This is a genomic window from Nodularia chucula CCY0103 (assembly GCF_963923915.1).
Taxonomy (GTDB): domain Bacteria; phylum Cyanobacteriota; class Cyanobacteriia; order Cyanobacteriales; family Nostocaceae; genus Nodularia; species Nodularia chucula.
The window spans coordinates 1-46,190 of sequence record NZ_CAWUOL010000031.1; the positions used below are offsets into that span (position 1 = coordinate 1).

A 46,190-nucleotide genomic window follows, 5' to 3' on the forward strand; every position below is an offset into this window, starting at 1 on the left:
TCTTTACAAAACTTTACAACGTGTCCCATTTTGCACGTATCTCGGCGGACACCCATCTAGAATCACCGCCCCACAAATAGTATTCTCTATTTCAGCGTTTGCTTATGCAGGAATCAACACTGTATCAATTACGTGAATAACACCGTTATCAGCAGCAACATCTGGTTTTGCAACAGTGGCATCATTTATCTTTTGCGTTGCATCAACAGCAGATACTATCAAATTTCCTGGCGGGGCAAGTGAGAATTTCAGTGTCTACTTCAAGTTGGAAGTTTTTACCAAAATTCATCCAGAAATCTTACTGCTAATCCCTAGTACCATTAGCAACAATTGCTACCGTTCCATAAAATTTACAACGTGTCCTATTTTGCGCGTACCCCGGCTGAACCCCTAGTAGTCATATTTTTTACTTTACACCCAACCAATTTTGCTGTTCTAATCGCTGCCAAGCTTTACGTATATGCGCTGACTTAAAAATAGTTCTTTTGCGATCTGTCCAGGAGTGGACTAATTCTATAGCCTGTTCACTGTCTGGGGCTGGGTTGGTTTCTTGAGTCCCTACCCAGTGAACTGTGGCTAATAATTCCATGCCATAGGGGGTTTCAAAGCCAGTGATTAAATTGCTAACTCGCTCTAAGCGTTCCTGGGCTGATGGGTCATGGGCTAAAAATGTCTGTGCAGCTTCTCTTCCGGCTGGTAAGACGTAAATCTCCGCGCTTTCTGCCTTGGCTGTGCCATCCCCATAGCCGCGTATGTAATGCCCTTCTATGTGTCTTAAAACATGATTCAGGTTATGGGCATAGGGTCCATATTTATGTTTGACATACTCAAGGCGCAGGGGTTCACCGCCTACTTGCAAAAAGTAGGCGAGTTTTTGGATTTCTAGTTTGGTTAATTCGTAACCTGGAATTCCGTATAATTCCAGAAGGCGAATGAACAAAGCACGGGCGCGAGTCATATTTGGCTGTTTGCTGGCCACGGGCATTTGTGTGGCTGCGGGTGCGCCACTTGGTTCAAAGATAATCACGTGGATATCTGCCAGGGGGGCAAAGGCTGATTCTATCAAGGGTTTTACTACAGCCCAGTCCAAGCCGCCGTTACCGCATCCTAGTGGGGGAATGGCAATGGAGGTGATGTTTAGTTGCTGTACTTGGGCGACTAATGCCACCAGTCCGGTTTTGATATCATCTAATTTGGATTTACCTTTCCAGTGGCCTTTGGTGGGGAAGTTAATAATATATTGAGGGTTAAATAAGTTACCTGTGGCGACGGTAAACATTTGCCCCGGTTGCACAAGTCCTGCACGACAGGCTTTTTCGTATTGGCGGAAGTTTTCTGGATAAGCTTGTTTAAATTGCAAGGCGATACCTTTACCCATGACACCGACACAATTCACTGTGTTTACTAGGGCTTGGGCTGGTTCTGTTAATAGGTTGCCTTGCTTAATTTCAATCATTGTTTTTAAGGGATTAAATAATTTTAATCGCTGTTTATCTGGCTGTATTTTGTGGGGTAGTTGCTGATTGGTAATAATTGATTGCCGATTACTGATTATCTATGACTGGATGAACTAGAAACTGTTTTTACATCAATATTATTTTACTACTTAATGGAGTTATTGATTAAAACTAATAATAATTTGAAATAATATTTTACTACTTGATGGATAATTTTAATAATACCAACTGGGATAAATATTTACTGGTGTTTGTAGATTAAAGTTAGTGAGGATTTGTTGTACTTGTTGAGCAATGGTATGATTGATTACGCCTATTTGTTGAATCAAGTTCCAAGGGCAATTTTCATGGACTAAAAATTCTGCTTGTCTTCTGCATTTGCGGTTGGGGTCATCTTCTGTATCAAACCAATATTTTGATTTCATTAATTGCCAATCAATGACAGATTCTAAATCAGATAAGTTATCATAAAATTCGCTATACGCCATGATAGCGTGTCCATCTGTAAAAGCAAAGTTTAGACGAGAGTTTTTAATGGTGTATGCTTCTGAAACTAGATGAATAATTGGCTGTTGTCTACCGCTATAAGTAGCTACGTTTTGTTTATGAATGGCATAAAGCATGGGGGAACGTGGGGCAAAATAAAAGGGAACGTAATCATGTAAATATCCCCCGGCACTACAGGGGACTTTTGTGGTGGCACGTCTATCTTGGATTTGTCCGTGGGCGATGTCAAGATAGTTGGTTTGTTGTGTCTTGAGTCTACTATTTGCTATCAATCCCCCACTGGTTAATATGGAGGTTAAGTTATTAATATGGGTGATGTGATAAATCAGTGTAGACATCTGAACAATTGCAGATACAATAATTAATATAAATTTACGCCGCCCAACGGGTATTACTGTAATCAACAGCTTCTTTAGTTGAAAGTTTGACGCTTGAGTTATTACTACGAAGATAAAATACTTCTTCTTCTTTACCGCTTTTATCTTTAACTTTGACGTACACAGGTTTGGGGGAAGGTTTAACAATTACTCGACACACATCCTGTCCACTGACTTGATGAAAGGTAATTTGGAAGAGTGTACCACTATCTTTACCTATTTCTCTTAACAGTAAATCATTATTCAAGAACAGCATATAGCCGTCATTGTTTTGTTTTCTCAATGTTTGATAATCATTTTTCAAGCCCAAGGGTTCGCCGTCGTCATCTATTCCAATTAACAATGTTCCCCCATCTGCATTTAAAAAAGCAGCAACGGTTTTGACAATTTCATGTTCCATTGCTTTATCTTGTTTGTTATCACGCAGATTCCAACGGGCTGTTGATTTAAATTCGATGTTTGAACCTTCTTCTTGTTGAATTAATTCGATAATTTCTGCATCTCCAGACATTGGGGTAAAGGTGCGATAAGCTTCTAGTGCTGATTGTTTGATAAATTCTGGAACAATGGGGAATGTGGTGAGAATGTAACTAAATTCTTCTTCTGTAAAACCGTAAAGATGGGCTATAATTCCATCTAGTTCTGCACGCAGTTGAGCGCGTTCTGTTACGTCAGTTACGCCGTTTTTATGAGATTCTAGTCCTACTTCTTGGGCGAGTTCTTCAAATTCTGGTGTATTACAAATAAGTTTAACAGCACGTTCTACTATTTCATTAAAGTATTTATCGCCTTCTGTTAAGCGTGGAACTGGTAGTTGGTAGATATAAAACATATTAATGTTTGCAGACACCATTTGACGCAGTGCGAAATCAACACAAAAACTATTAAGTATACCACAAATAAATATTGTATGTTCATTACGATCTGGTACTGCAATATTCAAAGAATTACCACAAAAAACTTTTTGAGGTAAAACTGTTCCAATAAGAGTTCTAGAATCAGTGCTTCTAGCAATAGACCTATATGCGAAACGGTAATTTTGATAATCTAATTTTTGACCAATATCGCTTTCGTTTCTTTTTAATAAAACTTGTCTTCCTTCTTTTTCATCTACCCAATATCTAGGTTCAGCATATTGGTGAGTAAACTGACGAATCATTTTACCTTCATAAAGTGGTAATCTACCTTTTATTTGTTGCTTGAATAAATTTTTATCATCAGTCATATTAAATTCACGATGTAATTCCAGATTCCACTTACCGTTTATCTTTTCACCCAGTAAAGGAAACTTGAGCATTTTTTCAGCAATAGAAAATTCTATAGAACTTTTGAACTCTATCACTGAAAGAGAATCCGGGGAGAGACGACGTACAAACTCCAAACTGATATTTATACTTTCATCATTTGGAAACTTTTGCAAATCCTGGACATCGTAACGCATAAATGCAGCAGGGAATTCTTGGGTTATTCCACCTTTTTCAAAGGTAAGTACAACAAACTTAAAACTACGATGAACTCCTTCAAAAATCTCTTTGCGATTCTCAAAGCAGAATAGTCCAGTAACTTGAGTATGATTAAACAACATTTCTCGTAGTTTTTTAGCCCCTAAGTCAGTATAAATACCGCTAGGAATAACAAGTCCACATTCACCACCTGAACGTAAAAGGTTAAAGCATTGTTCCACAAATAGTTTATAAAGATTGATGTCTTTACCGTGGCGTTTACCGCTAATTATAGGAACTTGATTTTCATATTGGTCTGCAAATCTAAAATACTTTCTTTGATGATTATAATCACTTTGATACTTAAGCCATTTTTGTTGAAATTTTGTATCTGACAATAAACGATTTAATTCTGCCTCAAATTCTTTAACATCCATTTTGTTTTTTGAGACTATATCACTATATTCAGAACAGAATTCTTTTGCATTAGGTTGAAAAGTTTCCCAAGGTGGGTTTGTAATAATTGCATCAAAACCACCTCTTTCTAAGACTTTATCAAAATGATATCCCCAGTGAAAAGGCTTTAATTCTTCAATATATTGATTATTCAAAGCCCGCTTCTTAGACTTTCCAGTTAATTGGACTTCCTCATATTCAATACTCAACCTACTAAACTCATTCAACAATAAATTATTTAACTTTGCCTGGGATTGCTGATTGAGTTTATCAATATCCTGACGCAACATTAATAATCTATCATCTTGATCTGTTCCATGTTCTTCACCAGGAAGAAAAGCGTGTTTTTTATACAACTCAATGGATTCATTCTTTTCTGCTAAAATCTTTTGATAATTATCTGCTGCTAAAGCCTGAAGTAAATTCCCTTGTTTCGATTCTCCGACAGCATCAAAAGCAGTTTCATCAACACGAATTAAACCAATCAGAGAATTACCTGCCATAATATTAAAATCAATATTAGGCAATGGTTCTAATTCATCAACAGTATGAGCAGAAGCAACCAATTCTAAAAATAACCGCAGTTTGGCAATTTCTATTGCTTCCGGCATTATATCAACACCGTAAAGGTTATTAGTAATAATTTGTTTTTTAATATAATATTGTAGAGAAGCATGGGCGGCTCGTTCTTTATCTAAACGCTGTTTGAGGCTCGGATCTTTAATTCTGATTTCAATCGTGGCAATGACACTAGAATAAATATAAATCAGAGTTTGCATTGCGGCAATTAAAAATGCTCCAGAACCACAAGCTGGATCTAGTAAAGAAAGATTTGGTAAAATATCATAAAGTAGACGTTGACATAAATTACCATCTAGTTTGGTGATTAAATCATTAATACTGTCAAACTTGCGGGGTGCTACTAAATGGTTTACTTGATCTAAAATGAGTTTGTTAATTGTGCGATCGCATAAATAAGCTGTAATCTCTGGACGAGTATAATAAGCCCCGAAAGCCTTTTGGTTAATATACTTTTCAAAGATATATCCCAACACATAAGGATTAATTTCATTATCCTTACCTCCTGGTGTGTCGTCCAAATTCCAGGAGAAATCAGCAAATAAATTTAAGACGTTTTCAAAAGCAGAATCAGGAATAAAAATATTATTGTATTCTTGCTCAATTTTATGTTTTAAAAATAACCCACCATTCAAGTATTTTACTTCACCAATTAATGCTTTTGTCGGTTCGGGACGCTGATTATCTTGTTTAGCAAAACCTTCAAAAAATAAAGTATTTAAAAATTCTTTATAGAATAAATTTTTACCTCTTTCTTTACTTTTTGTAAGTTGATTTTGCAAATAAAGAGTATTATCATTATCATTTATAAAGCCTTTTATAAATCCCTTTCGTTGCAGAAAATAGACAAACATCAAGCGGTTAAGTAAAACGGAGGTATACCAGCGTTTATCTGCTTCATTTTCAATACCCTTAATTAAGCCTAAAAAAGAAGTATGCTGTTCTTGAAATTTATTGAAAAAGTCCTTAGTTACCCGTTCAACATTAAAACCTCTTTGCAACCGATCCGCAATATCAATAACTGTAATTTCTTCAATTTCTTCAATTGGAACTCGCAAAGCACTAATTTTACCTAACAGTAAATCTCCTGCTTGAGTTTTTACATAAACATGATCACGAGGATAAATCTTACTTCCTTCTCGTTTCACCCAATACCATAAAGATTGAGTAAGATTACCATCAATACCATCAATAAAAATTAATAAATTTTCTAAATGTAACTGGGCAATTTCTCTATAAATTGCTTCAAGAATATTGGCATGGGGAATTTGTCCAGATTCAGATGTGATTTCAAACACAACTGCCCCGCACTTTTCCGCTATTTTAGAACGGGTGTAATTTTGTCCATCAACTTCCATCACCACAGGTTTCTCTCGTCTTGGAGAATCCCACCCTAGCTGATAGATGAACAAGTCCTGAAAGTTAAAATTTTGTAACAGTTCGCGGCATTGCGTGAAATCAATACTCATATATTTTTACACTAAGAAACTTCGTTACCCAGCTATAGCCCCAAAAAACTCTTCAGTAGAGTACACCCATTAGTTTTAGATTATACGCAATACCTGTTATAAATGTCATGCTGAAGAGATTTAAGAGTAATTTACGCTTGAAATAATCCCAATGAACAAATAATCTGGGGTTCTCGCTTCTCTACTTCCTCACTGACAATGCACAAGCGGTCATCCATTCGCAGTGCTACCACCAATTCCGACAACTGCTGATTACTGATACCGCTTCTGAGTTGACGGTTGAGAGTATCAATTGCTGACTGTCGCAAGGGATAACGATAAATTTCGTCAACTGCTTTCAGGAGTTCCTCTGTAACAAAAAGTGTACCTTTCATCTCCTTAGCGTAACTTTTAAGTCGTTCATAGGTACGAAACCTTGCACCAGAAGGTCTTCCTAACTGACCTCCGGCATTTGTTTCTTCCTCAGCAATTAATTCAACACCCTTTTTCACTAACTCATGGTGCTGTTGATTTTTAGGTATAGCTGGTGTAGATTCAAGACAGGCAGCCGCCCGGAGAACTCCCAATTGGGATTGAGTAACACTGTTAGCTTCCCTGTCAACATAAATTAACGAATCATTACCATCAGTGGTTTTCATATAAAGTAATACGCCCTCTGGTTGCACAGGTTGGGGGGTATGGGCGCGGGTAGAATAAACCACATTGGACATTTCTTCAATTGTCTTTTTCAAAGCTGGGTTATTGTCAGTGGCTTTTTTCCAAATCTGAAATGCTTCCGAAGTTAAATCTACTTCGGCATCTTCTTCACCATCCAAAATTCCCGATTTCTCATTATATAAATCAAGAATTACTTGAGTAGAATCATCCTCAAAAAATGCTTCATCTGTTCCTACTACTTCGGCATTTTCTTGGAGTCTTTGGCGGAGTCTGCCCCGTAAATTAATAATGCGTTCTACCCCTTCGGCTGGGAGAAAAGAATAACAGAGAATTTTTTCTGCATTTTGTCCAATTCTATCTACCCGTCCCGCCCTTTGAATTAAGCGAATAATTGCCCAAGGTAAATCCCAATTAACAATAATTGCACAATCTTGTAAGTTATGGCCTTCGCTGAGAATATCGGTGGCAATTAAAATACGCACTTCTTGTTTTGATGTCACCTGTTCTCGTTTACCATTACTCACAGGGCTAAATCTGCCAGTGATTTCTGTGGGATTTTTAGATTGTCCTGTAACTTTAGCTAAATTAGTAATATTTCTAGTTTGCAAATTTTCAGTTAGATAGTGAACTGTATCTGCAAATTGCGTGAAAATTAGGACTTTCTCATTAAGGTGAGTTTTGGTTAAAAGGTTAACTAGGGCAGCAAGTTTTGTATCTGTCTGAGGTTTCCATTCTCCAAATTCTTGTAAGATATTGATTAAAGCTTTGGCATCTGCTAATAAATCACGTTTTAGTCTTTTTACATCAAATAGTGTAGAACGCAGCCACTTAAATCGCCGTTGATATCTGGTTGTATATTCTTGGTAAATTGTTTCTGCTTTTTGACGAAAACTCTTTTCTGTTACACTCATATTTCCCGCTTCCTCTTGCAGAGGTTCGGTGCTGGAATCATCTTCCTCTGTTTCTGTATCAAATAAAGTTGCTGCAACAGAATCAGCATCTTCATCATTATTCCTAGTATCTAATAACTCCGCATCCTGAGTACCAATAGGAATATCTAAACCCTGTTCTATCGCATACAAATAAATGAAATTACGTAAAATGTGGCGTTCAATTGATTGAATAAAAGCAATACCGCTACTTTCTAGACGTTTAAATAAGTTGGTACGGGAAAAACCCATTAACCTTCTACCACCGCGAAATAAACTATTTAGTAGGCGTTGCTCGGCTTCTGTAGGCGGTTGTTTATGTTTGGCAATAATGTAATTACCAAGCCCATAGCGAGGTAAATTAAGTTGATTAATGGCTTCTACTATTGATTCAGAATAAAGTCGAGAGTATGGATCTGAATTTGAATTTTCTAAGGTAAACTTAATGGTACGAGGTATGCGGTCTGGGAAAAAAGAACGACTGCCATCTGCAAATTTTAAATATTTCCGCCCAGTTTCATCAACATTGGCATAATTATCTTTAATAAATGAACGAGTCCGCCGTACCATGTAGCGTTTCATCAATTCTCGCCAGTCATCAGGATGTTCGCTTTTTTCAAAAGCTGCTAAAGACCGTACAGAACATTGGTGCTTTTTAATAAACTCTAATTCTCCTAATGTTCCGCCACCCAGTTGATTAATTAAAGCTTCTGGTCTAAATCCCAAATTTTCGTCTTCTGGCACAAATAGCCGCAATTGAGAAGAAAGGTCTAGATAAGTTTTATTATAAGGAGTTGCAGATAAGAGAATACATTTACTTTCATTAGCGGCGATATATTCGGCAATTGCCCGATAACGTTTTCCTTCTCGGTTACGTAAATTGTGACTTTCATCAATTAATACAACCCGGTATCGGCGTAAGTCTGGTAATTGATTCTGGACTTTGCTAATTGGCATTACCTTAGCGTATAGCCGATATTTATCTACATACTCCTGCCACATCTGCACTAAGTTTTTTGGGCAAATAATCAGTGTTTCTAAATAACAATCTTCCTGTAAGATTTTTGCTAGGGCAGTTCCCACTAAAGTTTTCCCTAAACCCACCACATCACCAATTATTACGCCCCCGCGCCTGGTAACATGACGCGCTGCTAACTGAACTGCTGCTTTTTGGAACTCAAACAAGTTGTTAAATTCACGGGGAATGCGAAATTCAGAAAGTCCAGCGATGGCTTCATGGGATAAATGGTAAGCAATCTTGAGGTAGATATGGTAGGGAGGTATTGATTCTGGTCTTGCCCAACTCTCATCAATAATTTGGGCTAGTTCTTGAGAAATATCTATACAACCATAATCCTTCCAACGGTCATCAAACCATTTTTGTAATTTATTACAAGCATCATGATCTAAAACGTCAAGGTTTAATTCTCCTTGCTTTGCCAAACCAGGAAGTGTGAGGTTACTGCTTCCTAAAAATCCTACTGTGGGTATGTTCGTGTCCTGGCGATGGACAAGATATAATTTGGCATGGAGAGAATGACGCAGAAACAGTTTAATAACTAATTTTTGGGTTTTTAGTTGGTGACTTAACCGCCTTAACCCAGCTTCATCTTGATTAGTAGGCGCACCGATAGTCAACTGCTGGCGAAATTCAGAGGCCATGCGTTTTTTGAAGCGTACAATGGCACTGTTATCAATTCTTCCTTCACCAGTACCCAGAGAAAATGCGGCATGAACTTCATCACTGGGTAAATTTTGCATCCCAATTAGTAATCGACAACAAGCGAGATGCCCACCAATATATTGTTCAATTAAATCATCTATTTTTCGCCAACCTCTAAGATTGAAATAGCCGACACAAAAATCTGCTCGATAGGAGACTTGAAGCGTATCTCTTAATATGGGCAATAATTGTAATTCTATGTTATCAAATATACGGGGCATAATTTTCTTGCTACTGTGAGATCCGTATTGGAGGTTTTTTTAGACTTTTTAATCAAGTCTTACTACTCTCCATCCTGACTGATTCCCTACCCTTCCAGATTTGACAAAGCCAAAAGAACCACGGACAAACTGCTGTTCCCCTTCCTTGAGTTTTGGTTTACAACCAATCAAGTCTTCTACTTCAGTAGATGAAAGAATCCAGCCCGCTTTTGCTGCTTCCTCAAGTGCTTTGAGATGTTGTAAGGGGTCAGACGGTTTGAGGTGACGGGCGATGCCTTCGGCGAGCGGAGCTATCGCTTCCACCAAAGCTATCAACTCACTGGCTGCTGTCTCTGACTGCCCAGTGGTCAGACTGGACGTGTCTACTCTGTCCAGTGGACTAAAACTAATGTCTACTTGTCCAGTGGGGGTGTCCATCGTGTCCACTGATCTAGGGGATTTAAAATCATCCATCTTCCCCCCATCTTTAATATGTTGGTGCAGCTGATCTAGTAGTTCTACATCAGTTGCATGAACGTAAGATTTATTACCTTGTTTGAAGGGTTTAATATCCAGTGCTTCCAGTCGGTTATAAACTGCCTGCTTACCAATAGCGTATCTATCCTGTAGTGCAGTTACAGGAAACGGATCTATTTCTACTACCATAACTGTCCAGTGGACTAACTAGACCTGTACAGTGGACAGTCTAGCATAGGACTCTATAAGTATAAATCACCAGCAAAAGCTACATACTAACGCAAGGCGAAAGTCAAAAGGTTTGTATTTAGCAGAAACACAATGTAAACGGCTCAAAGGTATATATTTCGTTAACGATGACACCCGATTAACCCAGACTTATGAATCAGTCCGACAACACTCACGCTACAACCCGCATTCTGTCGTTGGTTGATAAGACTTGCTTATGCTTGCACCAAGATGACCAAGTACAGGTATGGTCTCCGCTCTGGCTTGGCACTAAATAATTAGGGACTTCCAAAAGTGGATGCACCCCTCGCTTGTTTTAGTGAAGTAGAAGATAAAGTTCATTTTGTCTATTATTTACGTGAAGCTAAAATGTTTTGTAAGTTTTCGGAAGCAGCTTTCTCTATTGTACGTGAAGGGTTTCGTATTAACTTAGTGCCATTTCTCTATATGATATAGAAACAATACTCTAACCAAAATAGTAAATAATACACGTCACCAAAGTATATCCGTGGTTGACAGTGAAGTACAGTTATTCTTTCAATAACACTTTTTGTGACCTGATTACTATCGTTATATATATTCCAAATTCCAAGAATCATTATACATAGCATTCCAAGAGAAAAATAACGCAGAGCAGCTCGATACAGATCAAGCATAAAATCTGTTACACGCTCATTGTAATCTTGGGATTTGAGCATATCATTACATAATTCTTTTTTTGCATATTTTGGTTCTAAAAATATATAACTATAGTCAACTGTTTGGCTTCTCTCAACTCCAAAATATACAGTCAGTAAATATATGGTAAAAAATAGCAAAATAATAGGAAAAATAGCTAATTTTCCTATAGATTTTGCAGAAGCAATGCTGGTGGTACTTGAGACTAAACCAAGTAAAATAGAAGTTAAGGTTAATAATGTACGTGCCTTGGTATCTACCGCAACTCGACGTTCTTTAGTTTCATCATTTTTATATTTTAAAAAATCAATTTTGTCCTCGGTTATTTCTATCTCTGCTGAAATCAGATCAACCTCTTTAGTAGACTCATATTGTCTATTTTTGACTTCTGATAAAGTGCATTCAATGATTACAAGGCGCATTAGTACCCATTTGATATAAGCTGGGAAGTCCATATCTAATTTATGAAGGTTTTTTTTGCATGGATTTCAACAATGGGCTTGCAATATCGGTTACACCCTCTAAGTCTAGCCAAGCCCACTGACCATTAGGATTAATTTCAAAGAAAAACCACTCAGCATCTATACTAATTGCCATATCAATAGCTGCAAATCGCAGTCCATAGGAACGACAAAAATTTAAAATCTTATTCTTGAGTGGAGATGGCAAATCGATAGATTCATATAGAACACCGCTCATGTTACTTCTGCGTATATCAATTGCCTGTAATTTATCTTGCTCAGAAGGAAGAATTGCAATAGCGATAGCTTCTTCATCTATAACATTCACTCTAACATCACATAACTTCTCTACTTTTTCTTGAAAGAGATTTGGACACAACGATAAAAATTCTCGATTTTCATAAAGTTTATCTATTGTGACCTCATTTGTGAAAATTATTGTATCTTCTTGAGGATCATCTCTTTCAATGTATCCATGCGAAAGTGGTTTGATGACTAACCTCTCTTCACATTCTTTCCAAAACTGGATAACTTGCTCCCAGGATTGAGTAACTAAGGTCTTGGGAATTGTAAGCCCTAATTTCTTAGCACGACTCAGTTGTTCTAATTTGGATGAAGCTAAAGCATTGTTTCTTGGATGGTTAATCCATAATTCAGCAGGAATATGCGAAAGAAATCCTTCAATGGCTGCACTCCATTCACTACGAGTATGTGCTTGCTCACCCTTCTCAAAATATTTGCTTGTTGGAAACTTAAGTGGCTGTGGTCTTCTGTACCATACAGAAGTTATTTCCTCTGGCACTAACTTTCGATGATCTAAAGAAAGTGATAGTTTGTTAGGTCGAAATAGCAACTCTGCCTTTTCGATTAGCTCATCAGTATTTAGTCTGAGGTAACTACATCTATTTTGCTCTAGTTTGGAGCAAATATAATCTACTGTCACGTCTAATGAATTTGAAAGAACTACTATCATTCAACTCTGCTATCTTGGAATCACAGTGAACTTTGTATACGAGTAATCAATATCTGGATTTTCTCTTGTTCTTGTAGAAGTCTGAGTTCCACGATTATCTGGATCTTGATCGGGTTCCTCACGAGAATCTGTCCTAGTTTGAGTGCCAAGTAAAATATTAGTTGAGTGAGTATCTCCCTTTTTCTGAAACACTTTTTCTTGATATAAAGATATGAAACTATATTTCATAGTTTTACTCAGTTAAGATATGTTTTTCAAAGACGAAATTGTTTGTAAGAATATTATAGCTAGTCAAAGAGCATTATAGCTAGTGTAAGCAGTGTGAGCGCACATTTCATTTCATTGATTTTGAATGGTCTGTTTATTTACGCCGATTTGTACTAGTAGGGGCTATTAGGGGTTCAGCCGGGATAGCTGTAAAATGGGACATACTGTAAACTTTTGTAACATATATCAATCAAAACCCTTGATATACGGTTGCTTCAATACCAAACTTTACTGGACTCCTCCAGTTGAAACATTTCCAAAAATGATTGTTTATGGGCAAGCTTGAGGCACTGAAAAGGGTAAAAAGTTGATTTTACCGTGCAAAACTTTCATTGCCCCAATATCATTTATGGGCAAGTTGGTAAATCAATAAAATACGCTTTGCAACAAAAATTTACAACGTGTCCTATTTTGCGCGTACCCCGGCTGTACCCCTATTATGTTCCCGGACGATAGCGAAGCGCTGCTGCAAGCAGTTCGCCTAATATTTCTAACTTTGGGCGATGCCTCATGGCTTTTGTAGAAGGATTAGAAATCTGTGTTACCCTTGAACTCACTCTACATCCGAAAATGCAAGTGCTGCTCGCTGAGGAAGAGTGAAATAATTTCTTTTCGCATCACTTAAGTTTTCTTTGAGGTATGTCTTCCTTCACTCCACCGCGTGACAGAGATGCATGGAACACCATTAGAGGTTATGTCTACCAAGTTGACCTAACGATTGAGCGTTGGTTAAAGTTGCAAACCGGACAGACCCTTGAGCTTGAGTGTGGGGAAGACATAGATATTGTCTCTCGTTCCCTGACAGCCACTCCAGAAGAACAACATCGGCTGTTAGAACAGGTCAAACATCGCGAGAGTTCCATTACCCTTAAAACTCCTGAAGTAGTAACCGCCATTGCCTGTTTTATTGAGCATTACCAGACAAACCCTAGTGCCAACCTGTTATTTAGGTTCACAACCAACACCCAGGTTGGCAAAGAGAAACTTTCGCAAATACCAAAAAAGATTCCAGGCTGTGATACCTGGAAGCAAATTCCAGGTATCACAGCCTGGAAGCAAATACACCAAGGGCATTTACAACAGACGGCACTTCTCGAAGTTCTAAAAGGTATTCGTATAATCCTAAACAAGGTTCAGAAACCTGACAAACTTCATAACGATACTTGGCAAATTTTTCGTGAATTTATTGCAACTGCCAGCGACGAGCAACTCCTTGACCTAATTCGCAATTTTGAGTGGAGTACAAATGCGCCTCAAGCTCAGTCATTAAGCCCGATCCTGCAAAAACTGCTTTTAGAACGACAATATGCAACAGACAATCTCCAGGCACAAGAGCAATACCAACGGCTTTTTCTATACGTATTCAAACTGCTTTCGCAGCGTGGAAGTAAGCAGTTAACTGTAAATGAGCTAACCCAGCAACTTTCTCTGCCAACCCTGAGTGAAAGCGATCGCGATCTGCTAAACAACCTTTGGGTTTGGGTTCAGGCGATAGAATCTCGTGTTAGTACTTTAGAGCAAGGTTTATCACAAACTAATCAGGCAATTACGTTAATAGATGCTGAAGTACAACGTCTAGCTAGAGAACAAGGCATTAATGCATCTATCAGGTACACTGTCAGCACACCCATTCTGGATATTCCTCCATCTGTTAAGCATCTCAGCAATAGAGTAGAAACCGTAAATATTTTATTAGGTCTTTTTAATAACCACACTTGGGTAGCAATTCATGGTGGTGCTGGCACAGGGAAAAAGCAACTAGCAATTTTAGTAGTTCATGCTAGGGATGTTGCGGCTCTCTGGCTGTCGTTGCGCGGTTTAACTATCGAACAAGCTTGTCTTCAACTAGACATAGCTTGGGAAGCATTGATGGCATCGTCATCGCAAATAATTGTTTTATATGATATACCGCGACTTTTAAAAGGAGATAAGCTTTCGGAACGATTACTTCGACTAGCCAATCTTTGTCGAGGTAAAAATATTTATATTTTGTCAACTAGTTGTTATGAATTCCCACTTAGTTTACGTGAATACTTTGATGACCATACACTTCATGTGATAGAAGCACCACTTTTTAGTAACCAAGAGGCATATGAAATACTTTTAGCTTACGGCGCATCTCCTTCTGTTTTAAATACTAAGTTTGTTAATTTTATTAACAACTTGGCGAGGCAAATCCCTTGGCTGATTACTGCCATTGCACGATACTTGCATCAGCAGAATTGGCAATTCACCGACGAGGTTCTTACAGGGTTATTCAAGAGTGAGTACACAGCAGAACTCAATAACGAAATAATTAACAGATTATTAGTCACTATTGAAGAACCGGAAACTAGAGAACTCTTATATCGACTCAATTTGGTGCAAAGAGATTTTAATCGAGAAGACATACAAGCAATTGCGTCTGTTGAGCCAATTGTGGAACGATATCCCGAACGTCTAAATGCTCTGATGGGACTTTGGGTGCAACGCAATACTAACAATCGCTTACGTGTTTCACCACTAGTAAAGGCACTGGGAAGTGATAATTTGCTGTCGGAAACACGTAAGATATGTCATCTAAGATTAGGTGAGCGATTTATACACCAAAATCATCAATATAATCAGTACGATGCTATTGATGCCTTGATTCATTTTTATAATGCAGAAGCTTTCAATAAAGCCGGTACAATACTAATTTTGGCTCTTTACGAGTTGGATAAAATAGACGAGCTAGTTGATGATGGGGGTCTGTTATTACTATGGTGTAACCAACCACTACCTGAACAGATGGATTTAGGGCTTCGTATATATGTACGAGGATTACAAGTTGCAGTCGGACACAAATACAATCTAAATACTACCTATCTAGTTCAGAACTTAGACAGACTTCTAGAACAAGCATCGGAAAAAGAAGCTTGGGCTGTAATTGGTTCTGTAGCTCTCGTAAATCGAGTACTTAGTCAATCAGACCCAGTACGTGCTAATCACTACTTGCTAACTGGACTACAACTACTGGCAAATGGACAAAAGCCTGATGGTAGCAAGTTAGTTTTCACTAGCGAAGTACGGTGGGAGTGGTTACTTTGGGGAAATATCCGTGGCATTACAACTGCGGAGCATTTGCAAAGCTGGGTGAGTACTATAGAATATCTAACTCCCGAACAGCGACAAAGTGTTTTTACCTCTGCACTTGCTGAACTAGGTTGTTTGCTGGTATCAGAAAATTTATGGCTGCAAGAAGCTGATAAGCCAAGAGAGCAACAACAATGGCAGACGCTTCTTGTCACATTTAAAGAATTAGCAGAGACAGCTTTTCAACTAAACCTAGAGTTACTATGGGCTTGTACAATACGTTCTCAAATAGTTGTCTTAGCAGAATATTGTCACGACTTAAATACAGCAGTAGCAGTAGCTGAAGAAGCTATTGCTACTGCCTCTGATGACCCTCGCGTTCAATTTTTAATTAAAGAGTGTGTAGGTAGACAGTACCTTTATGTAAACCGCAATGATGAAGCAGTAGCTTGCCTAGAAAAAGCTTTAAATCAATCTATACAAGCTTATCCTTTTGTACGTATGCACGCTTTCCTCTCAGCCAGTCGTGCAATTGCTTCTCAAGAGCCTTATTTGGCAATTCAATATGCTCAACAAGCAGTAAACTTAGCACAAACATTTGAGGAAATACCAGAAACAGAGCTAGTAAAAGCGTTAGGAGAGCTTGCCATTGCCAAGTGGCTTGCTAGTGACCTAGTAGCAGCATTTGAGCCTTGGGAGCAAGCAGGTGAACATTTATTTGCTTGTAAAACAGATGCAGATGCTTGGAAAACGCTTTTTACCGTATATGCTCACATATCTGTCTACTTCACCACACTTGCAATCACTGGCTCTCCCCCAACCTTGGACGGTCAGCCATATTCAGCACCTCAGCGAGGAATTTTCTTGACTTCCCGTTCAGAAATAGTAGCAAATTACGATCCATCCCGTGATAGTGTGCTTCCAGCACAATTGGCTAAATTTGCTGAGGCAATAGGCAACGATGAATGTGCAGCTACATGGGCTTTAAAAGGTATGGATATGGCACGGACAGCAAATCAGTATTTAGCCTTTCCTTCACTTAGCATGAATGCCATCCCTCATTTACTGCTGGATAACCGCTATGCCGAAGTTCTCGATTTAGCAATTGAAGCAGGAACGATTCTGATAGCAGTTTTTTTACATACTCAATCTGGTGGAAATCCTTTGGATTCCGATCTTGATGTGGCAGGCATTCTTGGTTCCCACCCAAACGAAATGTGGCGGCAGGCAGAAGTTAATGCCTTTATCCTGGGGTTACTTCCCATCACGTTTTGCCTCAGTACAGTTGCCATCCGTCAGCCTGAGATCGCTTGGAGGCAAGCAGCAGATGTAGCTGCATTATGTCGTGAGATTAGCGAAACTTCTGACGAACAAACACACTGGATAACAGCAGCAGAGATAATAGAACAAATACACTTACAACAAGTATCATGTAACGAACTTATTCATCGCTACCAAACTTTGAATTCACAATCTAATGTACTTCAAGCAATTGGTTATTTAGCTGCAACGTTACAAGAGGGAACTACTCTTGCAAAGACGCTTGAAGTACATTTGGCTATCATGCCACTTGTGTACGGATTATTAAAACCAGGGTCTACAATCTATCGGCATATTATTCTACCTTTTATTACCACTTACTGGAAAAAAGCATTTGAACAGGTATATTTCCGATTCAATTCTCCTCAATTGGTTAGTCAGATGTTCTTCCAAGCACAGAATTTATGTGAAGAACAGCAAGCACAATTAATACTAGACACTGTTGCATATAGTCTGGGAGTCAGTCTTCCACCCGAAGCTGTTCAATGGTTAAGGGAGCAGTTTTCGGAGCCACCAGTCTGAAGTTGCATTCCTGGCATATCTCTTATGCGGCCTGCAAGTACTCGCGTACATCAACGTGTACTGAGTGTCCTAATTCTGGTGTCGCCAGTGTTGTTCCTCGACGCACAACCCTTCTCATTTTCTCATCAAGGGCAACTTGCCACCGCACAGGAACATTTTGCAGGGGCATTCCACCTCCATTCAAGGGATTTGGAGCCAGTCTAGTCCAGATCACCAGAAGCAACACCAAGACTAAAAGGATAGCCGGAAAATCTGTGGTTAGCCAATACTGGATGCAATTGGCTAGTAACTGTTAAACCTGTTAAAAATCCTGCACACAGTAAAAAACTCCGCCGCTTACATTGATTTGCTAGCAGACGATTGTAATTCATTAATGCCATGTTCACCCCTACTGAGATGTTGATTTTAATTGGTCTCTCAATTGCTTAAGCAAGTCACAGCAACCTACCAACCTCAAATCAAGTAGGAATTAAGATTATGTTAAATTTAACTATTTGATCATGGCATCCTGCCAAAATAAATAATTCTTCCCAGTCCATGAAGATAGGAGACATTGACAGCTTCTGCCATCCAAGATGTGTCACGGTGGTGGAGCTAACAAAACATCTTGAGGAACGCGATGCCTGCTTGGGCTACGCGATCGCGCTACACCTTCGTGCCAAATTGTGTAATTGGTATCATTTTTCATCTCGCCAAAACTCGCCACTGTTTCAAAGGCTAATACTATCTCTATCCTCTTGGCGAGTTTTACACTGTCGCTATTTGGCGATATTTAAAATAGCTGATTAATGTACTCATCCAGGTCACTGCGTTTAATCCGCCAACCTTTACCAATCACTTTGGCTTTTAGTTCCGAAGCTGCGATCGCATCCTTGAGAAATTCTCTAGACAAACCAGTTAACGCCTGTGCCTCTGCCATCGACAACAGTAACTTATCGGCTACTGGTACTTTGGGCTGATTGTCATTCGTACTCAGCAGCCCTTCAATGATTGATGAGAGCTTATCAATTACACCAATCTCGCCAAATTCCGTAATCTCGCCAGAGGTTTTCACCAGTTTTTCTGTTCCTGGCTGATGCTCTGTCGCAATTTGGCGAGATTCAAAGGCAGGTTTTACAGTCGGTTGGTTTAATTCTTCCTTAAATGCTTCCAGTTCGGAGGAGTCAAAGTTTGCAGTCGGGCGAGTTTTTCCTTTCTCATACTTAACGCTGATTCGCCCCTGTTGTACATAGCGCTCTAGCGCTCGAACACTGACACCAAGAAAATCTGCTGCTTCTTGTTTGTTCATGAGATTACCGCCAAATATCGCCAAATTATATCATGCCATCTGGCAGTATTTGGCGGGGTTAGAACATGATGGGGTAGCGTGCTAAACTAACTCCTTAGCTCCTTAGCAGGAATCGTCAAAGGCTGGACTTTTTGTCGCCGCTTTCCTTTAGTAGGTACAAAACGAATTTCAACAGCGTAACCAGCCCCTGAAGCCAGTTTAGCTAAAGTTTCAAATTTAGGAACCTGTTTACCAGATTCAATCCGAGCTAGCTGTGGTTGTTGAATACCAACCAACTCAGCAAAATCACGTTGATTTAAACCACTAGCTTTCCTCAGAGCAATTACTCGCCTTGCAAACTGGAATTCCGTTTCCAGTGCTTCATATTCAGCTTTTACCTCTGGATCTGCTAGGACTTCATCACGGATAGAATCCCAGGAAATTGTGTTATTCGTCATTGTTTTTGACTCTTCTTGGTTTTATTGCCTTTTAAAAGAGAAGCCTTTTCTTGTTGAATTTTCTCTCGTTCTACAAAGTCCTTCATTCGTTCTTTAGCCAATTTCAACTCTTTTCTGGGGGTCTTTTGAGTTTTTTTTTGAAACCCGTGAAGCAAGATGAACTGCTTGCCAGTGTAGGCGAAATAAATTACGCGATAGATGTTTGTGTCTTGTTCTGCTCGAATTTCATAAAGCTTGTCCTCAAGATGCTTGACGTGTGGCTCTCCTACAGCTACCCCTTGTTCCTTTAAAAGGTCAAAAATATGACCAAGCCTAGCTTTTACCTTTGCATCCTGTTCTTTAAACCAATCTAGTACTGGAGATTCCTCATTGGCAAACTGATAAAACTCAACTTTCCACTCACTCACTTAATTGACTCTTCTGATAACGCTAATGTTATCATAGCTTTTCACTCTTATTCAACAGCCTTAAAGCTTTGAGTTAAACACTGCCCATTGCTTGGGACTGATTGCCTCAATTTCAGCCTTTCGCTGCTGTACTTCGCGGTTATCGTTGTCTGTGCGATTGCCTCCGGCACGGCAAAACGCCATCGCCTCCGGCAGAGCATAGCCCATCGCCCTTAGTCAAACTATGGGTTTTAGCAATTTCATTAGATGCTATATCTACCCGCCTTTTGATCATTTCAAACTGCTTTTGTGTAGTCACTCGCCATTGGTCACGAGCGATAGCATCCAGCTTTTTACAGAGTAACAATTCAAACCGAGTATCAATTACACCCAACTGGTTTAAATGGTAAAGTTTATCGCCACATTCGCACAGCTGACAGATAGGAATGCGATCTCGATCATAATCGTAGTTCGGAACAACTAACCTGACTAAGTGCGGCTGAATCTTCCCAGTATCTTGGCAACAATAGCATTTCCAAGACGGCTGCCAAATTTCCTTATCCCCTGTCTCCGGTTCTGGACGGACTGGTAACGGCTCGAATTGTGGAAAATCTTCAATCATCATTCCTCCCTCAACCAGCTAAATTGCTTCGTCTCCCGGCACCATTTCACAAATTCATACTTTTCTGAATCGCCTGCAATGAACTGCAAGGGGTTGGCTGTCTCCTCAATAATTGCCAGCCAGTCACGAGTGCGCGGGTCATTCTCCCATTTAGAAACTTGCGCCGGGGGCGTTTTTCCCTTGGACTTGTACCACTGGCGTGATAATTCCTGCCAATTCATCTCTATCCAACGTCGGGTGAGTGTAGGGGGATTTGGTAACTGCGTGGCCTTCTGTTCCCCAAATATCCAAAATTCCTCTCTCTCTGCTTCTGAGAGAGAGTCTGTAAAGTCTGAATAAGTCTGAATAGTCTGAAGGAAGTTGGAACCTTGACCCTGAGCAGGTTCTAGAGGTTGATTTTCTGGAATGTCAGAATCCATTCTGGAATTTCGGAATTCATTCTGGGATTTCAGAATATTTTCTGGTATTTTGGAATGGATTCTGGGATTCCGGAATGAATTCTGGATTCTCAGAATCATGCTGTTGTTGAGAATCAATAGTTGAATCTTGTTGACAAAATTCAATGATGATCTTGCCACTATTAACAGCAGTCCCCAAACACTACTAAAAACTACATAAGTAATACAATTGAGACAATCAACTATTGTTTGAAATCAGCAAACCACTGGCTGCTTACGGTTTGTTGATTAAGAATGCAAAACGGCTCTCAAGTTTGACTTGAAAGCCGTTTTCACAACAGAGAAATTGACATGGGGCTTCATAGATTCAATGCAATGCCCCGGTTTCGGTATAAGTGGTTCTATATATTCCATATATCAGGAGATACAGCTAGATGGCAAAAGGTTCCGAAAAATATTCGTAACCTCACAGAGAATTCATAAATCGCACCACCTATTTGGGCTGCATACCATAACTATGTTGAAAAAGGCGTTTTTGATTTTGAGCGGGAGTAATTTTGAATTGGTTCAAAATTCCAGTCCCTGTCCAGGCTGCTGGTCACGCCTCTGTTGCTTTTGGTACTTTCTCCATGCACACAGCGTATCATTCCAATCTTTACCTTTTGGTTTCACTCGCATGGCATGATCATGATGTAACTGTTCCATGATCATTCGTGCCGTCTCATTCCCCAAATCATCATTGTCATAGGCTACTTCCACTACGGGAACAGTTTGCAGAAATTCCACTGGTAGACTTTTGTGGCTATCGACTGCCATGTACATTGTTCTGGTTTTGGGTATTCCTTGCTGAACTTCCATTTCCAGAGTAGCGAATGACATTGCCTCAATGGGGGATTTACACAATACAACTTTTTCAATTTCGCCGTTTGGTTCTCCGCCGAGTTTTAAATGAAACCACCCATCAGTACGCTTGGTTCGTTTCGCATATCCCTTAAAGGAGTTATCTTCCCCTTGTGTGCCTCTCAAAAATGCACCTGTGGTTTCACCATCCAAATTCCGCATTAAAAACACGGCGTTTTGTTGCTCGTCAGCGTAAATTAAACCTTGCTCATGAACGGCTTGGATAAAACTGGGTAGCAATTCTCGTTTCTGGGTAAGATAATTTTCGACTTTATGCCATTGTTGGTTATCCGGTGCTGGGGGTACAAATTGGGGTCTGGGTTCAAACTGTGCAATTTCAGTGGCGATTTTTTGAGCTTGGGCGATGACTGCCCTCTGTAACCCTCTTTCACCAAAGCCATCATACAGCCACGCGATCGCTTGCCGATAATTACATTGATTAACGTGCATCACCAAGTCAATAGCACCACCGCCGCCCCTTTCTTCACTGGGGTGAAAGTCATAGAATTTGGAGCCATTTATATTCATATTGTTACCCTGACCTCTCCATTTCTCCGGCTGTTTATGGTCACGGTCTAACCCCAACTGCCAAGCTACATCCTCCAGGGGCAAGTCCCGCAACTGTTCTGCCTGCTGGTTCCAGACAATTTTTTCATCCTCCAACTCCCCCACTCGCTGTTCTAACTGCTGCCGTAGCTTCTCACTAGCATTAGCTTTCTGTTCGGCGGCGCGTAATTGTTCTAGTAACAGCCTGCGGTCAGCTAACTGATGATTAATATCTTGAATTGCTTTATCAGCCTTGATGCGTTCGTATAATTGCTGTGCTGTTTCAGAAGGCTGGGGTGCAAATCGCTCTAGTTCCAAGCTCAGGGGTTCGCTGTTGACTGCTTGATAATATTTTTTAACTTTGGTGTGGGTGGCTTTACTGCCCTTCACTCCTCGTTCAATACCCAAAGGTGCAAGTGCAGCTGCATAACTATCTTGCAACTTGGATAATTTAATACTGGCTTGTTTGCCATCACCACCAAACATGGCCTTGTGGCTGAGTTGTTTGGTTTTGTCGTTGATGGGGATGATATAAGCATGAATGTGAGGAGTAACTTCATCCAGGTGCAATTCTGCCCTGACACACTTATCACCGTAATTCTCCAGCAGCCAGTTTTTTGAGGCGTTGGCAAAGTCCAACATCCGATTATTATCCCATTCGCCAGCTAGTGATGGATCATGAGGACGGAAGTATTCTGGGGATGCTGAGAGAAATATATCGCTACACAGCACTGCGTCTTTGCGTGGTTTGTGTTTTGTGCTGGTGGCTATTTTGGCTTTGACGATTTCGCTCAATGGTAAATCATCCAACTCACCAATCAACCTGATATTTTTTTTAGTGGGGTCGGCATTTGGCGTATCTTGAAGACGAGCAGTATGTTTCTCGCTACTGCCTACATTGCTGAAAGATTTGAGTTTTTCAACGCGCAGAATTGCTAAGGCTACCATTGTTTTTTTTAAAAGGGTGTGGGGGGTAGGGTGTAGGTTGTAGGGGAGAAGATGAGAGGAATTAGCATGAGTAAATCTCCAATAGCGTCTTATCAAGATCTACAAGTTTGGCAAGAGGGGATGAATTTAGGAGAAATTTGCTATTTAGTAACGAAAGCCTTTCCAAAAGAAGAAACTTATGGGATGACCAAGCCCCGTTGGGGCAGGGTGTGGGGTGTGGGGTGTGGGGTGTAGGTTCGAGAGAGCAAAGAGAACAACCCTTGGGTTTCAATCCCGGTTTTTCAAGACGATTGATTACATTTGTCAGGGTTCTAGCTCCGTCCAATGCCGGATTCACTACACCCTACGCCCTACCCCCCACACCCTTCTTTTTGACATCACAAATTCGCAGAGCGGCAGTATCTATTCCCGCCAATATTGCTGAAGGGTATGGACGAAGAACAAGAGGAGAATATATTCAGTTCCTATACATAGCTCAAGGCTCACTTAAAGAATTAGAAACACACCTAATTTTATCTAAACGAGTAAAACTTGCAGAAGCCCAAAATATTGACCCAATTCTTGTTCAGTGTCAATTAGTTGGTAGATTACTTCAGGGTCTTATTCGCTCTCTTGAAAACAAGTAAAATCCCACACCCTACACCCCACACCCTGCTCTTACCCCGAAGGGCTTACGCAACTTCTGCGTCCTGAGCGTAGCGAAGGATGGGCGCAGCCCACCCGCAGGGCGTAGAAGTGTAGTAAGTACCACCATTACCATGATACACCTGCCCGAAATCCATTTCCAGTAGTAGCCCACGGGGGGCGGTCAATGGTGCTTTCTGGGATTGTCTGGCATCTTTGGCGCGTTTACAGGTGTTTTTTACTACTAGACTACTGACTTTTCAACTGGCGATTCTAAGGGTTTTCTACTGGGGTTTTATTATCAATTAGTCTCAGTTAATGAGAATACAAATGCTGTTTTAGGGTCAATTTTCAGTCAAATTACTATCAAAAATACCTCTGTGACTTTTGGATAACAACTGGCTAATTCAACGTAGTTTCAAGGCTTTCGGGCTATTATATTCTCAACAACTTAAATTATTGACATTGTTCACGGATTTTCGGATTCACTCGACTTTTTTCAAAGACTGACACAACTCTTTTGTAACTAAAAGTATTATAAACGACTACAGAATAATTTTTTAACAGTTTTTTGAATTACATTTGCAACATCAATGTATTACTATATTCTCAATAATTTCTAGTTTGTTGAGAATACAGCTTTACAGCTAGCTGGTAAGTCATGTTTTAGGTAAATTATGGCTTCATAGGTAACTGTTAGGTCATTATCAAGAATCGTAGAATCATGCAGGAGTGCTGCTTATATGGCACGACAGCTAGCTAATAGGTCAATTTTTTGGCATAAAACATCACTACATCTAGCTGTTGTGCAAATGTATTCTAAGATGCTATTTCTATACTGACAATCTACTGTTAATCTATGTAAATAGTTGAATTTTTGAAGCCAATTATTTTTTTTGGTTTTTATTTAGTTTTTATTTGATTTTTATTTGGCTGTTGCAAATCCAAATAGAAATTTTTTTGGGCTGAAAAATTCTCAATTTAATTTTCAGCTTTTACTTTTGGGAAGTCTCACGAGATAACAATCTGATTTGATTTGGTAAATTCACTGGCGTGGTCAGGCTACTCTCAAAGGACACGGGTCAGAGAAAATTTCAGATAGATGATAGAGCGATGTGTACTAAATCTTATAAGCGCATCTCGCAGGGTATGCCAACAAAAATAAAAAAAGTAAAATAGCAGTTCTAGTTGGAAATATGTAGAAAGATACGATAAATTGTTTTCAGGGAATATTTTAAATATCTGTATCACTGCAAGTAGAACTTTCCAGAAGAAGATAAATGGTATGAGGAAAGAAACAATTGTAATCAGACGCAATCCCGAAAGTTTAGATGGCAGGATAATTAGCTATTTAAAAAATGCTCCACTGCATGAGGAACTGGATTTTTCTGAGTTAGTTATGTCTACTCTCAAAGCACATTGGTTGCCTTTGGCATTGTTCGATGAGGGTGTACGTGGGGAGAAAATGAGGCAGATTGGCATTCAGGCGATCGCTAAATTAGAAGCACAAATCAGTAACATTCGGCGAATTTGTGGCATTGCTCCTGACCCTGTTCACACCATACCAATAGTTACTCATCAGACATCCACAACAACATCAAACGATAACGCATCTACCTTATCAAACAATAACGCATCTACCTGGGGGATGATTTTAGATAATCAAGAAATAAATAACAACGGTCATAAAAATGCTCAAACCAATAATGAGGATAAGGCTGATGATAATTGGGATGACGATGACGATTGGGAATTAATGAATCTGCCACAGACTGAAGAAGAGAGAGACGCTAATCGAATACTAGGTTTTGGGCAATAAACGAGAGAAAACCATGACTGAAAAGCAAAATAAATCAAAAAATGTCAATAGGCTGGTCTTGACTTGTGATTTAGGTGGGAGTCAGACTAAAGCGATCGCACAAGTTTATCCAGATGGTATACCGATAGTATTGGCAATGTCCCCAGAAGTTGCAGATGTGAGCAAAGGCTCAATTGAGCGATTGATTCAACAAAATCAAGTTTTTCAGGGCAACACCACTTGCTTGGGATTGGGTGAAAAATACTATATATTAGGCACTTTAGCAAAAACTATGTTTGCGGGGACAGCAGCGATACGAGATTTAAAGTATCAGTATGCGCTACCCAAAATTGCGGGAATGGTGTGGCTGGCTTGTCGCAAATTTAACTTTGATTCTCCTCATGAGGTTTTCGTAAAACTTTTATTGCCTCCAGGGGAGTTAAATGATGGTGAATACTTGGCACAAGAGCTTAAACAAGTTTTAAAAACCGGAATATTTACGCCTACAGGGAAGCTAAAAGCTAAGTTACGTAATTTTGATGTTTCTGTTGAAGGGTCTGGAATTATGGCGTACCGTCGCCGTAATATCCAAGATAAATATTTTCAAAATAATATTGGGATGCTGATGTTGGGGTATCGAAATGCCAGTTTTTACCTTTCGGCAAAGGGGAATCCCGGTAAATCAGAATCAACTGAGTTGGGCATGAATTGGTTGTTAGAACAGTTTGTTGAACGTACTGCTGTGGGTTTATCTAAATATGATTCACGTTTGATTTGGGCTTTATTGGCAGCTGGTAAGGGCGATTTTGATGACCTACGTGCTTTATCACGCAAAACTACGGAGTCTGGAATAGAGTCGGACTTAAAGCTGTTTCAAAAGGTATTACCAGATGTGCGGGATGAATATTGCGGTGCTTTACTCAGATGGATCAGAAATATTGCGGTTTTGGATGAGATTGTGATTTGTGGTGGGACAACTGAGTTTGTCACTACTGAGTTAACTGAACATTTTGAGAATGAGGGCATACCGATTGTTTGGAATGGCAATGTGTCAATTCCAAAGAAGTTAGATACTCTTGATTTGGGGGATAGAGTAACTGATGTTTGGACAAGTCATATTAGCCACATTAAAATGTTGGACAAAAATTTAGGTCATGATCGTCAAGGAAGAACTTTAGTGCCAACCGATAATAACCAACCAACTTATTACAATGGCAAGGTTCCCGAAGAAGTATGGATACAAAAGGGTTTCACTCCCATGCACGAAGGGGTGTGATTTTTTAGCCAATGACCGAAGCGATTTTAGATTTTAAATTTTGGATTAAATGAAAATCTGAAATCTAAAATATTTGGTCTCAAGCCTCTGGGTTCACGCAGAAGAAAAACAAAAAGTTTTCCATGTTTAAGCCTCTTCTTTATAAGGAGAGGTTAATCCAAAATACTCGCTGCGCTGCGTACGCTTCGCTAACGTAAATCCAAAATCCAAAATTAAGTGACGCTCAGATATTCGGGTGCAAACCACAATTCTCTGCCGTCTGCAATCACCCTGCATTGTTCCCCATCAAAAGCAATCACCTCACCTGACATCCCATCAAAGCGTCCTCCAGCAGTAATCGTCACTGTTTTACCAATTAGATCCACTGGGGAATTTGATTGTGATTCTTGACACTCTACCTCTGTCAGTGCTTCAGTGAAATTTGATTGTAATTCTTGACACTGTATATCTGTCAGTGCTTCAGTATTATTTTGATTGTCTACGTAGACAATACCCGATTGTCTACGGTCGTGTAGACAATCTTTATCCTCGCTATAACAGGTTTCTTGGTAACATTCTGGGCTATTGTCTACATTGTCTACATCATTAAAGCCTTTTTCAAAGTTTGGTTTTTGAAATGCAATAAACCTTACAGAGCGTCCTTTACGTACAACTGACCCATAACCCATTTGAGCCATTTTTTCAAATAGGTCAGCAACGTAAGCCCCCGCTTCTCTAAGAGCCGCCTTAGCACGGTTTTGAATGGGGCGAGAATCTTTATAAACATCACGGGCGCTGATCCCATCAGGATGCTTACTCAGTGCCGCAGCGTGAATTTGCAACATAATTGATGCAATGTCATCGCTGGTGCTAATTTTTTCCTGCAAGATATGAAAGGCGCTGCGATAGTACTGGGCGAAGGTGACAGCCCGTTTTAAGGTGGCTAGGGACAGTGTTTTGATGTCAGTGGTAGATGGGCTGTAAAAACACTCAATCAGGTGTAAAGCCAGCGCTATCCGCAGGATGTGAGTATCAAGCTTGTTCATCCAGGTGCGGATACCAGCATGAGAAATCTGCTCGATTTGGTCGCCGATACTGTCAACAATTTTGGCAAAATACTTCTGAGCATCTGGCGCTATTTGGACTGTCTGTTCTGTTAAATTGTCCAGCCACTCATAAAGTACGGGCAGACGGTCTTTTAGCCGGCAGTAAGCCCCAGGAACATACTTTTTCTTACGTTGTTCGGGTACTGCAAACAAGAAACGGGCTTGCATTCCATTCCCGTCATTAGCATCTTTAAAAACTTTGCGGAAAACATCATTCTGGATGCCACCAGCCAGTGATACTGCTGTGCCAGCAATGCTATAACTGTTTTCAATGTCGGCGCGGTCAACAAATGTTGGTTTGTTGTCCCAAAGCTTCAGCACTAATTCTGTGGCCTCAGTTTCACTGCCGGAAAACTGATTTAGAGAACTAAACAGCCCTTTAAATTCATCCCGCGCCCATAATGAACCGTGGTTCCCTTGTTCTGACAGGCGTTTGAGGACTGATTGAATTGTGGCTACTTCAAACAGGTACTTTCTTAACCCTGGCTTTTCTGGTTCCTGGGCTTCAAAATCCCCAGCTTTTTCATACTGCACGATCGCTCGCTTGTAATCTTTAGCTTTTTCCTTATAATCTGCGTCGGCACGTAGCTGCATCTTCCTTAGCGGCCCAAAAACAAGGCTGTCAGCACGGGTTTTACCGCCGCCACTCGGCATAACGGTGCAAGTCCAGTTAATCGCAGGAATACCACCATACTCATCCAGTGTAAACGTCCCTGCTAATGACGATACGGCGGGCAACAAAGCCTGCCAAATCATCACAGGGTCAATATTCAGTTTTTCCGCATCATGCTTGATGTCGCGGGCTAGGGGCGCGGGTAATACTTCATCCCAGTTAATCCGAGTTTGGCTGTAATCCATTAAGGATTTCAGCCGGATTTCGTCTTCTGGTAATACTTCATTCACTTTTACTCGTTGACTGGAAACAATGCTTTCAAACAATTTCCGGTCAACTCTGTCTTTATACTGATGATAAAGTGAGTTAAGTTTTTGACGTTCAAAAAATTCTGAATAATTAGACTCGATAATGGTGTAGACATTGCCGACAATAGCCTGAATCATGCTCTCATCATCAACATTGGGTGTAGACAATGGCGTAGACAATAAGCCATTGTCTACGTAGACAATAGATTTTCTACTTAAATCAGATGTTGTACTGATATGATTTTGATACTTTTTCATCCAAGCTGCGTAACATCCTTGTAGCTTTTGATCATCGAGGCTGGGACCCTTGGCGATCGCGTCGGCTTTTCTCCACCAACCTTCGCGCTCCTGTGAACTGAGTGGCGGTGTGCAGCGATCGCAGAACACATCGTACAAAACCCTTGGTAGGTCTAGATGGTCAATTCCTAATTCATGGAGGCGACGAGATGTAGCAATCAGGTTCAGGCTCAGTTTCTGGGCTGCCATGTTGCGTCCACCATCGCCTGTACCATGCTCAATTAAGGCGCGGTCATCCTTACCCAAGAAAATTTCTAAGGGCGGGCGACCAATCACAGTGGGTGTTTGAGGTTTTGGAGTTGGTGCGGGCGCTTTTGTGGGCTGTTGATGGTTCAACATCAACGAAATCACCCAGTTTGGACATTTGGCCACCTCAATATCCTGGGGCGAGCGCACCCAATGATAACTACCTGTTTGTGGGTGTACAGATGGGGGGAGTACGCTTTGCAGCCCATTCCAGCGAAATTCTAGTAACTGCTCTTTACCGTCATCGTCCTTGACTCCAGTTTTGAGCTTGACTGTTTTTATTAGTTGCCAGTATTCCTCTGTGACAAAGTAAAGTAATTGTCTACGGCCTGCTTTGCCAGAGCTAAAAATTACTGTGTCGGGTAAGTCGCCATCAGAAAGCTTTTGTAGGAGTGCTTCTGCTGCGTGACCATCCGCATCAATGGCTAAAATTCCGCCTGATACTTCACCTGTGCGGATGCCGTAGCCAAAGGCTTTGCCTGATTGCAGTTCTTGAATCAGCGCCTGCTGTGTTAGTGCTGTTTCTCTTTGCCAGTTCTCACGATAAGGGCGCTTATTGTCTGTAACCGGGGTCAATGCCCAGTGAAGAGGAATTTGCTGTAAGCCGGAAATTAGGCGTGATGCGGTCGTTGGATTGATTTTTGTAGTATGCACTTTTTATTACTCCGAATTTTCTTGATAAATCCGGGTAACTCCTAAATGTTGCAATGCGATCGTAGAACTAGTTATCATAAGAACTGCGATCGCGGTTTATCTCGATAGAAAAAGGTTCTAGCCTCTCTATGCTCTAGGAGTTACCGCAATATAACAAATCGAATAATCTTGAAGCCGTTCTTAGTGCCTCCACACTCTGGGCGGCTTCTCGATTTTGCCCCTCTGGGCTACCGTGCCTATGACGTTTACGCCCTCCAGCGCTCGTATCATGGCTTAAACAAGGATTTAACTTCGTAGCATTTGTAGTGTTGTTCGGACGTGGTTGGCAGTCAATATCCAGTCTCAACTAGTGAGTCACATTCTCCCTCAAGACAGTCGTTTGGCTGATTTCCTTCGGTCAAATTACCTCCTTATTTTGTTGTACGCATCGCTGACTTCTTCTGGTGGAACCCACTCGATTAACTCGCTAGGCTGAACGCGATAAGTGTCACAAATTTTGTTCATCGCGGTTACGTGTGGAACTTGCCAGGGATTGTCATACAAAGCATAAGCTGTGGTTGCAGATAGCCTTGTATCTTTTCCAAATTGATAACGGGTAATGCCCCTATCATCAACAAACTGCTTGATCTTATTCTTAACTGGCATCAATAACAAGTAACTGATATTAACAGTTAATTTTCTTGCACTTTATCAACATTTGAAAGATACCAGTCAGTTGATAATTAGTTATAGTTGACATTATTAATAGGTTGATATTAATATAGTAGTGTCAAGGTTATCGATACGTCAATAACTTAAGGCAGACGTAAGTAAGACCCAAGCGCAAAACGCTAAGGCGAGTTCCTTTTGAGGGTTGCAAGGCTTGCAAACGCTGTTTTGACAGAATTCGACTACTCACAGCAATATCTGCGTGCGATAGCGAACGCGCTGCGTGTGCTTTGCACACGCTCATCTTCTGCGGTCGCGGTAATTGTGTGCGTCTGCATCATGACAAAGTATTGAGGCATATCAAGTGGCGCAATTACAAAGCAATCAGTGAACTACTAAACAAAGGAGAAACAATGCTGACATCTAATCAGATTAGGCGTTTACAAGCTACTGAACGCTTGCTCAAAGACATCCGAGATTCCGAGGAATTCAGGCAACTAGAATACTATCCAGACTAACGCTAGGTGACGCAATCCCAGCCCTGGGGGAACTACTAAATGAACACGAATCCCATAATAATTACAACCCCTTGAATTTTAATGATTTTGAAATAGTCAAGAGATACAGCCCTGCTCGTGGTAACGTGTTTGATTTCCGACCACCTTTTATGCAGAGTTAAGCAACGCCATCGCCAAAAACTAGGCTCATGGGTGCGTGTACGCCCTTGTAAACGAAAAGTGTCAGTATGTCTTAAAAGCCGACAAGCCCTGTTATTACGTGGTTATAGCCTCTACAAATGAGCCAAGAACATTTGTCTAAAGTCAATTTTCCAAGGTTATTGATAGTGCCTAGCTAATTTGGCGTATCAGGATAACTGTTTCTAGCTAATTTAGTCTGTCAAATAACCTGAATTTACGGATAGTCGGTCAATTCTATACACACTTAAGTAATAAAACAGAGTAAATGTGGCAACAAAAAGATATGTAACTAAGTATCGTCAACTCAGAGAAGTTTACGAACGCATTACAGGAAAAAGCATTTCAGATATCACTTGGTATCGCGTAGTTGCATCCTTGAAGCGATATTTCTCCCTAGAAATTGAATCCGCCAATGCTATGAGCATTGTTGAAACCTATGCAGGCATCAAGCGTAAATGTCCAGCCTTTTCCTTTAGAACCTCTGACTTTAGCGAACGCTGGCAAGCCTTTAAACACTTCTATGATGCCAAACACCTTCAATACACAGGTCAGCAATTCCTAGTCGCCCTCGCCGACTATCTAAAAATCAAGCTGGACGCTGTACCCCGTAGCACTCGTTATTACTGGTTTAGCCAAGCTGGGCTGAGTTATAACGCCCTTCACTCGTATCAGAGCCAAGATTTAGCCTTGGTTGCATTTGTCGCCACCCAATGGGCAATCAACAAGCGATCGCGCGATTGTGTGTCCGGTCATAGGCAATCGCCGCCCGTGAAATCTGCAAACAGCCAAGTTTTAACACTAGTTAAATAAGGAGCAATCACCATGTCTAATAAATTCACTAACAACGTCCGCGCTCGTTTATATAAGCAGGGTTATCAAGGATTCACTAAACACGATTACACAGAAGCCGCAATTGCTATAGAGTGCGATGACCTAGAAAATCCCACCAAAGAACAATTGAGTCAAGCCGTTGACTATCTTAAACTCAAAGTTCAAAGCCAAATATCTGTAGCTGATGAACTCGTTGGAGAAAAATTTCTCTCACAAGTCGAGTCTGAACAGGCTGAGACAACCAGGGAACCAGAGGCGGTAGCGATTGCAGAACCAGAGAAACAGATTGAACAAGAAAAGCCAGCGCTCGTTCCAGAAATCACACAGAGCGAGGGGATTTCGTTAAATGAAGAAACCCAACCACAGCCAAGTATAGAACAAAATGATCTCCAAGCGATGCCTGCGGCGAGCCAACGCGGAGCGTCTCTTCGAGAAGCGATCGCCTGTGAAGATGATCTTCCAGAAGCCACCGCCATTGAATTGCAAGAAACTTCTGAATTAGTTGCATCAACTGCCGAAAGCATGGGTATCGCACTAAACATAGAAGACGTTACAGCCATAGCGTCAAACTTCGATTATGCCAGTACAAATTCAGATGATGAACTGGAGGAGATAAAAGCTGCAATCACTGCCTTTGTACAGCATAAAGCAGCTTTGAGTAGGCAAAAGATTAATCATATTGTGCAAGAAGTTAAAGACACAATTCACCGTCATGATGCTGAAAATTCAGAACTATTAAACGAGGGGTTAAGGAGCATAAGCCAAGATATCAAAAGCGGTTCCGAACGCTTTCGCCAACAAACAAGACAAGCCCTCAAAGTATTTGCATTACCACCAAGTAAGGCAGGGTAAAGGCTTTGTTATCAGCTTTAATCCCTCAAAGGCTATGTACATCATTCTGCTAATTTCATCCTTGATAATGGCACTCTTAGCCTTTGATAATTACCGCTTTAGTCGTTACAGGATTACCCAACCACAACACAGATATTTCTCAGATCCAAATATTTACCTGGAGGTTCCAAGATGAGTAGCCAAACAGAATTAACCGACTTGGTTGAACAAGCGCTAGAGGTAATCGCAAAAATACAAAATCATCGTGATTTTAAGTCAATAGAATACAGCCCTGATCTAACTTTAGGAGATGCCGAGCAAGCTTTAATCGAACTGCGTTGGAACATCCCCCAACCTCCCCTAAGTTATATTTTTAGCCTTGAAGGTTTCATCAACTAATAGGAAATAAACATCATGGATCATAAGAAATTAAATCCAGCGAAGTCTCCACAGCTAAAAAACCACGTTGCACCTAAAGGCAGACGGTTACAGCAAGCGCTCAAAACTAAATTTGGTGTTACACTCAATGACTTTGATAAGGCTTGTCAGGGCGATTTAGCAAGCGCTCAGAAGATAGGTGAAATGGCTAGACAAGGGGCAATGTATAAAGAATTTGCTCCTAAGATTGCGGAACTGTACAGCGACATCATAGAGGGGACAGAAGCCTTTAATCAGGCACAAGCTGATATCCTCCAAAATGCTGGTAAATCTGCCATTAGCATCGATAAAGCAGCAGCTAAAACACAGCTGGCAAACACTAAATACGGTCATGAACGGTCAGAACTAGCCCTAGACTTTTACACACAGAAACAAGCTGAAAATAGCCGTCATCAGTACGCGATGAACATGGCACAAATTAAGGGTTATATCGATGCACATCTGGTACGTGTTGATAGGCAAGTAGCAATTCTAGAACAGACACAACGCCCGGAAATTAAGCAGATTGCCAGCGATGAACAGCAGCAAAGGAGAGAAACTAACGAGGCACTAGATAGGGGTGATAATGCCCGATTTGACCTGATTCCAGAGAAGCAATACACGGGAATAAAAGGTAAATTACTTGAGATGAAAGCTGCTTTAGGCTTCTAAAAGAATCCCCTTGTTGGGACACCAGCAAGGGGCAATTACAATACTATTCACAGTCATGATACCACCCTCACCACCTGACTTAGACAACTTCCTAGATGCTGAGGAAACAGAATTAAACTCAGAAACAGCGCGGTATCTTGCACACATTGAAAGTAAGCTGTATGCAGATATTCAAGCTAGAAAAAGGATAGATGCTGGGTTATTATTCCTCGCTTGTCAGTTCAGTTCATGCAGTTTAAGTTGGTTGTTATTTCACCTCCAAATAAGCTTGAGTATCATTCAAGTATTTAGTGCGTGTTTAAGTTTATTACCCGGATTAATCGACTTTGGTGATAGCTTTAGATTTTCAATTACTTCGGAGTCTTGGCAGTTTGATTTAGGACAAAAACCTTTAATTGGGATTATTAAAATTGCTATTGGTGGCGTGGTATCGGCACAAGGTACAGCCAAGATAACTAAAGAAGTTTTTACTACTCAAGAGAACATCCAGAACACATACAAACAGATTAGAAGCCGTGAGGGGTATGGTTTCCAGATGCCTAGCGTAGGGTTATCTTTGTTAATTGCATTATTAGCAGTTGCAACAGTTGGATTATTTAAAAAAGTTCAAAATACAGGGGAAACGAATGAAGAAGTTTAGAGGTTTTATTAACTTCTGGGTAGGTGGTTTAATCGGTGTGATTTTCCTTAATTACTTGGCAGTGGGGTTTATAGATTTTGTATTTAACATCCAATATTTACTGAATTGGTTACAACATAATGAAACAGTTCAAATATTACTAAGGATGATTTTTCGATGAATGAAATTAAGGAATACAATACCCGACTAGCTAAACAAAGGAAGTCAACAACTACGCTAGTCGGGTTTTTATTGGCGTGTGGTTTTGCTTCATCTCTACCAATGTTTAGTGATTCAGTCAAACACCAGGAGACGCTGTACTGTCTCACTAACAGTAGTTGCAAAGGTAGCGATATTAAGCGCGGTATTAGTTGGATAATTGACCGAGAACGGCGTAATTATACTTTCGATTCCAACATTAAAATATTACGTTTACTACCTCCAGAAGATTCCACAGCTATCTACTGGGGTGTTGCCTCAAGTGCATTACTTTTATCAGCTTATGGCATATCCAAAGCACTCACAGACTACCAAGAAAAATCAATTCATAGTCAATTCAAACTGCTGAAAATTAGGGCTTTAGAAAATGATTTAATTGAATCTACACACCTAGACATATTCAATTTCAGTAAGCAAAATCAAGCCCAATTGACTAAGGAAATTATTGCTAGGGATACAGCAGGGGCAATTGACCAATTGAAGTCTGATGGGGAGAAACAACTGGATCATCTTAATGGTCATCTACAAGGTGAAGTCGCGTTAAAATCACACCAATTACAGTTATCAGAACTGGACAAGGAAACTGCAAAAAACCACCTGGAAACAGCCGAGATTAACCGCAAACTTGACAAACTGAATAAACCGACTGGTGACACTGGGACTGCTACCCAATCCCCCAACGACACGCTAAAGAATGCCCTGATAGATGCTTTAAAAAGTCACGAAGACGGGTATTTATGGACAATTATAAACAGCTTAAAACCATTGTGGTTGATTGGTAATCAAGGGTCAGGGAAGACTTATACTGCTGGTGCGATCGCACTAATTAGAAAATACTGCCTTGATGCACCAGTACACCAGCTTATTGATAGACACGCCACTGGTGATAATGCTGAGGTGTGGAAACTGCTACAAGCTTACACACTAGCTGAAACTGAAGAAGATATCAGCACCGCTTTTGAAGATTGCTGTGATAGGTGGCTGCAACGGATTAAGCAAAAGCCAAAGACTAAGCAGCAGGTGATTGTGGATGAATTTACAAATCTGAAATCACTTTGTGGTGATACGGCGATCGCATTCTTCAAAATGTCCCTCACCGACACCCGCAAAGCCAAGGAGTATTTGCTAGGAATTACCCATAATGCCACCAATGAATCATTCCCAGATGGTACAGCATCAGCCCGGAAAGCCGGAACTATCCTACTAGAGAAGTTTAGCGCCAACGGTGAAACACCACTATCTAGGGTAGTTGTCCGCTATGGTCTGGTTGACGAGAACGGCAATAATTTAGAAGATGTTGAACACTCACTACCAGACTGGATGCACCCTGAACGCATTTACCAGCACTTCAACGGTAAGCCAATTAACTTTGAGGAATAGCAATGAAAGACGACACGATTAAGATTTCAAAGGAATATATTTCTCAACATTTGAATCCATCAAGCGGATAAATACGCGACTCAAATCTAAATCGGGAAAAGGATTTTCAAAAATATCTCTAGCATGAAAACCCGATGTATTTTTTATAAAAATAATTCTTCGCTCTTTTTGTGGTACAGTAACTTTCTCTTCAGATTCTTTAATTTTGTTTTTAAGATAATTAAAGAATTGCATGATTGATTCAGAGTTTTTATCTACATTGACAGAACCATTCAAAAATAAACGTAGCTCCCCATGTTCATTCCTGCCAATTAGTGAAGTCTTAATAGTGTCGATTCCATATCTTTCAAAAGAACCATCTGCACCTTTGAATACACTAGGAGTTATTTGCACAACTGCTGCTTTTTTTTCTTCTTCAGAAATTAGCTGGTCTAAACTATCAAGAGAAATACTTGAAGATTTTACCCAGTAGAAATTTCCGGGATTTTCATATCCTATAAATAGATTCACTAATCCAATATATTTTGGGATTGAAACTGTATTTTCATCAATTAGACCATCATTGTGGAAACCTAATTTTGCATCAGGTCTAATTTCTTCAAATCCTGCACCATTTAACTTATCACTATCACTGTGTGACGCTTCATGCAAAGTAAATGGCATCAAATCAATAGGACTAATATTTGGGTCTGCAAATCCCTTAAATAACCCCATAAATAGCCCAACAATCAGCAATGCATCGTCAGCAGCATCTAATTCACTTATTTCTGGTACATCAATTACTGCTATACCTTGATTAGCAAGTTCAGCCTCAATTTTCTGCATATCAGATTTAAAAAAGTCGCTGACGTATTTGGCAACGTTATCCTGTAAATCCTTTGAGCGATAGGCATCAAGGGTTTTAGAAGCACCTAGTATAGTTACTAGTTTGGCTCTAAAAGAGATTGTATTTTCTTTAGATAAAAATATGATGCTTGGTGTTGTAGACATTTGAGTAAACTTTGATGTGAAAAAAATTAGATGAAAATGGGGTAGTTGTAGTGGTATGTTCAGCCCCTTGCAAGACAAGTTTAAGCCTTCTAAAAAACTTTTCTTTTTTCCGAGACTACATTCGGGAGTAAAAATACAATACTTTCCTCTCAAGAGAGGTACACATATTAATAAGTGGGCATTCTTTTCAAGTGGACAAGAATGCCTACTTGTTTGTAATTTACTAAATTAAAAAATGTTCTATTTCTACTCCCAGTACCTAAAACATAGAGAAGTGAATCTCCTTAAATCTGTTTTAGCGTGGTAGTTTTACACTACATTCGGGACTAGAACCATTTCTAGTCACAGTACCGAAAGAGCGCAAAAGCGAATCTGCTTGAATCCGCTTTAGAACGGTAGTGTTGTTTAACACAGTAGTCTTATTTACCGTTGCAGCTTCGTTTACCGCAGGAGCTTTGTTTACCGTTGCAGCTTCGTTTACCGCAGGAGCTTTGTTTACTATTGGATGTTGATTTACATCTTGTGAAGCTACAGCTACCCCCGGTATTACGGTAGTTGCAGCAACAGCAACTACAGCTCCCAAAACTGACATTTTTTTGTTTGTAGACATTGATTTTATTTCCAAAGTTTTAATGTACAAAAATCAAGGGAATTTCAGTTGACCCACTTATTCAGTAGGTCTGCTTTATTTCTTTTATGCAGTTCTGCTTGGTAGTCGTTGGAATCATTGGAATACTTCATGGTCAGGTGTCTCCTGGTGAGTAAATAAACTCTATGTCTGCACCGATTCCAAATTTTTACTGAAAGGTTGAGTTTGAGAATAGACTTAGCTCTATGCCCAGAGCAGAGATGACATAGATTTATCTATATGTGCCAGTTGGCTGCTACATCCGTCAACTTCTAACGACCCTTAACAGTTGACACATAGACACAAATCTATAAATAAGTGCAATTATTACTCTACTCCCCTATATATGGCAATTTTGCAGAACCTAAAATAGCTGTAATTACTACTGCACAGCGTATTCATGGCTAACATTGTACAAATTATCGAAATAGTGTCTCCACGAATAATCGTCGTTCCAGATATTTTAAAATTTCTTAGCGTACAAAAAACCCGAATCGGCACGTTGCCCCCTATAGGTTTGGGAGAGTCTCATTAGTCCTTAGACGATCTAAGAATTGCATTTTGAGACATAAGTGGATTGGATATAGGACATTCTTCTCAGCTAGATAAAGAGATAGTAAAGTGTTTGTGAATTTTAACTTTCAGGCTTCAACCCAACCCTTAGCGATAGCGCTCACTGTATAATAAGTGGCATTGCCTCACCACTCTTCTATTGAGGAAAAAGTCATGATATCGCTGACTTGGCACTATAAATTGACCATTTAGATTTTATACAACATTTTTGATTTTCAAAAACACAGGAGTGAATTTATGAATGCTAATCGATCAAGTAAGGATGGGCAATTAACTCAAGCGGCTTTTGCATTAGTACAGGCGCTCAATCAAGTTGCAGATGAAAATTTGCCAGGGAAACTAGCTGGAATAGTAAAGATGCATGCAGGAATTGGTGTTGGGTGTGTCTTCATTCCAGTACCTGGCGCAGATTTATTTGCAGCTTTTGGTAATACATGGACAATGTATGTGCGGATCAACAGAGAGCTTGATCTGCCTTTTACCAAAAGCTTTGTCAAAAGCATTGCGACAGGAATCTTGTCTAATTTGGCATCAAATGCAGCCATATTAGCAGTTATTGGATTTGGATCTGCTCTCAAGATTTTGCCTGGAGCTGGAACTTTTGCCTCTTATGCTGTTATGAGTGCAACGGTTTATGCTGCTACGATCGCAGCAGGCTACATCTACATGAAAGCTCTTGCAGCATTACTTAAAAACAAAGGTGCAGGACAAGTTAAGGAAGAAGATTTCAAAGCAGCAGTCGCCACAGTCATGGAGGATAAAGCAACTGTTCAGTCAATCTTTAAGTCTGCGAAGGAAAGCTACAAGCAAGCTGATTCCAATTTAACTGAATTAGCTAAAGAACTAGGGGCACTGAAGCAGAAGATGCAAGAAAGTGCAGTCACTTCAGACCAGATAGATGCTGTCGAGGAAATTGCATTAGCAGAAATGGCTGCACAGCGAAACGATCTGGAAAAAACATTTAAACGGCTGAGGAATGCGGGTGATTGGGCGTTGGAAAATGCAGACAGATTAGAATTGAGTCTTGCAGCAGCGGCACTTAGAACAGCACTCGGTCAATAGCTTTGCGCTCTGAGAAATCAGAGAACCCCTTGATGACTCTTAATAGCTGTGACACAACAGTTTCTAACTCATTCATTAGATATGGGAAATTAATTTTTTGCATTTCTTAAAGCTTCCTTTGGCAGATTAGTTATGTACTCCGAATGGATCTAATGAGCATTAAGTATGCGATGAAAGATATTCAAAGGTAAGAGTAATGGACGAACAGCAGCTACAGGCATATACAAGCTTCATCGAACAACTTCTGAATTGCTCAGAAGAGGAAGCAGTAGACATTGTGATGGCGAACTGGCAACTTGTTGATGCAGGATTGCTAGCAGTGATGGAGCAATATGTAGAGCGCCTACAACATCAAGCACCTCATCATGCACAGCGATTGCAGCAATATATTGCATATCTATCACAAACTTTGCAAACGGTCACGGCCTTGTTCACACCAGCAAAAGATCCAACACAGTTTTTACTAGAGACATTGTTGCTAGTTGATGAGCATAAAAACAATCCAAAATACCTCTATTCGATATGGGGGAATCAGCAGCCGCAAATGCTTGCTTTATTGGATGCTTTTCCGCAAGCTGCGGCACAACTTTATGAGGGAACAGAACAACGTCAGACAATTGCATCAATACTGCGTAACTTTGGTCTTTTGATAGGGCAATTTCCACTAGGTATTCGATGGCTGAACTTGGAATTAGGGATTGCAGCTTTTGAACAAGCTCTACAATTCTATACCTATGAAGACTTTCTATTAGAATGGGCAGAGATTCAGAATGCTTTATCTAATCTCTATCTCTATCGTATTCGAGGAGAGAAACCAGAGAATGTCGAACTGGCAATCACATCTGCTCGACAAGCACTGCAAGTCTATACTCGCAATGAGTTTGCAGAAGACTGGGCGAGAACTCATACGAACCTAGCGATCGCCTACCTTGAACGCATTCGAGAAGATCAACAGGACAATCTAGAAACATCTATTCAATTTGCAGAGCTTGCACTGCAAGTCGTTACACCTCACAATTTTCCAAAAGGATGGGGCGCTGTAAATAATTGTCTAGGCTCTGCTTACGCGCGTCTGCTGCGAGGAGAAAGGTCAGAGAATCTGGAAAAGGCAATCGTTGCTTATGAAAAAGCCCTCGAAGTGAGAGTTGATGATGCTTATCGCCCAATCTCGGCATTGGTACTTCATAACCTAGCTGCTGTCTACTATGATCGAATTCAAGGAAACAAAGCAGAGAATCTTGAATATGCCATCTCACTCTATAAAAAAGCTTTGCAAGTCCGGACTCGTGAAAGGCTTCCGGAGCAATGGGTATTAACGCAGTTGAATTTGGCAAATGCATATTTCGTCCGCATTCGCGGAGAAAGAGCAGATAACATCGAACGTGCAATTGCAATTTATGAACAGACCTTGGAAATTGCTACAAAAGAGACCTTTCCGTACTCTTGGGGAGCGATTCATCTCAACCTCGCACCTGCTTACATTGAGCGCATTCGAGGGAAAAAGTCGGACAATTTTGAACAATCGATCACAGCCAGTCAAAATGCATTGCAAGTCTTCACTCGCGATGCTTCTCCACGGTGGTGGGCGAGAGCTTTAGTGAATTTAGCAAATGCTTACCGTGATCACCTTTATGGAGACAAAACAGAAAATATCAACCAAGCCATTCTGAAGCTTGAACAAATCCAAGAAGCTTTCACTCGCGAAAGCTTTCCAGAAGAATGGGCGACCGCGCAAGTTAATCTTGCGACTGCTTACTTTCAAAAATTGCGAGTGACACAATCGGATAAGTTTGAACAAGCGATCGCAGCTTATCAAAAAGTATTGGAAGTTTATACTCTACAAGCATTTCCAGAACAATGGGCAACGGTTCAATATAATCTTGCGCTTGTTTACAGTGAGTGTAATCCAAGTAAAACCGTAGAAGCGATTGCTGCTTGTCAAAGGGCATTAGGAGTTTTTACGACTAGTACTTTTCCAAAACAGTGTCGGAAGACTGCCCAATTACTTGGCGATCTTTACTCTCAACAACAAACCTGGGCACAAGCGGCAGATGTTTACCGTACTGCACTTGAAGCAGCAGAAATCCTTTACCGATCCTGCGTTTTCCTAGAAGGCAAAGGAGCAGAATTGAAAGAGAATTCTAATTTATCACGTTGCGCTGCTTATGCTTTTGCTCAGAATGGGCATCTCCAAGACGCGATCGAAGTGCTAGAGCGAGGTCGTGCCCGTGGACTTAGTGAAAGCCTCGACAGAGATCGAGCTAATCTAGCTCAACTTCAGCAAGTTGCACCCCTGCTGTATCAGCAATATCGGGATATCACCCAGCAAATCCGTGATTTAGAGAATCAACAGCGGAATCAAATGGTTTCTAGTGAGCGTCATCATACGATTCCAGAAACTGATCGTAATTTTGCTTCAAGTTTGTATCAGAACCTAGACCAGATCATCGATGAAATTCGTCAAGTTGAAGGATATGCAGACTTTCTGGCTCCATTGAATCTAACTGATGTTTGGAGCGGAATTCAGCCCAACAACCCTTTAATTTATCTTGTATCTACTCCTGTAGGTAGCCTTGCTCTAATAGTCACTTCATCTGAGATTACTGAAATCTGGCTAGATCAACTCAATGAATTTAGCTTAATCAACGAACTTTGGGGCATTTGGTTTGATACGTATATTCACCGTAGAAAAAATCGTCAGGGCTGGTTTGATGCAATCGATCAAATCACACATCAGCTTTGGCAATCCCTGATGGAACCAGTCGTTTATCATCTCAAAGCCCAGCACTTCACCCAAGCCATCTTGATCTCCACAGGCTTCCTGAGTTTCTTGCCCCTTCATGCAGCTTGGACAGAAGAGCCAAGCAGTCCAATCGGGCGACGCTATGCGCTTGATGAAATTCATTTTACCTATGTGCCAAATGCTAGATCGCTCTCTGCTGCTCAGGCGATCGCAACTCACACCCAATCCGATTTAATCCTAGCGATCGACGATCCCCGCAACGATCTCCCCAACTCAGCACGGGAAATTGAAGCTGCGATCAAGAACTTCTACAAACCCACAATTCTGCAACACTCCGAAGCCACGATCAATACTGTGCGATCGCAACTGCCCCACCATGCGATCGTCCACTTCTCCTGCCACGGCACTGCCAACCTCGACGACCCACTCAACAGTGGACTTCTGATGAGCGATGGACTGCTCACCTTACGAGATATTCTGGCGCTGAACCTGAGCGAACAGGGCGGCATCCGGCTTGCCATCCTTTCTGCCTGCGAAACTGGACTCTCCGGAGTCGAAAATGCTGATGAAGCTATCAGTCTTCCGACTGGACTGCTGCAAGCTGGAGTTGCCGGAGTTGTCGCTTCTCTCTGGGCAGTTTCTGACCTCAGTACCCGACTGTTGCTTGTCAAATTCTACGAATTGTGGCGCGAGGAGAAGTTACCTCCTGATCAAGCACTACGTCAAGCTCAAATCTGGCTCAGAGATAGCACCGATGGCGAAAAAGAAGACTTCATTCCTGATTTCATTGCGCTTGATAGAAGCGATCGCAGTTTTACACACCCATACCACTGGGGAGCTTTCAGCTATACCGGAGTCTAGCAGCTATACGTTTTAAATATCCCCCTCGTTTTCCTCTCTATCTTTAATCTGAAAAAACTGATATGCCACAAATTAGCGATTTTCTTGATGCGGCTCGCACGATCCGTCCACTATTGCCCACATTAGTTGATACTGAAACTGCTCAACAGATTGATCAGCAACTCTCATCCACCTTGAATCAGAGTACAACTGATGATAGAACCACTGCGAAAGCAATCCGCAATATCCTTCAGAGTTATCCTCCCACGCAAGCTTGGCTGACAGAGTTCCTCAAGACTGAACCGACTCAAAGAAGCTTTCAATCCTTGCTCGGAGGTCTAGACCCGAAATCCGCGACGAAATATATTTGTCCCAGTGGCAACGACTACACTTGGTATCGGGAAGCCAACGAAGAAATTCCTCTTTGCCCCTATCATCTCGTTCGCTTGGTTCCCGCCCCACTATAGGATAGTTCCATGACAGCAAAAGTTCTGGAAAGCTTCGGTGGCAAACTTGCCGAACAGTGGGTTGCCACACTGCTCACCCCAGCCTTCATCTTTTGGCTGGGTGGCTTTGTCACAGCCATTCAACGGTTGGGCTGGAACACATTAGTAACCCGATATACGGCTTACAAAGAACCGCTCCAAATTGCCATTTTAGTCGGTGCCCTGTGCATTGTTGCCGCCACTGCCTTCGCCGTACAACGCTTCGATACCCCCATCATTCGGTTCCTAGAGGGCTACTGGTATCCCTGGCTGCGACCTGTTCGCCAAATCCGCATTGCCCATTATCGTCAACACAAACAAGCTCTCATCCAACAGAGCCAAACCCTAAGAACCCAAGAAGCTGAACAAAAAGCCAGATTTCAAGCCCTCAAAACCATCATCGAAACCCAAGGAGCCGACAGCCTCACCCTAGCCGACAAGGATGAGTATCGCCAACTCAACGAACAACTCCTCACCCCTACCCAGCAAGAAAACCTGGTACGAATTCGCCTCGCTCTCCACAACCTACCCGCGAATACTGACTTGATGCCCACCCGCTTGGGCAATATCCTGCGTACCGCCGAACGCAGACCCCTGGAAAAATATGGCTTAGATGCGATTATTTGCTGGTCGCGCCTCTGGCTCCTCCTGCCTGAAGCCGCTAAAAAAGACCTCCAAAATGCCCGCGCCGACTTGAACAACGCCGCCCGCCTGTGGCTCTGGAGCATCTTGTTTCTGGTCTGGGCAGCTTTTGGGGCTTGGTGGGCTATTCCCTTGGGTATTCTGTCAGCCCTATTTGCTTACTACAACTGGGCGATCGCCGCCGCCACAACCTACGGCGACCTGATTGAAGCTAGCTTCGACCTCCACCGCCAACTCCTTTATCAAGCCCTGGGTTGGAAGAAACCTGATGACCCCAACGAAGAACGTCGAGTGGGACAGCAACTAACCGACTACCTGTGGCGCGGATTTTGAAGGGGCGATCGCGCGGAGCGCACCTGGAGGAGGCGATGATCGCACGCATACTTAACCGCTAGAGGTTTTATAGAAACCAGGGAAGCAATGCCTGCGGAGATCGCTTTGCACCATCGCATCCACTGAGCATGAAAAATTTCCCGCTTGACACAGCCCAAATTTGATATCAACAATTGAGCTACCGAGGGTATAGAAGCCAGTGTAGACAATTTGGTAGTGAGCCACCAGAGAAAAACCCCTTCACTGCGACCCCAACAGCTGCATAATAGAGACGGTATTGCAAAAGTCCCTTTTAGATACCAAAAACTCCAACGGGGCATAAGCTGTAACACTACCCCAACATACAGTTTAGATGCTGGTATAGAAGACAGTATAGAATCTAAAACCCAATCACAGAAACAGCTTTCCGCTTCTGCTCAGGCGTAACCTCCAGATAACGCTGCAACGTCCCCAGGTCGCTGTGACCAGAGATTTCTTGAATAGTCCTCAAAGGTATGCCAGCGCTGGACATCTGGGTGAGAGCCGTTCGCCTAAACGAGTGCGTACTAACTCCCTCCACCCCAATCCGGTTGCAAGCAGCCCGTAAAATCTTATCAGCCATAAACCGAGTCAGCCGTTCAGTCACACCGCGCATACCGGGAAACATCATCTCCCCTGGGGGCTGGTACTCCGCCAGTATTGCCGCTAACCCTGGAGGGATGTCTACAATCCGAGTTTTGTGCTTACCTTTGGTGGTAGACTTGCGGAAAGTGATGGTTCCAGATTTGATATCAGTCATTTTGAGAGCCAAAGCTTCTGACACGCGACAACCAGTGAACAAGCAGATGCCAAACAGAGCGCGATCGCGTGGGGTAAGTAGCCCTTCTGTAAACAATCGCCTCAATTCCTCTTGGCTGAGTATTTTGCCTTGTCCGTTGCCGCTAACCTTCATCTTGACTACCTTCTAGGGGGGTACACGATTGGTGTCAATCGTGTAACGAGGGACTAAAAGTATTGTACCTTCGTTGGGGAGACGAAGGCGATATCAAACCATCAAATCCAACTTATCATTCCCTGGGGCTACAACCTGCATTCTGTCGTTGAATGATAAAACTTGCTTATGATTGCAGCACGATGACCAACTACAGGTATAATCCGCCAACTGCTTTTGCACTAAGATTAATTGGTACTTTGAACAGGGCGCAGGCGATATGTGGGGGCAAGCGATCGCTTCGGTCTTCTGTTCCAGTCGCTGTTGTGAGCTATCATCTAAATTCTGAACTTGTTGAGTATCTTGTTGATTGGCTTGTTGTTTAAATACAGTAGTGGGGCGGTGATTATCTAGGGTGGCCGCCGAGATACGTGCAAAATGGGACACGTTGTAAAGTTTTGTTAAGA

General features: G+C 41.1%; 32 protein-coding genes and 3 pseudogenes. 14 read left to right on the plus strand and 21 right to left on the minus strand.

Translation table 11 applies throughout. The features are described 5' to 3' along the window. Nucleotides 1-102: 102 nt before the first annotated feature. The 8 genes and pseudogenes from ACM0OP_RS10960 to ACM0OP_RS10995 all read right to left on the minus strand — a co-directional run. Nucleotides 103-207 (minus strand): annotated as a pseudogene (locus ACM0OP_RS10960) (fasciclin domain-containing protein); the annotation flags it as partial. A 199-nt stretch (nt 208-406) separates the two neighbouring features. Continuing rightward, nucleotides 407-1,456 carry a type II toxin-antitoxin system antitoxin DNA ADP-ribosyl glycohydrolase DarG gene (gene darG, locus ACM0OP_RS10965; protein ID WP_414528440.1) on the minus strand — a complete coding sequence of 350 codons (1,050 nt, stop codon included), beginning with the start codon at nt 1,454-1,456 and terminating at the stop codon, nt 407-409. Nucleotides 1,457-1,672: 216 nt separating this feature from the next. Next, nucleotides 1,673-2,302 carry a type II toxin-antitoxin system toxin DNA ADP-ribosyl transferase DarT gene (darT, locus tag ACM0OP_RS10970; RefSeq protein ID WP_414528441.1) on the minus strand — a complete coding sequence of 210 codons (630 nt, stop codon included), beginning with the start codon at nt 2,300-2,302 and terminating at the stop codon, nt 1,673-1,675. Nucleotides 2,303-2,336: 34 nt separating this feature from the next. Beyond that, on the minus strand, nt 2,337-6,287 hold the full coding sequence (locus ACM0OP_RS10975; RefSeq protein WP_414528442.1) for an Eco57I restriction-modification methylase domain-containing protein: 3,951 nt from the start codon (nt 6,285-6,287) through the stop codon (nt 2,337-2,339). Nucleotides 6,288-6,418: 131 nt separating this feature from the next. Then, nucleotides 6,419-9,817, minus strand: coding sequence for a helicase-related protein (locus ACM0OP_RS10980; RefSeq protein ID WP_414528443.1), 3,399 nt, complete (start codon nt 9,815-9,817; stop codon nt 6,419-6,421). Between the two features lie 48 nt (nt 9,818-9,865). Then, nucleotides 9,866-10,462 carry a hypothetical protein gene (locus tag ACM0OP_RS10985; protein ID WP_414528444.1) on the minus strand — a complete coding sequence of 199 codons (597 nt, stop codon included), beginning with the start codon at nt 10,460-10,462 and terminating at the stop codon, nt 9,866-9,868. Between the two features lie 482 nt (nt 10,463-10,944). Beyond that, on the minus strand, nt 10,945-11,634 hold the full coding sequence (locus ACM0OP_RS10990; RefSeq protein WP_414528445.1) for a hypothetical protein: 690 nt from the start codon (nt 11,632-11,634) through the stop codon (nt 10,945-10,947). Between the two features lie 7 nt (nt 11,635-11,641). After that, a complete protein-coding gene (locus ACM0OP_RS10995) occupies nt 11,642-12,613 on the minus strand; it encodes an MvdC/MvdD family ATP grasp protein (protein WP_414528446.1) in 972 nt (323 codons plus the stop codon). A 906-nt stretch (nt 12,614-13,519) separates the two neighbouring features. Here ACM0OP_RS10995 and ACM0OP_RS11000 point away from each other — a divergent pair. Continuing rightward, a complete protein-coding gene (locus ACM0OP_RS11000) occupies nt 13,520-17,776 on the plus strand; it encodes a hypothetical protein (protein ID WP_414528447.1) in 4,257 nt (1,418 codons plus the stop codon). 43 nt (nt 17,777-17,819) lie between these two features. On the opposite strand, the pseudogene ACM0OP_RS11005 reads toward ACM0OP_RS11000, so the two are convergent. From ACM0OP_RS11005 to mobV, 7 genes and pseudogenes are all read right to left on the minus strand, one after another. Continuing rightward, nucleotides 17,820-18,156 (minus strand): annotated as a pseudogene (locus ACM0OP_RS11005) (PhoD-like phosphatase N-terminal domain-containing protein); the annotation flags it as partial. A gap of 392 nt (nt 18,157-18,548) precedes the next feature. Beyond that, a complete protein-coding gene (locus ACM0OP_RS11010) occupies nt 18,549-19,064 on the minus strand; it encodes a helix-turn-helix domain-containing protein (protein ID WP_414528448.1) in 516 nt (171 codons plus the stop codon). Between the two features lie 86 nt (nt 19,065-19,150). Further along, entirely contained in the window at nt 19,151-19,501 is a 351-nt protein-coding gene (locus ACM0OP_RS11015; protein ID WP_414528449.1) for a helix-turn-helix domain-containing protein, read from the minus strand. Continuing rightward, a complete protein-coding gene (locus ACM0OP_RS11020; RefSeq protein ID WP_227789392.1) occupies nt 19,498-19,908 on the minus strand; it encodes a type II toxin-antitoxin system RelE/ParE family toxin in 411 nt (136 codons plus the stop codon). The genes ACM0OP_RS11015 and ACM0OP_RS11020 overlap by 4 nt, the downstream gene beginning before the upstream one ends. 139 nt (nt 19,909-20,047) lie before the next feature. Further along, complete coding sequence (locus tag ACM0OP_RS11025) at nt 20,048-20,512, minus strand: hypothetical protein (protein WP_414528450.1); 465 nt, start codon at nt 20,510-20,512, stop codon at nt 20,048-20,050. Continuing rightward, nucleotides 20,509-20,928 carry a hypothetical protein gene (locus ACM0OP_RS11030; RefSeq protein ID WP_414528451.1) on the minus strand — a complete coding sequence of 140 codons (420 nt, stop codon included), beginning with the start codon at nt 20,926-20,928 and terminating at the stop codon, nt 20,509-20,511. Before ACM0OP_RS11030 ends, ACM0OP_RS11025 begins: the two co-directional genes overlap by 4 nt. Before the next feature lie 546 nt (nt 20,929-21,474). Further along, nucleotides 21,475-23,301, minus strand: a complete 1,827-nt coding sequence (gene mobV, locus ACM0OP_RS11035; protein ID WP_414528452.1) for a MobV family relaxase — start codon at nt 23,299-23,301, stop codon at nt 21,475-21,477. 371 nt (nt 23,302-23,672) lie between these two features. On the opposite strand from mobV, the pseudogene ACM0OP_RS11045 reads away from it, so the two are divergent. The 3 genes and pseudogenes from ACM0OP_RS11045 to ACM0OP_RS11055 all read left to right on the plus strand — a co-directional run. After that, nucleotides 23,673-23,927: pseudogene (locus tag ACM0OP_RS11045) on the plus strand (four helix bundle protein); the annotation flags it as partial. A 1,283-nt stretch (nt 23,928-25,210) separates the two neighbouring features. Continuing rightward, nucleotides 25,211-25,744, plus strand: coding sequence for a hypothetical protein (locus ACM0OP_RS11050; RefSeq protein WP_414528453.1), 534 nt, complete (start codon nt 25,211-25,213; stop codon nt 25,742-25,744). Between the two features lie 13 nt (nt 25,745-25,757). Next, nucleotides 25,758-26,999: a hypothetical protein gene (locus ACM0OP_RS11055; RefSeq protein WP_414528454.1), complete on the plus strand. Its 1,242-nt coding sequence runs from the start codon at nt 25,758-25,760 to the stop codon at nt 26,997-26,999. Nucleotides 27,000-27,211: 212 nt separating this feature from the next. On the opposite strand, the gene ACM0OP_RS11060 is transcribed toward ACM0OP_RS11055, so the two are convergent. Together ACM0OP_RS11060 and ACM0OP_RS11065 are read right to left on the minus strand one after the other, a co-directional pair. Then, nucleotides 27,212-30,202 (minus strand): DUF3987 domain-containing protein, encoded by a 2,991-nt coding sequence (locus tag ACM0OP_RS11060; protein ID WP_414528455.1) that lies wholly within the window; start codon nt 30,200-30,202, stop codon nt 27,212-27,214. Between the two features lie 402 nt (nt 30,203-30,604). After that, nucleotides 30,605-30,847 (minus strand): helix-turn-helix domain-containing protein, encoded by a 243-nt coding sequence (locus ACM0OP_RS11065; protein WP_414528456.1) that lies wholly within the window; start codon nt 30,845-30,847, stop codon nt 30,605-30,607. Nucleotides 30,848-31,815: 968 nt separating this feature from the next. Here ACM0OP_RS11065 and ACM0OP_RS11070 point away from each other — a divergent pair. The 6 genes from ACM0OP_RS11070 (at nt 31,816) to ACM0OP_RS11095 (ending at nt 36,517) form a co-directional block, all read left to right on the plus strand. Beyond that, nucleotides 31,816-32,358 carry a hypothetical protein gene (locus tag ACM0OP_RS11070; RefSeq protein WP_414528457.1) on the plus strand — a complete coding sequence of 181 codons (543 nt, stop codon included), beginning with the start codon at nt 31,816-31,818 and terminating at the stop codon, nt 32,356-32,358. 12 nt (nt 32,359-32,370) lie between these two features. Next, entirely contained in the window at nt 32,371-33,231 is an 861-nt protein-coding gene (locus ACM0OP_RS11075) for a hypothetical protein (RefSeq protein WP_414528458.1), read from the plus strand. A 171-nt stretch (nt 33,232-33,402) separates the two neighbouring features. Next, nucleotides 33,403-33,609 (plus strand): hypothetical protein, encoded by a 207-nt coding sequence (locus ACM0OP_RS11080; protein WP_414528459.1) that lies wholly within the window; start codon nt 33,403-33,405, stop codon nt 33,607-33,609. A 15-nt stretch (nt 33,610-33,624) separates the two neighbouring features. Next, complete coding sequence (locus ACM0OP_RS11085; RefSeq protein ID WP_414528460.1) at nt 33,625-34,299, plus strand: hypothetical protein; 675 nt, start codon at nt 33,625-33,627, stop codon at nt 34,297-34,299. Nucleotides 34,300-34,354: 55 nt separating this feature from the next. Next, nucleotides 34,355-34,939 carry a hypothetical protein gene (locus ACM0OP_RS11090; protein WP_414528461.1) on the plus strand — a complete coding sequence of 195 codons (585 nt, stop codon included), beginning with the start codon at nt 34,355-34,357 and terminating at the stop codon, nt 34,937-34,939. Nucleotides 34,940-35,095: 156 nt separating this feature from the next. Then, the gene (locus ACM0OP_RS11095) at nt 35,096-36,517 is read left to right on the plus strand and encodes a hypothetical protein (protein WP_414528462.1); all 1,422 of its coding nucleotides are present in this window, start codon (nt 35,096-35,098) and stop codon (nt 36,515-36,517) included. An 18-nt stretch (nt 36,518-36,535) separates the two neighbouring features. On the opposite strand, the gene ACM0OP_RS11100 is transcribed toward ACM0OP_RS11095, so the two are convergent. Continuing rightward, nucleotides 36,536-37,507 carry a hypothetical protein gene (locus tag ACM0OP_RS11100; RefSeq protein WP_414528463.1) on the minus strand — a complete coding sequence of 324 codons (972 nt, stop codon included), beginning with the start codon at nt 37,505-37,507 and terminating at the stop codon, nt 36,536-36,538. A gap of 295 nt (nt 37,508-37,802) precedes the next feature. Further along, on the minus strand, nt 37,803-38,117 hold the full coding sequence (locus ACM0OP_RS11105) for a hypothetical protein (protein ID WP_414528464.1): 315 nt from the start codon (nt 38,115-38,117) through the stop codon (nt 37,803-37,805). 828 nt (nt 38,118-38,945) lie between these two features. Between ACM0OP_RS11105 and ACM0OP_RS11110 the strand changes: the two genes are divergently transcribed. The 4 genes from ACM0OP_RS11110 (at nt 38,946) to ACM0OP_RS11125 (ending at nt 44,813) form a co-directional block, all read left to right on the plus strand. Next, nucleotides 38,946-39,770 (plus strand): hypothetical protein, encoded by an 825-nt coding sequence (locus ACM0OP_RS11110; RefSeq protein WP_414528465.1) that lies wholly within the window; start codon nt 38,946-38,948, stop codon nt 39,768-39,770. Nucleotides 39,771-39,966: 196 nt separating this feature from the next. Continuing rightward, nucleotides 39,967-43,374, plus strand: a complete 3,408-nt coding sequence (locus ACM0OP_RS11115) for a CHAT domain-containing tetratricopeptide repeat protein (protein WP_414528466.1) — start codon at nt 39,967-39,969, stop codon at nt 43,372-43,374. Nucleotides 43,375-43,436: 62 nt separating this feature from the next. Beyond that, the gene (locus ACM0OP_RS11120; RefSeq protein WP_414528467.1) at nt 43,437-43,820 is read left to right on the plus strand and encodes a hypothetical protein; all 384 of its coding nucleotides are present in this window, start codon (nt 43,437-43,439) and stop codon (nt 43,818-43,820) included. Between the two features lie 9 nt (nt 43,821-43,829). Continuing rightward, nucleotides 43,830-44,813, plus strand: a complete 984-nt coding sequence (locus tag ACM0OP_RS11125; protein WP_414528468.1) for a hypothetical protein — start codon at nt 43,830-43,832, stop codon at nt 44,811-44,813. A gap of 379 nt (nt 44,814-45,192) precedes the next feature. Here ACM0OP_RS11125 and ACM0OP_RS11130 read toward each other — a convergent pair whose 3' ends face one another. Then, nucleotides 45,193-45,744, minus strand: a complete 552-nt coding sequence (locus tag ACM0OP_RS11130; protein ID WP_414528469.1) for a tyrosine-type recombinase/integrase — start codon at nt 45,742-45,744, stop codon at nt 45,193-45,195. Between the two features lie 93 nt (nt 45,745-45,837). Beyond that, on the minus strand, nt 45,838-46,190 hold a 353-nt coding region (locus tag ACM0OP_RS11135), incomplete at its 5' end, for a hypothetical protein (protein WP_414528470.1).

What these genes read in the sequence shown, in the direction of transcription:
- ACM0OP_RS11025 (WP_414528450.1), bottom strand. Translation starts at nt 20,512, where the DNA reads ATGATGATTGAAGATTTTCCACAATTCGAGCCGTTACCAGTCCGTCCA.
- ACM0OP_RS11050 (WP_414528453.1), top strand. Translation starts at nt 25,211, where the DNA reads ATGAGGAAAGAAACAATTGTAATCAGACGCAATCCCGAAAGTTTAGAT.
- ACM0OP_RS11030 (WP_414528451.1), bottom strand. Translation starts at nt 20,928, where the DNA reads ATGGATTCTGACATTCCAGAAAATCAACCTCTAGAACCTGCTCAGGGT.
- ACM0OP_RS11110 (WP_414528465.1), top strand. Translation starts at nt 38,946, where the DNA reads ATGAATGCTAATCGATCAAGTAAGGATGGGCAATTAACTCAAGCGGCT.
- ACM0OP_RS11120 (WP_414528467.1), top strand. Translation starts at nt 43,437, where the DNA reads ATGCCACAAATTAGCGATTTTCTTGATGCGGCTCGCACGATCCGTCCA.
- ACM0OP_RS11085 (WP_414528460.1), top strand. Translation starts at nt 33,625, where the DNA reads ATGGATCATAAGAAATTAAATCCAGCGAAGTCTCCACAGCTAAAAAAC.
- ACM0OP_RS10995 (WP_414528446.1), bottom strand. Translation starts at nt 12,613, where the DNA reads ATGATAGTAGTTCTTTCAAATTCATTAGACGTGACAGTAGATTATATT.
- mobV (WP_414528452.1), bottom strand. Translation starts at nt 23,301, where the DNA reads ATGGTAGCCTTAGCAATTCTGCGCGTTGAAAAACTCAAATCTTTCAGC.
- ACM0OP_RS11000 (WP_414528447.1), top strand. Translation starts at nt 13,520, where the DNA reads ATGTCTTCCTTCACTCCACCGCGTGACAGAGATGCATGGAACACCATT.
- ACM0OP_RS11010 (WP_414528448.1), bottom strand. Translation starts at nt 19,064, where the DNA reads ATGAACAAACAAGAAGCAGCAGATTTTCTTGGTGTCAGTGTTCGAGCG.
- ACM0OP_RS10980 (WP_414528443.1), bottom strand. Translation starts at nt 9,817, where the DNA reads ATGCCCCGTATATTTGATAACATAGAATTACAATTATTGCCCATATTA.
- ACM0OP_RS10985 (WP_414528444.1), bottom strand. Translation starts at nt 10,462, where the DNA reads ATGGTAGTAGAAATAGATCCGTTTCCTGTAACTGCACTACAGGATAGA.
- ACM0OP_RS11115 (WP_414528466.1), top strand. Translation starts at nt 39,967, where the DNA reads ATGGACGAACAGCAGCTACAGGCATATACAAGCTTCATCGAACAACTT.
- ACM0OP_RS11055 (WP_414528454.1), top strand. Translation starts at nt 25,758, where the DNA reads ATGACTGAAAAGCAAAATAAATCAAAAAATGTCAATAGGCTGGTCTTG.
- ACM0OP_RS11125 (WP_414528468.1), top strand. Translation starts at nt 43,830, where the DNA reads ATGACAGCAAAAGTTCTGGAAAGCTTCGGTGGCAAACTTGCCGAACAG.
- ACM0OP_RS10990 (WP_414528445.1), bottom strand. Translation starts at nt 11,634, where the DNA reads ATGGACTTCCCAGCTTATATCAAATGGGTACTAATGCGCCTTGTAATC.
- ACM0OP_RS11080 (WP_414528459.1), top strand. Translation starts at nt 33,403, where the DNA reads ATGAGTAGCCAAACAGAATTAACCGACTTGGTTGAACAAGCGCTAGAG.
- ACM0OP_RS11095 (WP_414528462.1), top strand. Translation starts at nt 35,096, where the DNA reads ATGAATGAAATTAAGGAATACAATACCCGACTAGCTAAACAAAGGAAG.
- ACM0OP_RS11015 (WP_414528449.1), bottom strand. Translation starts at nt 19,501, where the DNA reads ATGACGAATAACACAATTTCCTGGGATTCTATCCGTGATGAAGTCCTA.
- ACM0OP_RS11105 (WP_414528464.1), bottom strand. Translation starts at nt 38,117, where the DNA reads ATGTCTACAAACAAAAAAATGTCAGTTTTGGGAGCTGTAGTTGCTGTT.
- darT (WP_414528441.1), bottom strand. Translation starts at nt 2,302, where the DNA reads ATGTCTACACTGATTTATCACATCACCCATATTAATAACTTAACCTCC.
- ACM0OP_RS11100 (WP_414528463.1), bottom strand. Translation starts at nt 37,507, where the DNA reads ATGTCTACAACACCAAGCATCATATTTTTATCTAAAGAAAATACAATC.
- ACM0OP_RS11065 (WP_414528456.1), bottom strand. Translation starts at nt 30,847, where the DNA reads ATGCCAGTTAAGAATAAGATCAAGCAGTTTGTTGATGATAGGGGCATT.
- darG (WP_414528440.1), bottom strand. Translation starts at nt 1,456, where the DNA reads ATGATTGAAATTAAGCAAGGCAACCTATTAACAGAACCAGCCCAAGCC.
- ACM0OP_RS11090 (WP_414528461.1), top strand. Translation starts at nt 34,355, where the DNA reads ATGATACCACCCTCACCACCTGACTTAGACAACTTCCTAGATGCTGAG.
- ACM0OP_RS11130 (WP_414528469.1), bottom strand. Translation starts at nt 45,744, where the DNA reads ATGAAGGTTAGCGGCAACGGACAAGGCAAAATACTCAGCCAAGAGGAA.
- ACM0OP_RS10975 (WP_414528442.1), bottom strand. Translation starts at nt 6,287, where the DNA reads ATGAGTATTGATTTCACGCAATGCCGCGAACTGTTACAAAATTTTAAC.
- ACM0OP_RS11075 (WP_414528458.1), top strand. Translation starts at nt 32,371, where the DNA reads ATGTCTAATAAATTCACTAACAACGTCCGCGCTCGTTTATATAAGCAG.